The 56,493-nt window shown below is 61.3% G+C and carries 54 protein-coding genes and 1 other RNA gene (2 of these 55 running past the window's edge); 32 read left to right on the top strand and 23 right to left on the bottom strand.

Annotation, left to right across the window (positions count from 1 at the left end; all coding sequences use genetic code 11):
• Positions 1 to 204: the 3' portion of a response regulator gene (locus AC3WS7_RS13840; protein WP_296470180.1), read on the top strand. The gene continues 192 nt to the left of window position 1, outside the view; 204 of the gene's 396 nt are visible here — the last part of the coding sequence; its start codon lies off the left edge, out of view; it ends in the stop codon at positions 202 to 204.
• Between the two features lie 8 nt (positions 205 to 212).
• Here the strand turns inward: AC3WS7_RS13840 and AC3WS7_RS13835 are convergent, their stop codons facing one another.
• Positions 213 to 845, bottom strand: a complete 633-nt coding sequence (locus AC3WS7_RS13835; RefSeq protein ID WP_492656846.1) for a response regulator — start codon at positions 843 to 845, stop codon at positions 213 to 215.
• A gap of 56 nt (positions 846 to 901) precedes the next feature.
• Between AC3WS7_RS13835 and AC3WS7_RS13830 the strand changes: the two genes are divergently transcribed.
• From AC3WS7_RS13830 to AC3WS7_RS13805, 6 genes are all read left to right on the top strand, one after another.
• Positions 902 to 2,257: a CHASE3 domain-containing protein gene (locus AC3WS7_RS13830; protein WP_492656757.1), complete on the top strand. Its 1,356-nt coding sequence runs from the start codon at positions 902 to 904 to the stop codon at positions 2,255 to 2,257.
• A gap of 120 nt (positions 2,258 to 2,377) precedes the next feature.
• Entirely contained in the window at positions 2,378 to 2,542 is a 165-nt protein-coding gene (locus tag AC3WS7_RS13825) for a DUF1328 domain-containing protein (protein ID WP_296470186.1), read from the top strand.
• Between the two features lie 87 nt (positions 2,543 to 2,629).
• Entirely contained in the window at positions 2,630 to 2,944 is a 315-nt protein-coding gene (locus AC3WS7_RS13820; protein ID WP_492656756.1) for a BON domain-containing protein, read from the top strand.
• A gap of 58 nt (positions 2,945 to 3,002) precedes the next feature.
• Positions 3,003 to 3,227, top strand: a complete 225-nt coding sequence (locus AC3WS7_RS13815; protein WP_296470191.1) for a CsbD family protein — start codon at positions 3,003 to 3,005, stop codon at positions 3,225 to 3,227.
• A 119-nt stretch (positions 3,228 to 3,346) separates the two neighbouring features.
• Complete coding sequence (locus AC3WS7_RS13810; protein ID WP_492656755.1) at positions 3,347 to 6,697, top strand: EAL domain-containing protein; 3,351 nt, start codon at positions 3,347 to 3,349, stop codon at positions 6,695 to 6,697.
• Positions 6,698 to 6,839: 142 nt separating this feature from the next.
• Positions 6,840 to 7,613 carry an exodeoxyribonuclease III gene (locus AC3WS7_RS13805; protein ID WP_492656754.1) on the top strand — a complete coding sequence of 258 codons (774 nt, stop codon included), beginning with the start codon at positions 6,840 to 6,842 and terminating at the stop codon, positions 7,611 to 7,613.
• Between the two features lie 93 nt (positions 7,614 to 7,706).
• On the opposite strand, the gene ntrC is transcribed toward AC3WS7_RS13805, so the two are convergent.
• From ntrC to AC3WS7_RS13770, 7 genes are all read right to left on the bottom strand, one after another.
• Complete coding sequence (gene ntrC, locus AC3WS7_RS13800; RefSeq protein ID WP_296470200.1) at positions 7,707 to 9,254, bottom strand: nitrogen regulation protein NR(I); 1,548 nt, start codon at positions 9,252 to 9,254, stop codon at positions 7,707 to 7,709.
• Between the two features lie 28 nt (positions 9,255 to 9,282).
• Positions 9,283 to 10,353, bottom strand: a complete 1,071-nt coding sequence (gene glnL, locus AC3WS7_RS13795) for a nitrogen regulation protein NR(II) (RefSeq protein WP_296470203.1) — start codon at positions 10,351 to 10,353, stop codon at positions 9,283 to 9,285.
• A gap of 50 nt (positions 10,354 to 10,403) precedes the next feature.
• Positions 10,404 to 10,916 carry a hypothetical protein gene (locus tag AC3WS7_RS13790; RefSeq protein WP_296470206.1) on the bottom strand — a complete coding sequence of 171 codons (513 nt, stop codon included), beginning with the start codon at positions 10,914 to 10,916 and terminating at the stop codon, positions 10,404 to 10,406.
• A 181-nt stretch (positions 10,917 to 11,097) separates the two neighbouring features.
• Complete coding sequence (gene glnA, locus AC3WS7_RS13785) at positions 11,098 to 12,513, bottom strand: type I glutamate--ammonia ligase (protein ID WP_296470208.1); 1,416 nt, start codon at positions 12,511 to 12,513, stop codon at positions 11,098 to 11,100.
• Positions 12,514 to 12,735: 222 nt separating this feature from the next.
• Positions 12,736 to 13,545 carry a competence/damage-inducible protein A gene (locus AC3WS7_RS13780; protein ID WP_492656753.1) on the bottom strand — a complete coding sequence of 270 codons (810 nt, stop codon included), beginning with the start codon at positions 13,543 to 13,545 and terminating at the stop codon, positions 12,736 to 12,738.
• Complete coding sequence (locus AC3WS7_RS13775) at positions 13,542 to 14,396, bottom strand: EI24 domain-containing protein (RefSeq protein WP_492656752.1); 855 nt, start codon at positions 14,394 to 14,396, stop codon at positions 13,542 to 13,544. The genes AC3WS7_RS13780 and AC3WS7_RS13775 overlap by 4 nt, the downstream gene beginning before the upstream one ends.
• 3 nt (positions 14,397 to 14,399) lie before the next feature.
• Positions 14,400 to 15,149, bottom strand: coding sequence for a 16S rRNA pseudouridine(516) synthase (locus AC3WS7_RS13770; protein WP_296470217.1), 750 nt, complete (start codon positions 15,147 to 15,149; stop codon positions 14,400 to 14,402).
• 67 nt (positions 15,150 to 15,216) lie between these two features.
• Here AC3WS7_RS13770 and AC3WS7_RS13765 point away from each other — a divergent pair, with 67 nt between their 5' ends.
• Positions 15,217 to 16,746 (top strand): DUF3369 domain-containing protein, encoded by a 1,530-nt coding sequence (locus AC3WS7_RS13765; RefSeq protein WP_492656751.1) that lies wholly within the window; start codon positions 15,217 to 15,219, stop codon positions 16,744 to 16,746.
• A gap of 69 nt (positions 16,747 to 16,815) precedes the next feature.
• Positions 16,816 to 17,514, top strand: coding sequence for a hypothetical protein (locus tag AC3WS7_RS13760; RefSeq protein WP_492656750.1), 699 nt, complete (start codon positions 16,816 to 16,818; stop codon positions 17,512 to 17,514).
• A gap of 32 nt (positions 17,515 to 17,546) precedes the next feature.
• Here the strand turns inward: AC3WS7_RS13760 and AC3WS7_RS13755 are convergent, their stop codons facing one another.
• Both AC3WS7_RS13755 and AC3WS7_RS13750 read right to left on the bottom strand, forming a co-directional pair.
• On the bottom strand, positions 17,547 to 18,215 hold the full coding sequence (locus AC3WS7_RS13755; protein WP_492656749.1) for a transaldolase family protein: 669 nt from the start codon (positions 18,213 to 18,215) through the stop codon (positions 17,547 to 17,549).
• A gap of 11 nt (positions 18,216 to 18,226) precedes the next feature.
• On the bottom strand, positions 18,227 to 18,664 hold the full coding sequence (locus AC3WS7_RS13750; RefSeq protein ID WP_296470227.1) for an RbsD/FucU family protein: 438 nt from the start codon (positions 18,662 to 18,664) through the stop codon (positions 18,227 to 18,229).
• 336 nt (positions 18,665 to 19,000) lie between these two features.
• Here AC3WS7_RS13750 and AC3WS7_RS13745 point away from each other — a divergent pair, with 336 nt between their 5' ends.
• Positions 19,001 to 19,921, top strand: a complete 921-nt coding sequence (locus AC3WS7_RS13745; RefSeq protein WP_492656748.1) for a PfkB family carbohydrate kinase — start codon at positions 19,001 to 19,003, stop codon at positions 19,919 to 19,921.
• A 2-nt stretch (positions 19,922 to 19,923) separates the two neighbouring features.
• Here the strand turns inward: AC3WS7_RS13745 and AC3WS7_RS13740 are convergent, their stop codons facing one another.
• The gene (locus AC3WS7_RS13740) at positions 19,924 to 20,073 is read right to left on the bottom strand and encodes a hypothetical protein (protein ID WP_201740776.1); all 150 of its coding nucleotides are present in this window, start codon (positions 20,071 to 20,073) and stop codon (positions 19,924 to 19,926) included.
• A 60-nt stretch (positions 20,074 to 20,133) separates the two neighbouring features.
• Here AC3WS7_RS13740 and arfB point away from each other — a divergent pair, with 60 nt between their 5' ends.
• Positions 20,134 to 20,538, top strand: a complete 405-nt coding sequence (gene arfB / locus AC3WS7_RS13735) for an alternative ribosome rescue aminoacyl-tRNA hydrolase ArfB (protein WP_492656747.1) — start codon at positions 20,134 to 20,136, stop codon at positions 20,536 to 20,538.
• A gap of 52 nt (positions 20,539 to 20,590) precedes the next feature.
• Here the strand turns inward: arfB and ssrA are convergent.
• The 4 genes from ssrA to ompA form a co-directional block, all read right to left on the bottom strand.
• Positions 20,591 to 20,967: a transfer-messenger RNA gene (gene ssrA, locus AC3WS7_RS13730) on the bottom strand.
• Positions 20,968 to 20,979: 12 nt separating this feature from the next.
• Positions 20,980 to 21,651, bottom strand: coding sequence for an HAD family hydrolase (locus AC3WS7_RS13725; protein ID WP_492656746.1), 672 nt, complete (start codon positions 21,649 to 21,651; stop codon positions 20,980 to 20,982).
• Positions 21,651 to 22,373, bottom strand: coding sequence for a bifunctional 2-polyprenyl-6-hydroxyphenol methylase/3-demethylubiquinol 3-O-methyltransferase UbiG (ubiG, locus tag AC3WS7_RS13720; protein ID WP_492656745.1), 723 nt, complete (start codon positions 22,371 to 22,373; stop codon positions 21,651 to 21,653). Before ubiG ends, AC3WS7_RS13725 begins: the two co-directional genes overlap by 1 nt.
• A gap of 73 nt (positions 22,374 to 22,446) precedes the next feature.
• On the bottom strand, positions 22,447 to 23,085 hold the full coding sequence (gene ompA, locus AC3WS7_RS13715; RefSeq protein ID WP_296470248.1) for an outer membrane protein OmpA: 639 nt from the start codon (positions 23,083 to 23,085) through the stop codon (positions 22,447 to 22,449).
• Positions 23,086 to 23,320: 235 nt separating this feature from the next.
• On the opposite strand from ompA, the gene gyrA reads away from it, so the two are divergent.
• The 13 genes from gyrA (at position 23,321) to crcB (ending at position 37,578) form a co-directional block, all read left to right on the top strand.
• Positions 23,321 to 25,972: a DNA gyrase subunit A gene (gyrA, locus tag AC3WS7_RS13710; protein WP_492656744.1), complete on the top strand. Its 2,652-nt coding sequence runs from the start codon at positions 23,321 to 23,323 to the stop codon at positions 25,970 to 25,972.
• 70 nt (positions 25,973 to 26,042) lie between these two features.
• Positions 26,043 to 27,155, top strand: coding sequence for a 3-phosphoserine/phosphohydroxythreonine transaminase (serC, locus tag AC3WS7_RS13705; protein WP_492656743.1), 1,113 nt, complete (start codon positions 26,043 to 26,045; stop codon positions 27,153 to 27,155).
• A gap of 7 nt (positions 27,156 to 27,162) precedes the next feature.
• Positions 27,163 to 28,245, top strand: a complete 1,083-nt coding sequence (gene pheA, locus AC3WS7_RS13700; RefSeq protein ID WP_492656742.1) for a prephenate dehydratase — start codon at positions 27,163 to 27,165, stop codon at positions 28,243 to 28,245.
• 21 nt (positions 28,246 to 28,266) lie between these two features.
• The gene (locus AC3WS7_RS13695; RefSeq protein WP_296470258.1) at positions 28,267 to 29,142 is read left to right on the top strand and encodes a prephenate dehydrogenase; all 876 of its coding nucleotides are present in this window, start codon (positions 28,267 to 28,269) and stop codon (positions 29,140 to 29,142) included.
• Positions 29,143 to 31,140, top strand: a complete 1,998-nt coding sequence (locus AC3WS7_RS13690) for a bifunctional 3-phosphoshikimate 1-carboxyvinyltransferase/cytidylate kinase (protein WP_492656741.1) — start codon at positions 29,143 to 29,145, stop codon at positions 31,138 to 31,140. It abuts the gene before it with no gap.
• 103 nt (positions 31,141 to 31,243) lie between these two features.
• On the top strand, positions 31,244 to 32,926 hold the full coding sequence (gene rpsA / locus AC3WS7_RS13685) for a 30S ribosomal protein S1 (RefSeq protein ID WP_296470264.1): 1,683 nt from the start codon (positions 31,244 to 31,246) through the stop codon (positions 32,924 to 32,926).
• A gap of 120 nt (positions 32,927 to 33,046) precedes the next feature.
• A complete protein-coding gene (locus tag AC3WS7_RS13680) occupies positions 33,047 to 33,358 on the top strand; it encodes an integration host factor subunit beta (RefSeq protein WP_296470267.1) in 312 nt (103 codons plus the stop codon).
• Between the two features lie 72 nt (positions 33,359 to 33,430).
• Positions 33,431 to 33,745, top strand: coding sequence for a LapA family protein (locus tag AC3WS7_RS13675; RefSeq protein WP_296470270.1), 315 nt, complete (start codon positions 33,431 to 33,433; stop codon positions 33,743 to 33,745).
• Positions 33,735 to 34,892: a lipopolysaccharide assembly protein LapB gene (lapB, locus tag AC3WS7_RS13670; RefSeq protein WP_492656740.1), complete on the top strand. Its 1,158-nt coding sequence runs from the start codon at positions 33,735 to 33,737 to the stop codon at positions 34,890 to 34,892. The genes AC3WS7_RS13675 and lapB overlap by 11 nt, the downstream gene beginning before the upstream one ends.
• A 24-nt stretch (positions 34,893 to 34,916) precedes the next feature.
• A complete protein-coding gene (gene rfaE1, locus AC3WS7_RS13665) occupies positions 34,917 to 35,846 on the top strand; it encodes a D-glycero-beta-D-manno-heptose-7-phosphate kinase (protein ID WP_296470275.1) in 930 nt (309 codons plus the stop codon).
• A complete protein-coding gene (rfaD, locus tag AC3WS7_RS13660; protein ID WP_492656739.1) occupies positions 35,843 to 36,865 on the top strand; it encodes an ADP-glyceromanno-heptose 6-epimerase in 1,023 nt (340 codons plus the stop codon). The genes rfaE1 and rfaD overlap by 4 nt, the downstream gene beginning before the upstream one ends.
• Before the next feature lie 27 nt (positions 36,866 to 36,892).
• The gene (locus AC3WS7_RS13655) at positions 36,893 to 37,183 is read left to right on the top strand and encodes a ComEA family DNA-binding protein (RefSeq protein WP_492656738.1); all 291 of its coding nucleotides are present in this window, start codon (positions 36,893 to 36,895) and stop codon (positions 37,181 to 37,183) included.
• Positions 37,183 to 37,578 carry a fluoride efflux transporter CrcB gene (gene crcB, locus AC3WS7_RS13650; RefSeq protein WP_492656737.1) on the top strand — a complete coding sequence of 132 codons (396 nt, stop codon included), beginning with the start codon at positions 37,183 to 37,185 and terminating at the stop codon, positions 37,576 to 37,578. The genes AC3WS7_RS13655 and crcB overlap by 1 nt, the downstream gene beginning before the upstream one ends.
• Here the strand turns inward: crcB and AC3WS7_RS13645 are convergent.
• Positions 37,575 to 39,176, bottom strand: a complete 1,602-nt coding sequence (locus AC3WS7_RS13645) for a methyl-accepting chemotaxis protein (protein ID WP_492656736.1) — start codon at positions 39,174 to 39,176, stop codon at positions 37,575 to 37,577. The two genes, crcB and AC3WS7_RS13645, sit on opposite strands and share 4 nt — an antisense overlap.
• Positions 39,177 to 39,288: 112 nt before the next feature.
• On the opposite strand from AC3WS7_RS13645, the gene nhaD reads away from it, so the two are divergent.
• Positions 39,289 to 40,572 (top strand): sodium:proton antiporter NhaD, encoded by a 1,284-nt coding sequence (gene nhaD, locus AC3WS7_RS13640; protein ID WP_492656735.1) that lies wholly within the window; start codon positions 39,289 to 39,291, stop codon positions 40,570 to 40,572.
• A gap of 12 nt (positions 40,573 to 40,584) precedes the next feature.
• Here nhaD and AC3WS7_RS13635 read toward each other — a convergent pair whose 3' ends face one another.
• On the bottom strand, positions 40,585 to 41,019 hold the full coding sequence (locus AC3WS7_RS13635) for a universal stress protein (RefSeq protein ID WP_492656734.1): 435 nt from the start codon (positions 41,017 to 41,019) through the stop codon (positions 40,585 to 40,587).
• Positions 41,020 to 41,245: 226 nt separating this feature from the next.
• Here AC3WS7_RS13635 and AC3WS7_RS13630 point away from each other — a divergent pair, with 226 nt between their 5' ends.
• The 3 genes from AC3WS7_RS13630 (at position 41,246) to AC3WS7_RS13620 (ending at position 43,992) form a co-directional block, all read left to right on the top strand.
• Positions 41,246 to 41,785 (top strand): TRAP transporter small permease subunit, encoded by a 540-nt coding sequence (locus AC3WS7_RS13630; RefSeq protein ID WP_492656733.1) that lies wholly within the window; start codon positions 41,246 to 41,248, stop codon positions 41,783 to 41,785.
• Between the two features lie 67 nt (positions 41,786 to 41,852).
• Positions 41,853 to 43,415, top strand: a complete 1,563-nt coding sequence (locus AC3WS7_RS13625; RefSeq protein ID WP_492656732.1) for a TRAP transporter large permease — start codon at positions 41,853 to 41,855, stop codon at positions 43,413 to 43,415.
• A gap of 70 nt (positions 43,416 to 43,485) precedes the next feature.
• Positions 43,486 to 43,992, top strand: a complete 507-nt coding sequence (locus tag AC3WS7_RS13620; RefSeq protein ID WP_492656731.1) for a hypothetical protein — start codon at positions 43,486 to 43,488, stop codon at positions 43,990 to 43,992.
• Between the two features lie 58 nt (positions 43,993 to 44,050).
• Here the strand turns inward: AC3WS7_RS13620 and AC3WS7_RS13615 are convergent, their stop codons facing one another.
• The 4 genes from AC3WS7_RS13615 to AC3WS7_RS13600 form a co-directional block, all read right to left on the bottom strand.
• A complete protein-coding gene (locus AC3WS7_RS13615; RefSeq protein WP_492656730.1) occupies positions 44,051 to 45,130 on the bottom strand; it encodes a TRAP transporter substrate-binding protein in 1,080 nt (359 codons plus the stop codon).
• Between the two features lie 203 nt (positions 45,131 to 45,333).
• Positions 45,334 to 47,229, bottom strand: a complete 1,896-nt coding sequence (gene dxs, locus AC3WS7_RS13610; protein ID WP_492656729.1) for a 1-deoxy-D-xylulose-5-phosphate synthase — start codon at positions 47,227 to 47,229, stop codon at positions 45,334 to 45,336.
• A 68-nt stretch (positions 47,230 to 47,297) separates the two neighbouring features.
• Positions 47,298 to 48,251 carry a polyprenyl synthetase family protein gene (locus tag AC3WS7_RS13605; protein ID WP_296470302.1) on the bottom strand — a complete coding sequence of 318 codons (954 nt, stop codon included), beginning with the start codon at positions 48,249 to 48,251 and terminating at the stop codon, positions 47,298 to 47,300.
• Entirely contained in the window at positions 48,251 to 48,493 is a 243-nt protein-coding gene (locus tag AC3WS7_RS13600) for an exodeoxyribonuclease VII small subunit (protein WP_296470305.1), read from the bottom strand. Before AC3WS7_RS13600 ends, AC3WS7_RS13605 begins: the two co-directional genes overlap by 1 nt.
• A gap of 187 nt (positions 48,494 to 48,680) precedes the next feature.
• On the opposite strand from AC3WS7_RS13600, the gene AC3WS7_RS13595 reads away from it, so the two are divergent.
• Both AC3WS7_RS13595 and AC3WS7_RS13590 read left to right on the top strand, forming a co-directional pair.
• Positions 48,681 to 49,856, top strand: a complete 1,176-nt coding sequence (locus tag AC3WS7_RS13595; protein WP_492656728.1) for an aromatic ring-hydroxylating oxygenase subunit alpha — start codon at positions 48,681 to 48,683, stop codon at positions 49,854 to 49,856.
• Between the two features lie 79 nt (positions 49,857 to 49,935).
• Positions 49,936 to 50,823: a DMT family transporter gene (locus tag AC3WS7_RS13590; protein WP_492656727.1), complete on the top strand. Its 888-nt coding sequence runs from the start codon at positions 49,936 to 49,938 to the stop codon at positions 50,821 to 50,823.
• A gap of 66 nt (positions 50,824 to 50,889) precedes the next feature.
• On the opposite strand, the gene AC3WS7_RS13585 is transcribed toward AC3WS7_RS13590, so the two are convergent.
• Positions 50,890 to 51,225, bottom strand: a complete 336-nt coding sequence (locus AC3WS7_RS13585; RefSeq protein ID WP_492656726.1) for a hypothetical protein — start codon at positions 51,223 to 51,225, stop codon at positions 50,890 to 50,892.
• Between the two features lie 392 nt (positions 51,226 to 51,617).
• Between AC3WS7_RS13585 and AC3WS7_RS13580 the strand changes: the two genes are divergently transcribed.
• Both AC3WS7_RS13580 and AC3WS7_RS13575 read left to right on the top strand, forming a co-directional pair.
• Positions 51,618 to 52,487 (top strand): sulfurtransferase, encoded by an 870-nt coding sequence (locus AC3WS7_RS13580; protein WP_492656725.1) that lies wholly within the window; start codon positions 51,618 to 51,620, stop codon positions 52,485 to 52,487.
• A gap of 59 nt (positions 52,488 to 52,546) precedes the next feature.
• Positions 52,547 to 54,682, top strand: coding sequence for an ATP-binding protein (locus tag AC3WS7_RS13575; protein ID WP_492656724.1), 2,136 nt, complete (start codon positions 52,547 to 52,549; stop codon positions 54,680 to 54,682).
• Between the two features lie 7 nt (positions 54,683 to 54,689).
• On the opposite strand, the gene AC3WS7_RS13570 is transcribed toward AC3WS7_RS13575, so the two are convergent.
• Positions 54,690 to 56,493, bottom strand: partial view of an efflux RND transporter permease subunit gene (locus AC3WS7_RS13570; RefSeq protein ID WP_492656723.1) — the 3' portion only. The gene runs 1,301 nt beyond the window's last position; the window shows 1,804 of its 3,105 coding nt (coding positions 1,302–3,105); the start codon falls outside the window, past its right edge — the gene reads right to left on this strand; its stop codon occupies positions 54,690 to 54,692.

The following is a 56,493-nucleotide window of genomic DNA, read 5'->3' as shown; positions in this document are numbered from 1 at the left end:
TTGGGGGTGTTGCGCACCGCGCGCCACACCGGGCCCAAAAGGCATATGGTCGTGCTCAGCAACTACGCCACCCCGGACATCCGCGCCACCTGCCTGGCGCTCGGGGCAGAGCAGGTGTTTGACAAGTCCACAGAGATCGAGGCGCTGATTCTTTACTGCCAAACGCTGGCCGCCACCGGCCTGTGCCCTGCGTCAGCCGCCTGATGCCACGGCTACTGGATCAGGCCGTTTTTGAGGCCGTAGTAGGTCAGGTCGCTATTCGACTCCAGGCGCATTTTTTCCATCACGCGGGTGCGGTAGGTGCTCACGGTTTTGACACTCAGCGACATGCTGGTGGCAATGTGGCCCACGGTTTCCCCCTTGGCCAGGCGCAGAAACACCTGCAGCTCACGCTCGGACAGCTGGGTGTGCAAGGGCTTGTCGCCCCCGTCGGCCAATCCGTCGGCCAACAGTTCAGCCACACCGGGCGTGATGTACTTGCGCCCGCGGTGCACGGTGCGGATGGCCTTGACGATGTCCTCGGGGTCGCAGTCCTTGTTGAGGTAGCCACTGGCACCCTGGCGCAGCAAGGTGGTGGCGTAGTGCACCTCGGCAAAGCCGCTCAAGATCAGCACCGGCAGATCGGGCGCCCGCGCCTTGATCGCCACCAGGGCGTCCACCCCGCTGTGGTCGGGCATGGCGATATCCATCACCATCACATCCACCTCGCCCTGGCGCACGATGTCCAGTGCCTCGCGGCCATTCACCGCCTCGGCCACCACCGAAAAATCCGGCTGGTCCGCAAAAAACTGGCGCAGCCCGGCGCGCACCATGGCATGGTCGTCAACGATGGCAATCCGGATCATGGGCACGGGAAAATAGTCATGCGGCATGATCCCACAGTTCGCTGCACGCCAAGCCCATGAAAACGCTCACTATCTTCCAACGCAATCCTTGGGTCATGGGGTTGGCCTTGGCCGCTGCGGCGGCCGTGGTCTTTATCAGTGAGGTGTCCTACTGGCGTTCGGCGGGTACCCTGAAAGACATCAGCGACATGGGGGCGGCGCGCACCCAGATCCAGGTGCTGGAGCGCAGCATGCTGGACGCCGAAACCGGCCAGCGCGGCTACCTGCTGACGCGACGCCAGGAGTACCTGGAGCCCTACGCCCAAGCGCTGCAGCGCGTCGATGAGGCCTACCGTGTGCTGGATGCCTATTACGGCACCGACCCCGAGTCCCAGGCCCTGTTGCAGCGCCTGCACCAACTGACCGAGACCAAACTGTCCGAGTTGGCGCTGACGCTGCAGCTGTATGAAGAGGGCCGCGGCAAGGCCGGGCAGGAAATTTTGATGACGGATATTGGCCGCGAAAAGATGGATGCCATCCGCGCCACCAGTGCCGAGCTGCTGGAGTACCAGACCCGGGCCGTGAGCGCCAGCCGCGCCGAGCTGGACGGCACCCTGGCCTTGGGGCGGTTTGGGGTGGCGCTGCTCAGCGCCATCAGCCTGCTGGCCTTGTTTTTCTACCTGCGCCAGTCGCAAGCGCTGAAGCTGCAGGAAATGGAGCTGCAGCGCGTGGTGCAGCTGGAACGGGACCGCCTGGAGGTGGAGGTGACCCACCGCACGGCGGAGCTGATCGAACTGGCCCAGCATTTGCAAACCGCCCGCGAAGACGAACGCCAACGCCTGGCGCGCAACCTGCACGACGAGCTGGGTTCATTGCTGACCTCGGCCAAGCTGGATGCGGCGCGCATCAAATCACGCCTGGCCAGCAGCGCGCCCGAGACGCTGGAGCTTTTAGCCCACTTGGTGGCCACACTCAACAGCGGCATTGCACTGGGGCGCAGCATCATTGAGGATCTTCGCCCTTCGTCGCTGAGCAACCTGGGCCTGGTGGCTGCGCTGGAAATTCTGGCGCGCGAGTACGCCGCCCAATCCGGCGTGGCGGTGCATTGCCAGCTGGAACCGGTGGCGCTGCGCCCCTCGGCCGAACTGGTGGTGTACCGCCTGGTGCAAGAGGCCATTACCAACATCACCAAGTACGCGCAGGCGCACCATGTCTGGATCGGGTTGTGCACCCGCACCGGCCAGGTGGAGGTGTCGGTGCGTGACGATGGGGTCGGCTTCAGCACCGGCACCAAACCACAGTCCGCCTACGGCCTGGTGGGCATGCGCTTTCGGGTGGGGGCCGAGGGCGGCAGCCTGCACCTGCAGTCGCACCCTGGGCAGGGCACGCAGATTTTGGCGCGCCTGCCCCAGCACACCCCCGCTGCGGCCTGAGCCTGTCGGAGGGGTCCTACGCGCGCTTGCGCGCTTGGCCCACACGCAGACGGCAAACTGCCTGATCGCCAATCAAGGCCATGGCACGCACACTGGGGCACCCCTTGGAGGAACCCAGAAATGCTGCACTACACCGTTGTCTTCTTTGTCATTGCCCTGATCGCTGCCCTCTTTGGCTTTGGCGGCATTGCCGCCAGCGCGGTAGAGATTGGCAAGATCTTGTTCTTTGTTTTCCTGGTACTCGCCGTGGTGAGTTACCTGTTCGGTTTCTTCCGAAGAAACTGATCCCCTGGTACCGCCTACCGGTAGTGGGGCCCTGTCACTACCTCCCCCCATCCGAACATCCACTCACCGATCCATTGGAGATTTACCATGAACTTTCGCACCATCCTCGCCCTGACTTTTGCCGCCCTGCTCACCCTGACTGCGACCGGCTGCGCCGTGCAACGCGGGCAATCTACCGTAGGGGCTTATGTGGATGACACCGCCATCACCGCCGCCGTGAAGAGCCGCTTTGTCGAGAACAAAACGGTGGATGCCGCCGCCATCAGCGTGGAAACACTCAATGGCACCGTGATGTTGTCGGGCTTCGCCAAGAGCGGTGACGAGAAGGTCACCGCAGCCACACTGGCCTGGGGCGTCAAGGGCGTGAAGGCTGTCAAGAACGAAATCACCGTCCGTCCTTGACTTGGTGGGGCACTTGCCCCTCTCGCTTTCAACGTCAACACATCACCCAAGGAACACCATGAACTGGAATCACATTGAAGGTAACTGGAAACAACTGACCGGCCATGCCAAAGAGCAATGGGGCAAACTCACCGATGATGACCTGGACGTTGTCGCCGGCCGGCGTGACCAGCTCGCCGGCAAAATCCAGGAGCGCTACGGCCTGGCCAAGGACGAAGCCGAACTGCAACTGGCCGCCTGGGAACGCAAGGCAACCGACGCCTGGTTCATAAAAAAAGACTAGCCCAAGTTGGCCCACATGCCCTCCACGCTGCAAGCTTGGGGGGCTTTTTTCCATGTTGGACCGCTCCCGGCATCTGATGCAGAATGAATGCGTCACACATCGCAGGTTGGGAACATCCCGTGTACTCACGCTCCAGCTTTGAAACCAAGGTACTTGCCGCATTTGTGGCCGCTGCCTGTGTGGTCTCTGCGCTTATCACGGCTGCCTGGAAGCTCGCCCAAGACGCCGCTGATGCTGCCAGTCTGGTGGCACATACCCATCAGGTACTGGGCAGTGTGGCCTATATCCGTGCAGACACACTCCAGATTGAGCTGAGCACGCAGAGCTTTCGGGTTTCTGGTGACACGACCCATATCACCGAGCGCGACCTGCGTATTGCCGCCCGCGAGAAGACACTGACCCAGCTGCAACAGCTGACCACAGACAATCCGGTGCAGCAGGCGCGCTGGTCCCAGTTGCGTGATGTGATCAATCAACGTTTGGTTATTTCCAGGCAAGTGGAAATGTTGCGGAAAACACAGGGCGCGGAGGCAGCCAATGCCTTTGCGGCCAGTGCGCCATTGCGCGAGACCCGTGCGCAGGTCAATCACTTGCTGCAAGCCCTGGAGCAGGAAGAAACCCGTTTGTTGTCCGCGCGCAATAGCGAGCAGGCGAGCACCCGGACGGTCATGGTCTACATGGGGCTTCTGGTGGCTGGCCTGCTTCTCGCCTTGCTGGCTGCTACGTATGTGTTGATTCGGCGCCAACTGCAAGACACCCGGGCCAGCCAGCGTGCCCTGGCAGACAACGAAAGAAACCTGGCCACCACACTGAACTCGATTGGCGATGCGGTGCTGGCCACCGACTTGCTGGGCCGCGTCACACGCATGAATCCGGTGGCAGAGCAGCTGACCGGCTGGCATCTGCAAGCGGCAGTTGGGCGGCCCGTGGCAGAGGTTTTTCACATCGTTCACGAACACACGCGGGCAGCGGCATTTGACCCAGTCGCCCAAGTACTGGCGACCGGGGAAGTGCAGCAACTGGCCAACCACACCGTGCTGGTGGCGCGCGACGGAAGTGAATACCCGATTGCCGACAGTGCGGCCCCCATCCGCGACAGCGACGGACAGGTCATTGGAGTGGTACTTGTGTTTCGCAATGAAACCGGCGCGCGCGAGGCCCAACGCGCCATTCGCGACTACAACACGCTGCTGGAACAGCGGGTCCAGGACCGGACGCAGCAATTGCAGGAGAGCGAAGGCCATTTGCAAAGCGTGATCAGCAATGTGCCAGCCATGATTGCCTACGTGGACGCACAGCAGCGCTATGTGTATGTGAACCAGCAGTACCGGGAGCGATTTGCCCCCGCGCACGCCAACCTCACCGGTTGCACGGTGCAGGAGATTCTGGGAGAGGCGCGCTACGCGATTGCCGCGCCGATGATTGCCGAGGTGCTGGCAGGTACCAACCAAACCTATGACTGGCAGCCCTTCCCCGGTGTGTGGCAGGTCATTCAATACATCGCCAAACACAATGCCCAAGGTCGGGTGATTGGCTACTACGTGCTGGGCAATGACATCACGGCGCGCAAACGGGCGGAGGAGGATATCCAGGCGCTCAACACAGCGCTGGCACTGCATGTACGCCAGCTGGAACATGCCACCCGCGCACTGAAAACGCTGAGCGCAGGTAACCGCACCATGCTGCGCGCCACCACCGAACAAAGCCTGCTGGAGCATATGTGCGAAGCCATCGTGAACGTGGGGGGCTATGGCATAGCCGTCGTCTGGTACCGGTTGGACGATCCTCAGCAGTCGCTGTTGGCCATGGCCGAAAACGGTTACCCCGATGGCATTGCCGCCTTGCGACAACTCAAGACGACCTGGGCAGACAACACCTATGGCCGCGGTGTGGTGGGTGCTGCCATACGCACGGGCCAGACGCAGGTGGTGGCCGACATGGCCACCGATGCCAACTATGAGCCCTGGCGCGCGCAGGTAAAAACTGCAGCGTCTGCCCTGGCCTGCCCCATTTGGGTGGATGGTGTGGTCATCGGCGCCATGGCTATCTACGACGTGGAAGTCGATACCTTTGGTGCAGACGAGGTGGCACTGCTGAGCGAATCTGCCGATGACCTGGCCTTTGGGATTGCCACCTTGCGGGCACGCACCGAGCAGCAGAGAACCCAGAACGCGATGTACCAGCTGACGCGCTATGACGCATTGACGGGGTTGCCCAACGAGACCCAGTTCACCGAACTGCTGTCCACCACCATCACGTCCAGCACACAAAACGGACAGTCTTTTGCAGTGCTGCAAGCCAATATTGAACGCCTGAGTGACATCAACGATGCCTTGGGTTTCAGCCATGGGGACCGGATGCTGCAGCAGTTTGGCGCGCGCATCAGCGCAGCCGCCCCTGCGCACGCCAGTGTAGCCCGACTGCGGGGGGACGAATTCGCCATCCTGCTACCAGACAGCGACACCACAGCCGCGCTGGCAACCGTGCACAGGCTCAACGATTTGCTGGCACAACCCTTCCCCGTGGCGGATATCGCGCTGCAGGTGTCTGCCCGCATGGGGGTCAGCCTGTTTCCTGCGCATGGAAACACCCCGCACGACCTGTACCGCCACATGGACATTGCGGTGCACCAAGCCAAAAAAATGGGCGTATCCCATGTGGTGTTTGATCCGCACCAAAGCCAGGACCAAACCCAGCGGCTGAATCTGGCAGGAGAACTGCAACGCGCAATTGCAGCCGGTGACTTGATGCTGTACCTGCAACCCAAGGTGGAGATGCGCACCGGCCGTGTCTGCGGTGCCGAAGCCCTGGTCCGCTGGAAGCATGCCGAGCGGGGGATCATTCCACCAGGAGAATTCATCGGTCTGGCAGAACATACAGGGCTGATCAAACCGCTCACCGAGTGGGTCATCCAGACCGGTGTGCGGCTGCTCAGGCAGTGGGAAGACCAGCGGTGTGCCGTGCCCATTGCCATGAACCTGTCCGCCCGCAACCTGCGGGACGAGACACTGCTGGAGCAGATTCGAAACTGGCGTGCCGCCGCAGGACTTCGCACCGGACTGCTGGAATTGGAGATCACCGAAAGCGCTGTGATGGAAGACGCAGAACTGGCACTGCGGGTGCTGCAAGGTCTTCAGGCGGATGGCATTCCGTTGTACATCGACGACTTTGGCACTGGCTACTCGTCATTGAGCTACCTGCAAAAGTTGCCCGTGAGTTACATAAAAATAGACCAATCTTTCGTGCGCCAGTTGCCGACCAACAAAGACTCGGCTCTGATTGTGCGCTCCACCATTGACCTGGTGCACGACCTGGGCCGACACACTGTCGCCGAAGGCGTAGAGACCCAGGAGCAGTGGGACCTGCTGCTCGCCATGGGCTGCGACATGGCACAGGGCTACTTCCTTGCCAGACCCATGCCGGCGGAAACATTTCAGGATTGGCTGGCCAGCTGCCAAGCCCAACGTTGAGCTGCAGCGCCAACGCGAGTGGGTGCAAAAACTTGCCCGCAAGGTGCGAAAATGCGGCGCTAATCAAGGTACGCACAAGAACGCCCCCACCGTGGGTGCATCGCGCGCGCCGATCCCCACTGACCCGATACTGCCTGACGCCATGAAACTTGCCACCTGGAACGTGAACTCTTTGGGCGTGCGCCTGCCGCAGGTACTGGACTGGTTGGCGGCCAATCCCGTGGACGTGCTGGCGCTGCAGGAGCTCAAACTCACCGACGACAAGTTCCCGGCCGACGCCTTTGCGGCGGCCGGCTACCAGGCCCAGTGGTTTGGCCAGAAAACCTACAACGGCGTCGCCCTGCTGAGCCGCACGCCGGCCACCGACGTGCTCAAGAACATTCCCGGCTTTGACGACGAGATGGCGCGCGTGATCACCGGCACCGTCGAAGGTGTGCGTGTGATTGGCGCCTACTTCCCCAATGGACAGGAGCCCGGCAGTGACAAGTTTGAGTACAAGATGGAATGGCTCACCGCGCTGCGCCGCTGGGTCAAGGACGAACTGACACGCCACCCCCAGCTGGTGCTGATGGGGGACTACAACATCACCTTTGACGACGACGATGTGTGGGACCCGGAAGCCCTGTTCGAGACCATCCACTGCACCGAAGAAGAACGCTACCACCTGCGCGCGCTCATCGCCCTGGGCCTGCACGACAGCCACCGCCTGTTTGACCATCCACCCAAAAGTTTTAGCTGGTGGGACTACCGCGACGCGGGTTTTAGACGCAACCGCGGCCTGCGCATCGACCACATTCTGGTGAGCGAAGCCCTGCGCCCCCGCGTGACCGCCTGCGCGATTGACAAACAGCCTCGCAAGAACGACCGCCCCAGCGACCACGCACCGGTGGTGGTGGAGATTGCCCCCGCCGCATAAACAAAAAGCCGACGCATGCGCCGGCTTTTTGCTATTGTTTCAGGAGCTACTTGCGCAGCATCCACGCGGGCTAGAGCCCTGAAACACCACCAATCACTCCAGACCCAGCTCCTGGATCTTGCGGGTGATGGTGTTGCGGCCAATGCCGAGTTTGTGCGCGGCCTCGATGCGGCGACCCTTGGTGTTGGCCAGGGCCGCCAGAATCAGGCGCGACTCGAAACGGCGGGTCAGTGTGTCCCACACCTCGGGTTGGCCAGAGCCCAGCAAGGCCACGGCCTCGGTTTCCAGTTCGGCTTCCCAGCCCTCCAGCGGGCCGTGCGCGGCGGCGGCACGCGCCAACACATGGGACAGGTCTTCTGACTCGTGGGCTGCAGCATGGCCATGGGTGTGCGGGTCCAGCGGCACGTCCTTGAGCTGGGCCTCTGGCGCTGCGGTCAACACAGGTTTGGCCTGCAGCGGTTCGCCAGACTCCGAACGCCCCAGGCTGACCTCGGGCGGCAAGTCCTTGCGTTCAATCACCTGGGCGGGGGCCATGACGGTGAGCCAGTGGCAAATGTTTTCGAGCTGGCGCACGTTGCCGGGAAAGCCAAACCCCTCTAACCAGGCCAGCGCGGAATCGGAGATGCGTTTGGGCTCCACGCCCAGTTGCTTGGCGCTTTGCTGCAGGAAGTGGCGGGTCAGCATGGACACGTCTTCCTTGCGCTCGCGCAGCGCCGGCAAGCGCAGGCGGATCACGTTCAAGCGGTGGAACAAGTCCTCGCGGAACACACCGTCCTTGACGCGTTGCTCCAGGTCCTGGTGGGTAGCGGCAATCACGCGCACATTCGACTTGACGGCGCTGTGGCCGCCCACGCGGTAAAAATGCCCGTCGCTCAACACACGCAACAAACGCGTTTGCAGCTCGAACGGCATGTCGCCAATTTCGTCGAGGAACAGCGTGCCGCCATCGGCCTGCTCAAAACGGCCACGGCGCATGGTTTGTGCGCCGGTGAAGGCACCGCGCTCATGGCCGAACAGTTCGCTCTCCAGCAGGTCTTTGGGAATGGCGGCGGTGTTGATGGCCACAAAGGGGCCATCGGCACGCGGGGAGTGTTTGTGCAGCGCACGCGCCACCAGCTCTTTGCCCGAGCCCGATTCACCGGTGATCATCACCGTGACGTTGCTTTGGCTCAGGCGGCCAATGGCGCGGAACACGTCCTGCATGGCGGGCGCCTGGCCCAGCATTTCGGGGGATTCGGCCATGCGTTCTTCGCTGACCTCTTCGCGCTGGCTTTCTTCCACCGCACGGCGAATCAGCTCCACCGCCTTGGGCAAATCAAACGGCTTGGGCAGGTACTCAAACGCACCGCCCTGGAAGGCGCTCACGGCGCTATCGAGGTCCGAGAAGGCCGTCATGATGATGACGGGCAAACCGGGGTGTTTGGCTTTGACTTTCTCAAGCAGGTCCAGGCCGGAACCACCTGGCATGCGGATATCGCTGACCAGGATCTGGGGGCCTTCATCGTCCGCGGCCGTGGCCAGGGCACTCAGTACATCGCGTGGATTGGAAAAGCTGCGCGTGGGCAAATGCTCGCGCAACAGCGCCTTCTCCAGCACGAAGCGGATGGACTGGTCATCATCTACGATCCAAATCGGCTTCATGTTGTGGCGCACCCTTAATCTTTTGCTATTACGGTAACGGAATCAGAATCTTGAAGTCCGTTCGGCCCGGCACGCTATCCACTTCGATCAGGCCGTGGTGTTGTTGAACAAAGGTTTGTGCCAATGTCAGCCCCAGCCCCGAACCGCCCTCTCTGCCCGATACCAGCGGGTAAAAAATGCGGTCCCTGATCGAATCTGGCACGCCAGGTCCGTTGTCGATCACATGCAATTCCAATGCCAACCGATAACGCTGCTTACCGAACGTTACCTGCCGGGCGACACGGGTACGGAATGTGAGGCTGGCATCACCCGCGGCCATGCGTTCGGAGAGCGCTTGGCAGGCGTTGTGCGCGATGTTCAACACCGTTTGAATGAGCTGCTCACGATCACCGCGAAACTCGGGGATGGACGTGTCGTAATCACGCACCACGCGCAAGCCTTTGGGGAACTCGGCCAGGATCAGTGAACGCACACGCTCGCACACTTCGTGGATATTCACATCGCCCACGAGGTGTGGCCGACGGTGCGGGGCCAGCAGGCGGTCCACCAGGCTTTGCAGGCGGTCGGCCTCATGGATGATGACCTGCGTGTACTCGGTCAGCTCGGGCGACTCCATTTCCATCTCAAGCAGCTGCGCCGCGCCGCGAATGCCTCCCAGCGGGTTCTTGATCTCATGCGCCAGGTTGCGGATCAGCTCTTTGTTGGTTTGCGCCTGCTCGGCCAGGCGCTCTTCGCGGTCTTGCCGGGCTTGCTGCTCCAACGGCACCATCTCGATGATGATGTCTTCCGATTGCTCGGTTCGGGTCACGATCACATGCACGGGTATGGGCTCATGTGCTGCGCGTTTGAGCCAGGCGTCGTAGCGCAGCGCAGCGAAGGCGTTCTCGGACGCCCCTTCCAATGCGCTTTGCAACGACGATGGCTCTGTAAAGAACTCTGAAAAACTGGACCCCAGCAACATGCGGCGGGAGGTACCCAGAGCGTCCTCCAGAGCGGCATTGGAGAACAGTACGCTGGCATCCGCATGGACCACTGCGACCAGCGTGGCCAGCAAGTCAAAACAAGCAAAGCGCTCAGGCAAAAATTCGGGACGATTCACAGCGTGGATGGACGGAGTGGAGACAGCGCAACAGGTGCGCGGGGGAGCGCTTACTTGACAGCGGCCAAGGGAGCGTTGGATGCAGGCACGCGGCCCAGTTCGCGGCGGATGCCTGCAATGTCACTCTCATTGCGGGCAATGGCGGCCTTGAGCTCTGCCACCCGGTCCAGGTATTTCTGGTGGTTGCGTGCCTCGGGGCCGAGTTTTTCTGGCTCGCCATTGTTGTACTCCTTGACGAGTTCGATCTGGCGGGCTTCGGCTTTCTTCAACTCAGATTCGAGGATGAGGCGGGCATCGGAGTCTTTGGCGCGCTGGTCTGCCGAATCCACCCGCGGTGCGGGGGCGCCGCCACCGCTGGAAGCGACTTTCACACCGCTGCTGGCCGTTGGCTTGGCGGATTGCACCACGGTCACATTGCCACCGGAAACCAGCTTGCAGCTTTTGGCCTGCGCTTCGGTCACTGTGTTGGTGTACTCGTTGCCGCAACGGTAAATGCGGTCTTGCGCCCACGCAGAGGTGGCGCACGCCAGAGTCATCCAGGAAATCAAAAATGTGGTTTTCATGCAGTGTCCGCGCCAACAGGGCCCAAGCGCTGGATTCAGTATGCGCCAAAAAGTGCCCAAAAACAAAAAGTGCCCCAGTATCCATGTGGATTGGACCGGAATCTGTGTCACTTTGTTTGCAAAAAAAAGGACGGCTTGCGCCGTCCTTTTTTCTGTAGCGCTGCCGTGGGGGCAGCAGGCATTACAGGGAGTAGTACATGTCGTACTCGACAGGGTGCACCGACATGCGGTAGCGGGTCACTTCCTGCATCTTCAGGTCGATGTAGGCATCGAGCATGGAGTCAGTGAACACACCACCCTTGGTCAGGAACGCGCGGTCCTTGTCCAGGTGCTCCAAGGCCTGATCCAGGCTGTGGCACACGGTTGGAACCTTTGCATCTTCCTCGGGAGGCAGATGGTAGAGGTCCTTGGTGGCAGCTTCGCCAGGATGGATCTTGTTTTCCACGCCGTCCAGACCTGCCATCAACAAGGCTGCGAAGCCGAGGTAAGGGTTCATCAATGGATCGGGGAAACGTGCTTCCACGCGACGGCCCTTGGGGTTCGCCACGAAAGGAATACGGATCGATGCAGAACGGTTCTTGGCAGAGTAAGCCAACTTGACCGGAGCCTCGAAGTGAGGAACCAGGCGCTTGTAGCTGTTGGTGCCGGGGTTGGTGATGGCGTTCAGGGCACGGGCGTGCTTGATGATGCCGCCGATGTAGTACAGCGCGAAGTCAGACAGGCCTGCGTAGCCGTCGCCAGCGAACAGGTTCTTGCCGTCTTTCCACACGGACTGGTGCACGTGCATGCCGGAACCGTTGTCACCGTGGTAAGGCTTGGGCATGAAGGTGGCGGTTTTGCCGTAGGCATTGGCCACGTTGTGCACCACGTACTTTTGCAACATGGTCCAGTCAGCACGCTCGACCAATGTGGAGAAGCGGGTGCCGATTTCGTTCTGGCCAGCGCCCGCCACTTCGTGGTGGAACACTTCAACCGGGATGCCCAGGGATTCGAGAATCAGGGACATCTCGGCGCGCATGTCTTGCGTGCTGTCCACGGGAGGAACGGGGAAGTAGCCGCCCTTGACGGTGGGACGGTGGCCGCGGTTGCCGCCTTCGAGCTTGGAGCCGGTGTTCCAGGGGGCTTCGTACTCGTCGATTTCGTAAAAGGTGTTGTTCGACTCGGTGCTCCAGCGCACGCCGTCGAAGATGAAGAATTCTGGCTCTGGACCGAAGTAGGCTGCGTCACCAATGCCGGAGGCCTTCAGGTAGGCTTCCGCACGCTTGGCGATGGAACGTGGGTCACGGTCGTACGCCTTGCCGTCAGATGGCTCCACCACATCGCAGTTCATGATGATGGTGGTTTCTTCGAAGAAGGGGTCGATGTTGGCAGTATTGGGATCGGGCATGAGCAACATGTCCGATGCCTCAATGCCTTTCCAGCCAGCGATGGAAGAACCGTCAAATGCGTGGCCGGAAGTGAACTTGTCTTCATCAAAGTGCGAGACTGGCACAGTGGTGTGCTGCTGCTTGCCGCGGGTATCGGTGAAACGGAAGTCAACGAATTTGACCTCGTTTTCCTTCACCATCTTCATTACGTCTGCGACGGTCTTGGCCATCAAATACTCCTGTTGCACGGTTGTAAAAAGAATTGCCCTGCCCACAATGCAGCTTTTATGCCAAAGGCCCCGGCCCCGGCAATTAGGCAAACGCCCTTATTTTGCCTTGAGAAAGCACGCAATTTCGGATGCGCACCGGAAAGAAGCACGCGGGCGCCAGAGGCAAGGCACGTCAATGCACAAATTTGGTGCAAATACAAAATGCACCAAATATGAACAAAGCTAGTTACGCACCAATTCAGGGCCTAGTGACATCCCCATGGCGCACAAGGCGGTATGGAGCGCGGCAAACGCCGGCTCCACGGCAGCAGGCGCGCCTTTGACGCCCAGCTCAATGTGGCGCCCCCACTCCGGGTGGTCCACGCTGGGGAGGCTGAACACCTTGATCGCATGCTCGCGCTCCAGCGTTTCCATCAACGGCGTGAGCGCCGACTCCATGGCACCAAAAACAATCACAGAGCGCTCCAGATACACCTCGTGCACAAACAGGTGGGCATACCGTGCATCCAAAACGGCAGCCACCATGGGCCACGCCATGACTGGAAAACCGGGAACAAAGTGAACGTGGCCCCTACCATGCCCCGCACAACTGAAGCCCGGAATCTTGTTGTAGGGGTTAGGAATGATGTCCGCCCCTTGGGGAAACATGCCCATGTTGAGCCGGTGCACATTGTCCGCACGGTCGGGTTCATAGGGCAGGCCCTGCTCTCGCGCCACATCTTGCATGCGCTCGCGAATCAAGACTTCAGCCTGCGGGTGCAGCACCAAGGGCAATCCCAGCGCCCGGCCCGCACACTGGCGCGTGTGGTCGTCGGGCGTGGCGCCGATACCACCAAACGAAAACACCACATCTCCCGAGGCAAACGCGCGTTGCAGGGTTTGGGTGATGCGTTCAGGGTCGTCACCCACGTAATCGGCGTAGGCCAGCGACAGGCCGCGGGCTGACAGCAACTCTATGGCCTTGGCCAAGTGTTTGTCCGCCCGCTTGCCCGAGAGAATTTCGTCACCAATGATGATCGCACCAAAATTCATAAGACATCCACCGCCTGTTCAGCGGGGCTTGGCACCGGCTCCAGCGCTGCGGCCGCAGTCTCCCGGCGCAGTTGCTGCAGGGCGGCCAGGCAGTAGTGGGTAAACCAGAGCGAGGAGAACGCAAAAATGAGTGTGTACAGCCAGATAGACAAGGGCACCAGCACGGGGGCCAGCGCCACCGCCACAAAGCCAACCGACCAGACCAGGCTGGGTGCAGCCCCCAGGTAACCCGTAAAAATGCCCATGCCCAGCAGCCACCAACGGTGGCGGCGCATCAAGATATGGCGCTCTTCGGTGGTGGCATGGTCAGCCAGTGCATCAAAGGCCAGAACGCGGTAGGTGAGCCAACCCCAAATGAGCGGGGGCAGCACCAGCACCAGCGGAGGCACAAACCACAAAGGCACAGAAAGCACCAGCAAGACCAGCGCGGTGAGACTGGCCCCCAGCCCCCAAAGCACACTCAGCAGGTAAGACGCGCCACCGGTGCGCTCCAGCGTGGGAAAGCGCCGTTGCGTGACCAGGCGCACGATCAAGGGCGTCATCAAGGTGGCCACCACGAGCAGGCTGGCCACCACGATCAGCGGCGTGGCCAGTGCAATCACAATCAGCGGCACCAGCACCGTCTTGAGCTTGCCAGCCCCTATGGATTCAAGCCAAGTCCAAAGCTGATTGAGCAAGTCGGACGATTCCAGCAGCCCCTGCACCGCGGCCAGCGCGGGGTCCATGTAAAAGTACCCCAAGCCAGCGATCAAGCCAATCACCAGCAGCAGGGGCAAGAGGGAGAGCCCGATCACCTTGGGGTGCAGGCAGTAGGCGACCGAGCGCCAAAACGCGTCGAGCATGGCATTCATGAATCACTCCTTGGCTTGCACCGCCACCAGCTCTTCGGCACTGAGCCAACGCCATTGGCCAGGGGCCAGATCGGCCGGCAGCGCGACGCCACCAATGCGGGAGCGATGCAAGCCCTCTACGCGGTTGCCCACGGCGGCCAGCATGCGTTTGACCTGGTGGTATTTGCCTTCGGTCAGGGTCAGACGCAGGTGGAACTCGCTCACCGCCTCGCAGGCAGCAGCGCGGACCGGCGCCGGGTCATCGTCCAGCACCACGCCAGCCAGCAGTTTTTGCACCTGGCGCTCGTCCAGCGAATGCTTGACGGTCACTTCATACACCTTGGGAACGTGATGCTTGGGCGAACTCATGCGGTGGATGAATTTGCCATCGTCTGTCAGCAGCAACATGCCCGTGGTGTCCTGGTCCAAGCGGCCCACGGCCTGCACACCCTGCACCGCCGCTTTTTGCGGACGCAGACGCAGGGGGGATGGCAGCAGGGTGTAGATGCTGGGGTAGGTCGACGGCTTTTGCGAGCACTCAGTTCCGGCCGGTTTGTGCAGCACCAGATAGGCCTTCTCGAAGTACTGCCACTCCACACCCTGTACTTTGAAACGCAGGCCTTCCGCTACAAATTCAGTAGCTGCTTGCGCAATAGTGACGGGGGCTAGAGCACTATCTGGCATATAAACCTGAACCAGGCCCTGCTGGATCAAACCGGCACAGACGCGGCGCGTGCCAAAACCTTGCGAATAGAGGATTTCCTGAAGCTGCATGGGCCCTAGTATCGCAGCCACAATCCGATAAACTGCAAATTGTTCCCGCCCAACGAAAGCCCGCCTCATGTCCGATGATTTGGTGTTTAGTGACGAGCAAGCCGAAACCAGCTGCCGCAAGGCCCTGCCGCCCTGGCAGATTCTGGTGGTGGATGACGAGCCTGCCGTGCACGAAGTCACCAAACTGGTCATGTCAGATTTTGAGATGGACGGACGCGGGCTGCACTTCACCCACTGCTACAGCGCCGCCGAAGCGCGCACCGTGTTGGCAGAACGCGCTGACATTGCCCTGATCCTGCTGGATGTGGTGATGGAGTCCGAACACGCCGGACTCGACTTGGCGCGCCACATCCGCGAAGACCTGGGCAACCTCAATGTGCGCATCATCCTGCGCACCGGCCAGCCCGGACAGGCCCCCGAAGAGCAGGTCATCCGCGACTACGACATCAACGACTACAAGGAAAAAACCGACCTCACACGGCGCAAGCTCATCACGGTGTTTTACGCCGGGCTGCGCGCCTACCGCGACCTGATGCGCATTGAGCAGGCCAGCCTAGGGCTGCGGCGCTCGATCGAGGCTATCAGCCAGGTTTGTGATTCACGCAATCTGCGCAGTTTTGCATCGGCGGTGCTGGAGCAGGTCAACTTTTTGCTGGACCTCCATGGTGAAGGCCTGTGTGCCAGCCGGGTGTCTGCCTACACGGCCAACGCCACCCAGGGCCAATTGAAGGTGCTGGCGGCTACCGAGGCCTACTCCCAGCTCATGGTGGATGAAGAGGTGCGCAACCTGCCACAAGAAGTTCAGGAGGCCATCACACGTGCCCTGCAAGAAAAAGTCAGCCACCATGGCGAGCGTTATTACGCGGGCTACTTCAAGACCAAGGCCGGCAGCGAGAGCCTGATTTACATGGAGTTCGCCGAAACTGTCAGCGCGCAAGCCCGCGAACTGCTGGAGCTGTTTTCCCGCAACGTGGCCATTACCTACGACGGCCTGCTACTGCGCGAAGACACCGAAAGTGCACAGCGCACCACCATCTGCATTCTGGGCGGTGCCATCGAGAAGCGCTGCAGCGAGTCCTCCCTGCACCTGCAGCGGGTGGGAGACATTGCTGCGCTATTGACCGCGGCTACCGGGGGTACCGAGCAGGAAATAGAACTGATGCGGGTGGCCGCGACCCTGCACGACGTGGGCAAGGCGTGTATTCCCGACCACATTTTGACCAAACCCGGCCCGCTGACACCCGAAGAATGGGCCACCATGCAAACCCACGCCCAAGAGGGCTACGCACTGCTGTCGCACTCCCGCTCCCGCGTCCACACACTGGGCGCCCAACTGGCCCAAGAGCACCACGAGCGCTGGGATGGCAGCGGCTACCCCCGGGGCCTGGCAGGCGAGGCCATCAGCCTGCCTGGGCGCATTGCGGCGGTGGCCGATGTGCTGGACTCCCTGGTCAGCGCCAGCTGCTACAAACCTGCTTGGCCCCTGCAGGCCGCTCTAGACTATCTACAGTCCGAATCGGGCCGGCACTTTGACCCACAACTCATCACACTAGTCAACACCCAACGCCAAGCCATTGGGACTATTTACGCTGATTGACCGATTGCATAAACTTTCACCCGACTTATAGAGCCACACTAGATGGCTCCATTTATAGGGCGGTGTGAGATGTTTATTTCTTTTGTTGTGGGGATTTTGGTAGGAGCCTCCCTGCTTTTCTGGCGCAACCGTTACGTGGAACGGCAGCGTCGGCGCATCCCCGCCAGTTGGCCGCTCAAAACCCGCCCGCTGGTCAACTCGCAAGAGCGCCGTGTCTGGATCTGGCTCACCAAGGTGATGTTCGACCAGCACATCCTGATCAAGCTCCCTGTCACCCGCTTTACCGCGCCAGCCAGCCAAGCCGAAGCCACCCATTGGTACAAGCTGCTCAACGGGGTGTATTGCACATTCACCATCTGCAGTCTGGACGGCAGGGTCATCGGCTGCGTGGATGTCCCGGGGCCCCATGGCCTGTCCATAGGCAACCAGACGCTCAAACACAGCCTGCTGGACCAATGCAGCATCCGCTACGTGGTGGTTGACCCGAGCAACCTGCCGCACCTGAGCCAGATCCGGGCAATCTTCTTGGGCGAACAGGCGGCAAGGACAGGCGCCAGCCAACCTCTGGATTCACGGTTTCAGGACGTCCGCGAACACTTGCACGCGGTCGTAACCCGACGCCGCCAAAGCAAGGGCAGCGACGCCACTCCCTCAGGACTCAGTCCGCTGAGCATGCCGGAATTCCCCGAAAGTCGCTTGGCTTCTGGCTGGGAACTCAACTCCTTCGTAAGCCCCCTGGACAGCCGGATCGGCGAACTCAAACCCTGAACCCGGCAGATACCCGGGTATCTGCCACGGGGTCAGATTCCGCGCAAGCTGGCCTGTATGTCCCGGTCGAATTGCTGGATGGCCACCTGTGTCAGCGCATCAGAGCTCCAGGCAATCAGGCTGGCCGGTGGCAGGGTGACTGCCGCAGCCCCTAAGCCCATCAACTGCGCCAACACATCGGGTGACTTGATGCTGGCGGCCAGCAACTGGGGGCCGGCACTTTGCTGCGCCACGCAGGCCTGCATGAGCGCCCACACATTGCGCCCATCATTGACCAGGCGCCCCACGTAGGGCGCCACATAGTCTGCCCCCAACTCGCAGGCCCACAGCAGCTGCACGGGGTTGGATAAACCAGTCAACAAGACTGGCTGCCCCTGGGCCTTGGCCCAGCGGATGCAGGCCTCCCACTCAGGGGCACACGGCAGCTTTACAGTGAGCTGGACCGACAGGCGCTGCGACAGCGCCCGCAAAGATTCCACCCATGTAGCCGCCAGCGCAAGATCACTGCTGGGCAGTTGCAGCATGAGTTCTGCAAACCCATGGTCTGCCGCTGCACGCAACAAATCCAGGTAGGTCGGCAGGTTCACTGGCAAGCCCGCTTGGTGGACCAGGCTGGGATTGGTCGTCACACCCTGCACGGAGGGGCACCCCGGGGGAAGCCTCCAGCTGCCCGTCTGGGCCGAGTCCAGGTAAATCTTCACGGCGCGGTCCTTTAAAGAATGACGCCTTTGGCGTACATCGCATTACCGTAGGCAGTCGCCTCGCCACTTTGCACAATCAGGCTCGCAGACTTGATTTTTTCGTAGAAGGCAAACCGCTCCACTGGCTCGACGCGCTCGGGGGCAATGCCCTCGTCTTGCAAGAGGCGCAACACCGCCAATTGGGCATCGGTGCGGTGGGTATCGGGCTGGTGACAGACACGCATGTACGCGGCAGGACGCGCCATATCCTCGGCCAAGGGAATCACCGACAGCACGGCACGACTTACCCGCTCCAGCGAATGGCCCGGCAAGCGCACCAAGGGTTTGCCAGCACTCAAAAAGTCAGCGGTGAAGTTGGCATCCACCACGGCCACCCATTCGCCATGACCCATGGCGGACAAATGCATGAGGAGCTCCGGCGTCAACAGAGGATCAATACCTTTTAGCATGCGATAAGCTCCAAAGAAAACATTTGAACCTCATTCAAGGCACATTGCGACGAAGGAACGTAAAAATAGGTGCAGTACATGAAAACCCTGTCAATAAATAGTGTCTGAGCATGCCAGACGGATTGATTTAATCATATTAGTAAAATTACTTGATTTATTTAAGTGATTTTTTGGTGTAATACCTGCCCACCACTCCCGATGGTCAGGATGGGCACGCGAGTGCAATTGGGTATCAACAATTAAGGTTTGCGGTGCAGCCCGATGCATAGCGCTGGTTTATGCTGCTGCGCTTGAGCAAGCCACCCCGCCTCGCGAGGCAGACTGGATGAGAGAGACATGAGCGCATCAATTTGGGTATTGGGCGAAGCCCTGATGGACTGTGTAGCACAGCCCGACGGCACACTGCGCCCCTTCATGGGCGGTAGCCCGTTCAACATGGCTCGCGCAGCCGCGTTGCGCGGTGCCGAGGTGGGGTATGTCAACCCCTTATCCAGCGATCAATTCGGACTAAGCATGCACCAGCAGTTGGTGCAGGACGGCGTACAACCCTTGAGCCCCCCTAGCGCCCTCCCAACCTCACTTGCTGTGGTGCAAATCCACAACGGCCAGCCGAGCTACGGTTTTTACCGTGATGGCATTGCAGACCGGGATTACAGCGTGAACGCTGTGCTACTGCGGCTGCAGGCGCACCCGCCAGGCGTGCTGCACACCGGATCCCTGTTCTTGGTGCCGCCAGAGCACCACAAGGTACTGGACATCCTGCAAGGGGCCAAGTCCCTGGGCTGGACCATCAGCATCGACGTCAACTTGCGCCCCAAGTTGGCCGCAGATTTGGGTCAGTATGTACGTGCCGTTCAGGACATTGCCAAACATGCCGATTGGCTCAAAGCCAGCGATGAGGACCTGGCGTTGCTAGGTTTTGCGCAGACCACACGGGCAAATAGTGCTGCGATTGCCGCAAACTTCATGGCAAACGGCACTAGCCGGGTTGCCCTGACCTTTGGCGCACACGGCGCCTGGCTGGGCATCGAAGGCAACAGTGCCGATGCAGATGTACCGGTGACACGCGTGGTAGACACCGTCGGCGCTGGCGACACGTTCTGGGGAAATTGCCTGGGCGATTGGGTCACCAATCCCCAGGGCGCCCATCTGCGTGTTGCCCAAACACTGCGCCAGGCCATGCGGGCTGCCGCCATCAATTGTGAGCGTGCAGGTTGCCAGCCCCCACGCTATGCCGAGGTGCAGGCCGCGGAGTAAGCTTATTTGTTCTTGAGCTTGCCGCGGGGAATCACCGCAGTCGTGACGGTGGTGCGCACGGGATCCACAATCCCACTGGAGGGCTTGGGCGGCGACGTATCTTTCTTGGGTTTTTTCGATTCTTTGTTGGACTTTTGCTGACCTTTGGCCATGATGGCCTCCTTGGTAGTGGTGGTAATGTCAAACCAGTTTAACTGCCGAAAACCTCAGCAATGCCAAAACAGATTCAAATACAAGAAGCAGAGGTCGAAACTACGGCGATCCGGGCCCAAGGTGCGGGGGGCCAAAACGTCAACAAGGTATCCAGCGCCATCCATCTGCGCTTTGACATTCCAGCATCCTCACTGCCAGAAGACGTGAAAGAACGGCTGCTGGCCTTGCAGGACAGCCGCATCACCCGCGAGGGTATCGTCGTGCTCAAGGCCCAGCAATTCCGCACGCAAGAACTCAACCGGCTCGATGCCTTTGAACGGCTTCATACCCTGGTTAATAGCGTTGCCACGCCTCCCAAGCCTCGCAAAGCAACTCAGCCTACGTACGCTTCCCGCCAGCGCCGCCTTGAATCCAAGACCCAACGCTCCGCCATCAAAGCCCAACGTGGTAAGCCCGTGGAATAGACAAAACAAAAGCCGCCAGCTATTGCTAGCTGGCGGCTTTGGTCTGGGGGTATGGTGGAGCTGGGGGGATTTGAACCCCCGTCCGCAAACCTTCTTCGAACAGTTCTACATGTGTAGCCGTCTGATTTAGATCTCACTCCTTGCATCGCGCAGTGGCACGCTATACAAGACGCCAGCAACCTATTGTCTCGGCCCACCCTAAGTTACCCAAGGCAGGCCCAGCCGAATGAAATTAGCCCACAGCCTGGACGGCTTGCGCCACCCTTGCCCAGCCTATCGGCTTGCTGTTGTGAGCCTCACGTGCAATTAAGCAGCGAGTGCGAAACGTTCGTCGTTTGCAGTTAGTTTGTTTGAATCTGTTTTACGAGCGCATTCAGCTCGACATGCCCTGCTGCGCGTCCGAATCCACGTCGAAACCAGTGCAGCCCCTCGACCCCTATTTTAGGCGCCAGGCAGCAATTGCAAGAGGGCCAGGGGAGATTTAATTTCGGCATCTGCTTGCCAAGCGCCCGTGTCGAGTTGGCTGCCTAAGTAACCGTAAGTCGCAGCCACAGTGCGCATGCCGGCAGCGCGCCCAGCCACGATATCGCGCTCGTCATCACCCACGTAAATGCAGCCCCCTGGGTCCACACCCAGGCGCCTGGCCGCCTCCAACAAGGGGGCGGGGTGTGGTTTCGCATGGGGCGTGGTATCCCCACTCACTACGGCACCTGCGCTAGCGAACAAGGGCATGGACCGGGTCAGCGGGTTAGTGAAGCGCTGGGACTTGTTGGTCACCACTCCCCACGGCAGTTGGCGCTGCTCCAGCGTTTGCAACATTTCCTGCACGCCATCAAATGCATAGGTGTTGTGCGTCATACAGCGCTCGTAATTGGCAAAGAACTCTTCTCGCATTGCGTCAAAGTCCGGGTCCTGCGGCGAGAGACCAAATGCAATATGCAGCATGCCGCGCGCACCGGCACCCGCCATCGGACGATACCGTTCTGCTGACAGCGAAGGCATGCCACGGTCCAGTCGCATTTTGTCAGCAGCCCCCCCCAAATCGGGAGCACTGTCAATCAAGGTGCCATCCAGATCAAACAGCACAGCTTGGATGTCACGGAAAACTTGCATCAGGCAGGCGCTCCCGGTTTGCGGGTCGCAACCAGGTAATTGACCTGGGTGTTGCTGTTCATGGCATAGCGTCGGGTCAGCGGGTTGTAGCCCAAACCACAACTACTTTGCAGATCGAGCCCAGCACGCCGACAAAACAGGGCCAGCTCACTGGGGCGAATCATCTTGGCATATTCATGCGTTCCACGCGGCAACAGTCCCAGCAGGTATTCCGCGCCCACAATCGCTTGAAGGAAAGCCATGGCGTTGCGGTTCAAGGTTGAGAAAAACACCCAGCCCCCGGGTTTCACCAATGTAGAGCAAGCCTGCACGATGGAGGCTGGGTCCGGCACATGCTCCAGCATTTCCATGCACGTCACCACATCGAACGTAGCGGGCATTTCCGCTGCCAAGACTTCTGCACTAACCTCGCGGTAAGCGATATTGGGGGTTTGGGCTTCCAATGCATGGAGCTGTGCCACCCGCAGGGCTTTGGTCGAAAGATCGACACCCGTCACCTCCGCGCCTTTACGGGCCATGGAGTCCGCCAAAATACCTCCACCACACCCCACATCCAGCGCCTTCATGCCTTGCAGCGGCACAAAGGACTGAATCCAGTCCAGACGCAAGGGGTTGATCTGGTGCAAAGGACGGAACTCACTGTCCAGATCCCACCAACGGTGGGCCAGCTCAGAAAATTTGGCCAATTCGGCCGGATCAGCGTTCAGGGTGGTGGGGTTCATAGAGCAATGCTGGCATAGACAAGAAAAAACCCGCCGAAGCGGGTTTTTTCACAAACCATGGGTGATGGCCGAATTACTTGGCGCGTGTGCCAACTACTTCGATTTCCACGCGGCGGTTTTTCGCCTTGCCTTCTTTTGTCTTGTTGTCAGCAACAGGCTGCTTCTCGCCCTTGCCTTCGGTGTAAACACGGTTCTTTTCGATGCCCTTGGACACCAAGTAAGCCTTGACAGCTTCGGAACGTGCCACAGACAACTTCTGGTTGTAAGCGTCAGCGCCAGTGGAGTCAGTGTGACCCACAGCAATGATGACTTCCAAATTGATGCCCTTGACCTTGCTCACCAGATCGTCCAATTTCGCTTTGCCTTCAGGCTTCAGCACGGACTTGTCGAAGTCAAAGAACGCATCAGCGGCGTAAGTTACTTTGCTGGCAGCGGCGGCAGCGACGGGTGCTGCGGCGGCAGCTTTGGGAGCGGCAGGAGCGGCTGCAGCAGGTGCTGCGGGAGCAGGAGCAGCTGCGGCGGCAGCCAAAGCGCCATCGCAACCGGCGGCAGCAGTAGCAGGAGTCCAGCTGGCATCACGCCAGCATTCGCCGGAAGCGTTCTTCCAGACGTCGCCAGCAGCACTGCGCCAGTTGTGAATTTCTTGGGCGCCAGCGGCAGTCGCCAGAGCGGCGGTAGCGATCAGGATTGCTACTTTATTCAATTGTTTCATGAGACCTTCCTTTATCGGGACAAACTGCAGCCAGGCTGCGACTAATTGTGTGACGCCCTAGGTCTGATGCACCAAAGACGTTCGCACTATTGTGCCATAGCGAAGCGCCCCCTTTTGAAACATCTGTGCCCACCACGTAACTCCGCCAAAAGCTGCTGCAGCTTTGTTGCTCTGATGCCACAGCACGGCGGCCGTAGAATCGAGAGCTGTCCATGACACCGTTCACCGTCTATCCATGACCCAGTTCGCCAAAGAAACCCTGCCCATCAGCCTTGAAGAGGAAATGCGCCGCAGCTACCTCGATTACGCCATGAGCGTGATCGTGGGCCGCGCCCTTCCCGATGCGCGGGACGGCTTGAAGCCGGTGCACCGCCGTGTCTTGTTTGCGATGCACGAGCTCAACAACGACTGGAACCGGGCCTACAAAAAGTCCGCACGTATCGTCGGTGACGTCATCGGCAAGTACCACCCGCACGGCGACCAGTCGGTCTACGACACCATCGTCCGCATGGCGCAGGATTTCTCCATGCGCCACATGCTGGTAGACGGTCAGGGTAACTTCGGCTCGGTAGACGGCGACAACGCAGCCGCGATGCGTTACACCGAAATCCGCCTGGCCAAGATCGCCCACGAGCTGTTGGCCGATCTGGACAAGGAAACGGTCGACTTCGGCCCCAATTACGACGGCTCCGAAAAGGAACCGCTGGTACTGCCCACCCGCATTCCCAACCTGCTGGTCAACGGCTCGGGGGGTATCGCCGTGGGTATGGCGACCAACATCCCGCCGCACAACCTGAACGAAGTGGTCGATGCCTGCCTTCACATGCTGAAGAACCCCGGTGCATCGATCGACGAGTTGATGGAGATCATTCCGGCGCCGGACTTCCCCACCGCAGGCATTATTTACGGTATCAACGGCGTCAAAGACGGCTACCGCACTGGCCGCGGCCGCGTGGTGATGCGTGCCCGCTGCCATTTCGAGGACATCGACAAAGGCCAGCGCCAGGCCATCATCGTGGACGAGCTGCCCTACCAGGTCAACAAGAAGACGCTGCAGGAGCGCATGGCCGAGCTGGTGCACGAGAAGAAGATCGAAGGCATCAGCCACATCCAGGACGAGTCCGACAAATCCGGCATGCGTCTGGTGATCGAACTCAAGCGCGGCGAAGTGCCCGAAGTGGTGCTGAACAACCTGTACAAGCAGACCCAGTTGCAGGACACCTTCGGCATCAACATGGTGGCCTTGGTGAATGGCCAGCCCAAGCTGTGCAACCTGAAAGACCTGATCGAAGTCTTCCTGAACCACCGCCGCGAAGTGGTGACACGCCGCACCGTATTCAACCTGCGCAAGGCCCGCGAACGCGGTCATGTGCTGGAAGGCCTGGCCGTCGCCATGGCCAACATCGACGAGTTCATCCGCATCATCCGCGAGTCGCCTACACCACCGGTGGCCAAGGTCGAATTGATGAACCGCCCTTGGGACAGCAAGCTGGTGCGCGAGATGCTCACCCGCACCCGCGCCGATGGTGGTGTGGTCAATGCCGATGACTACCGCCCCGACGGCCTGGAAAAAGAATTTGGCATGGGCAATGACGGTCTGTACCGCCTGTCCGAAACGCAAGCACAAGAGATTTTGCAGATGCGCCTGCAGCGCCTGACCGGTCTGGAACAGGACAAGGTCATCGCCGAGTACAAGGAAGTCATGGCAGAGATCGAGGACTTGCTGGACATCCTGGCCAAGCCCGAGCGCGTCTCCACCATCATTGGCGAAGAACTTGGCCATGTGAAACAGGAATTCGGCCAAAGCAAGCTGGGCACACGCCGCAGCTTGGTGGAGCACTCCTCTTTTGACCTCTCTACCGAAGACCTGATCACCCCCACCGACATGGTGGTGACCATGAGCCACAGCGGCTATATCAAGAGCCAGCCCCTGCACGAATACCGTGCGCAAAAACGCGGCGGGCGCGGTAAGCAGGCCACGGCCACCAAGGAAGACGACTGGGTCGACCAGCTCTTCGTGGCCAACACCCACGACTACATCCTGTGCTTCTCCAACCGCGGCCGCCTGTACTGGCTCAAGGTCTGGGAAGTGCCGCAGGGCTCACGCGGCTCGCGCGGTCGCCCCATCGTCAATATGTTCCCGCTGCAAGAGGGCGAAAAGATTACCGTGGTGCTGGCACTGACCGGCGAGAAGCGCACCTTCCCGGCCGACCAGTATGTGTTCATGGCCACCAGCATGGGTACGGTCAAGAAGACGGCGCTCGACGAATTCAACAACCCGCGCAAGGGCGGCATCATTGCCGTGAACCTGGACGAGGGTGACTACCTGATCGGTGCAGCGCTGACCGACGGCAAACACGATGTGATGCTGTTCAGCGATGGCGGCAAAGCCGTGCGCTTTGACGAAGACGATGTGCGTCCGCTGGGCCGCAATGCCCGCGGCGTGCGCGGCATGTCGCTGGACGTGGGCCAAAGTGTGATCGCCATGCTGGTAGCCGAAGACGAGCAACAAAGCGTGCTGACCGCGACTGAGAACGGCTACGGCAAACGCACCAGCATCACCGAATACACCCGCCATGGCCGTGGCACCAAGGGCATGATTGCGATCCAGCAATCCGAGCGCAACGGCAAAGTGGTTGCGGCCACGCTGGTGCATGCCGACGACGAGATCATGCTGATCACCGACAAGGGCGTGCTGGTGCGCACCCGAGTGTCTGAGATCCGCGAACTCGGCCGCGCCACACAGGGTGTGACCCTGATTGGCCTGGACGAAGGCTCCAAGCTCAGCGGCCTGCAACGCATTGTGGAAAACGACGCCAACACCACGGAAGGTGATGCTGGCGAGAGCGCAGAGGGCTCCAGCGAAACCGGAGAGACCAGCGAATAACTATCAATTTGATAGCTTCTCGCGCATATACCACGGGGGCTAGCGCCCTATTTGACACAAAATCCAGCTGATGCAACGCCCTTTCAACTTCTCGGCCGGACCGGCCGCCATGCCAGCCGAAGTGCTGGCGCAAGCCGCCCACGAGATGCTGGATTGGCATGGCAGTGGCATGGGTGTGATGGAAATGAGCCACCGGGGCAAGGAATTCCAGAGTATTTACGAAGCGGCTGAAGCTGACTTGCGTGAACTGCTGGCTGTGCCTGCCAACTTCAAAATCCTGTTCATGCAGGGTGGCGGACTGGCCGAAAACGCGATCGTTCCGCTGAACCTCAGCGCCCTGCGGGCTCCAGCGGGCGGCACTGGCAGTGCCGACTTTGTCGTGACCGGCAGTTGGAGCGAAAAGTCGCTCAAGGAAGCCGGCAAGTACTGCCAGACCACAGTCGCCGCCAGTGACAAAGCAGGCGGATTCACATCCATTCCTGCCGCCAGCACTTGGCAGCTCAGCGACCAGGCAAGTTATGTGCATCTGTGCACCAACGAAACCATCAACGGCATTGAATTTCAGTCGCTGCCAGACCTGAAAGCCCTGGGCTCCCAAGCCGAGCTGGTGATTGACTTCTCATCCCACGTGGCTTCGCGCCCGGTGGACTGGAGTAAGGTGGGCCTGGCCTTTGGTGGGGCCCAGAAGAACCTGGGACCTGCGGGCCTCACTCTCGTCGTGGTCCGCGAAGACCTGCTGGGCCACGCCCTGCCGATCTGCCCTAGCGCCTTCAATTACAAGACCGTGGCCGACAACGGCTCCATGTACAACACGCCCCCCACCTATGCCATTTACATGGCGGGCTTGGTGTTCCAGTGGCTCAAGCGCCAGGGCGGCGTAGCGGCCATGGAGGCACGCAACATCGCCAAGGCGGAATTGCTGTACGGCGCGATTGATGCCACCGGCTTTTACATGAATGGTGTGGCGCGCGGCGCCCGTTCCCGCATGAACGTGCCTTTCTTCCTGCGCAATGAGGCCCTGAACGACGCCTTCCTGACCGGTGCCAAGGCCGCAGGGCTGCTTCAGGTCAAGGGCCACAAATCGGTGGGCGGCATGCGCGCCAGCATTTACAACGCGATGCCCATCGAAGGCGTGCAAGCACTGGTGCAGTACATGCAAGAGTTCGAGCGCACCCACGGCTAAACACACCATGGCACGTACCCTCCCTGAACTCCGCGTCCTGATCGACGCTGTCGACCAGGAACTCCTGGCTCTGCTGACCCGCCGCGCCGCGCTGGCGCACGAAGTGGGTGAAATCAAAAAGGTAGAAGGCTCTGCGGTCTTCCGCCCCGAGCGCGAAGCCCAGGTCATCAGCAACCTGCAGCAAGCCAACCAAGGCGCGCTCAAGAACGAAAGTGTCGCCGTCATCTGGCGCGAGATCATGTCCGCCTGCCGCGCACTGGAAGCGCCACAACGCGTGGCCTACCTGGGCCCCAAAGGCACCTTCAGCGAAGAAGCGGCATTGCGATTTTTTGGCTCCAGCATCACGCACGTGCCCTGCTCCAACTTTGACGAAGTGTTCCATGCAGCCACCGCAGGTTCGGCCGAGTTTGGTGTGATCCCCGTGGAAAACAGCACCGAAGGCGTGGTGACACGCTCGCTGGACCTGCTGCTCAATTCCCCGCTGCACATCGTGGGCGAAATCAGCCTGTTGGTGCGCCACCACCTGCTGCGCAGCAGCGCCTCGCTGGACGGCATCGAAGTGGTATTGGCCCACCCGCAGGCGCTGGCCCAATGCCAGCAGTGGCTCAGCACCCACCTGCCGAACGCCGAGCGCCGTGCGGTGTCCAGCAATGCAGAGGGCGCGCGCCTGGCCGCCAGCAACCCGGCCTGGGCCGGCATTGCCAGCGAACGTGCGGGCTCCGAATTTGGCCTGCACATTGCGTCCCACGCCATCCAGGACGAGGCGTTCAACCGCACCCGCTTTGTCGTGGTCTGCCTGCCCAGCGTACTTCCCGCGCCCGAGGCATCGGGCAAAGACTGCACCAGCCTGGTGGTCTCCGTGCCCAACAAACCCGGCGCCGTGCACGATATGCTGGTGCCGCTCAAACGCCACGGCGTGTCCATGACACGCTTTGAATCCCGGCCCGCACGCTCCGGCCAATGGGAATACTATTTCTACATCGACTTGCAAGGCCACCCGTCCCAGCCCTCTGTGGCGGCGGCCCTGAAAGACTTGTCCAGCCTCTGCGCCTTCTACAAGGTGCTGGGGACCTACCCGCTGGCCGACTGATGCACACCTGCAGGACCCTTTATGTTTGAACAGCTTGGCTTGATTGGATGTGGCTTGATGGGCGGCTCGTTTGCCCTGGCCCTCAAGCGGGCCGGTCTGGTCAAGCGGGTTGTTGGCTATAGCAAGTCCCCGTCGACCACCGAGCGTGCACGGCAAATGGGTGTGATCGACATCGAAGCCCCCTCGGCACTGCTCGCGGTGTCGGGCGCCGACATCGTGCTGATCGCCGTGCCCGTGTCCGCCACCGAAGCCACCTTCAAGGCCATCAAGCACCTGGTCACGCCCAGCATGCTGATCATGGACGTGGGCTCGACCAAACGCGACGTGATTGACGCCGGCCGCCGTGGTCTGCGTGAGCATATTGGTTCGTTTGTGCCCGCCCACCCGATTGCCGGCAAAGAGCTGTCGGGTGTGGAACATGCTGACGCAGACCTGTACGCGGGCAAGCAGATCATCCTGACCCCCATCGAACGCACCCTCACCACCCAGCTGCAAAAGGCCGTGGATGTGTGGACCGCGCTGGGTTGCCGGGTACTGAAGATGTCGCCCGAGCAACATGACGCCGCTTTTGCCGCCGTCAGCCACCTGCCGCACCTGATCGCGTTTGCCCTCATGAACGCCATCTCCAGCCAACCCCAGGGCAAAGACTACCTGTCCCTGGCCGGCCCTGGTTTTCGTGATTTCACCCGCATTGCGGCGGGTGACCCCAAGATCTGGCGCGACATCATGGTCTCCAACCGCGAAGAGCTGCTGGAGCAAAGCAAGATTTTCCAGCGCACCCTGCAGGCCATGGAGCTGATGATTTCCAGCGGCAATGGTGATGCGCTGGAAGGCCTGATCGAACAGGCCAGCAACACCCGCGCCCACTGGACCATGGCGTCCAAACACCACAAATAAATGTTCTCCACTGCCTTTCTGGACCTCCCGCCCCTCGCCCACGCCGCGGGTACTGTCACCCTCCCCGGCTCCAAAAGCATTTCCAACCGCGTGTTGCTGCTTGCCGCCATGAGCGCTGGCACCACCACCATCCACGACCTGCTGGACTCGGATGACACCCGCGTCATGCTGGTAGCCCTGCGCACGCTGGGCTGCGGGGTAGAGGAATCTGGCGCCGTCGTGCGTATCACCGGCTTGGGCGGCCAGTTGCCCAACGCGTCAGCCAAGCTGTTCCTGGGCAATGCCGGCACTGCCATGCGCCCACTGACCGCCGCACTGGCCGTGTTGGGGGGTGACTTTGAGCTCAGCGGCGTGCCCCGCATGCACGAACGCCCCATCGGCGACCTGGTGGACGCACTGCGCCAACTGGGCTGCGCGATTGATTACCTGGGCAATGACGGATACCCACCCCTGAAATTGGGCATGCCCGCCTTGAAACTCGATGCGCCGATCCAGGTGCGCGGCGACGTGTCCAGCCAGTTCCTCACCGCCCTGCTCATGGCGCTGCCGCTGGTCGCTGCCAAGGACATCGTGATCGATGTGGTGGGTGAACTCATTTCCCGCCCCTATATCGAGATCACGTTGAACCTGCTGGCCCGCTTTGGCGTACAAGTGCGGCGCGATGGCTGGCAACGCTTCACCATCCCGGCAGGCTGCCAGCTGCAGTCGCCGGGCGAGATTCACGTCGAAGCGGACGCCTCAAGCGCTAGCTATTTCATAGCACTCGGCGCAATATCCACGGGGGCCAATGGCCAAAATGGCGTAAAAATTCAAGGCGTCGGAGCCGACTCCATCCAAGGCGACATCCGCTTCATGGAAGCCGCCCAGGCCATGGGCGCGCAGATTGAGAGCGGCCCCAACTGGCTGCAGATCCAGCGCGGCGCCTGGCCCCTGAAGGCCATCGACCTAGACTGCAACCACATCCCCGACGCCGCGATGACGCTGGCCGTGATGGCGCTGTATGCCGACGGCACGACCACCCTGCGCAACATCGCCAGCTGGCGCGTCAAGGAAACCGACCGCATCGTCGCCATGGCCACCGAGCTGCGCAAGCTGGGCGCCACCGTGGTGGAAGGCGCGGACTTCATCAGCGTCACACCGCCCGCGTCCATCAGCCAATGGACGACAGGCAGCATCCATACCTATGACGACCACCGCGTCGCCATGTGCTTCTCACTCGCGGCCTTCAACCCGGCGGGCTTGCCCATCCGCATCGAAGACCCCAAGTGCGTGGCCAAGACCTTCCCCGACTACTTCGAGGCGCTGTTTTCAGTGGCATCTGCCGACACTGCCGCCATCCCAGTCATCTGCGTCGACGGGCCCACCGCCTCCGGCAAGGGCACGCTGGCTGCCGTACTGGCCGAAAAACTGGGTTACCACTTTCTGGATTCCGGCTCGCTGTATCGGATCACCGGTCTGGCAGCCACCCGCGCCGGCATTGTGCTGGACGTGGCCCACGAGCAAACCATCGTCAACCTGCTGCGCACCCTGCCCATCCACTTCGAAGGCAGCCACATCTGGCTGGCCGATGAGGATGTGAGCGACGCCATCCGCACTGAAGACGCGGGCATGAACGCCTCCAAGGTATCGGCTTTCCCGGCCGTGCGGGCCGCTTTGATCGATTTGCAACGTGGTTTTCGCAAGCTGCCGGGCCTGGTGGCCGACGGGCGTGACATGGGTACCGTGATCTTCCCGGATGCCCCGCTCAAGGTCTACCTGACCGCCAGCGCCGCCTGCCGCGCCGAGCGGCGTTATAAGCAGTTGATTTCAAAGGGGATTCCCACTACAATCGACAGTCTTCGTGCCGACTTGGAGGCGCGCGACGCCCGGGACTCATCCCGCACCGTCGCCCCCTTGAAGCCTGCCGAAGATGCCCAGTTGCTGGACAACTCGGATCTGACCGTCGCATCGTCGGTTGAAACCGTGTTGACCTGGTGGCAAAGCAAACGGCCTTTCTAGCCCCGGCTAGCTGGGCAAACTGGTCCCCATAGCTCCTCTCGCGCGTCTGCGCATCGGCTGTGGGGTTCAATAACTTAACCCCGCGGTGCAAACCGCAAAACTCATGTCTGAATCTTTCGCAGCCCTATTTGAAGAATCGCTACAACGCTCGGAAATGCGCACCGGTGAAGTCATCACCGCTGAAGTCGTCCGTATCGAGCACAGCTTTGTTGTGGTCAACGCTGGCCTCAAGTCCGAAGCCTACGTGCCAATCGAAGAATTCAAGAGCGACAAGGGCGAAATCGAAGTCCAAGTGGGCGACTTCGTGTCCGTGGCCATCGACTCCGTGGAAAACGGCTATGGCGACACCATCCTGTCCCGCGACAAGGCCAAGCGCCTGGCTTCCTGGATGAGCCTGGAAAAGGCCCTGGAATCCGGCGAGTTCGTCACCGGCACCACGTCCGGCAAGGTCAAGGGCGGCCTGACCGTTCTGGTCAACGGCATCCGCGCATTCTTGCCCGGCTCGCTGGTCGACACACGTCCTACCAAGGACCTGTCTCCCTACGAAAACAAGACCCTGGAATTCAAGGTTATCAAGCTGGACCGCAAGCGCAACAACGTGGTGCTGAGCCGCCGCGCTGTGGTGGAAGCCTCCATGGGCGAAGAGCGCGCCAAGCTGATGCACACCCTCAAAGAAGGTTCTGTGGTGCAAGGCGTGGTCAAGAACATCACCGAATACGGTGCGTTCGTGGACCTGGGCGGCATCGACGGCCTGTTGCACATCACCGACATGGCATGGCGCCGTGTCCGTCACCCCTCTGAAGTGGTGACGGCTGGTCAAGAGATCACTGCCAAGATCCTGAAGTTCGACACCGAAAAGAACCGCGTGTCTCTGGGTCTGAAGCAAATGGGCGACGATCCTTGGATGGGCGTGAACCGCCGTTACCCCCAAGGTACCCGCATGTTCGGCAAGATCACCAACATCGCCGACTACGGCGCGTTTGTGGAACTCGAACCCGGAATCGAAGGCCTGGTGCACGTGTCCGAAATGGACTGGACCAACAAGAACGTTGCACCTTCGAAGATCGTTGCCCTGGGTGACGAAGTCGAAGTCATGGTTCTGGAAATCGACGAAGACAAGCGTCGCATCTCCCTGGGCATGAAGCAGTGCAAGGCCAATCCTTGGCAAGAATTTGCTCAGAACACCAAGCGCGGCGACCGCGTCAAGGGCCCGATCAAGTCGATCACCGACTTCGGCGTGTTCGTGGGTCTGGCTGCCGGTATCGACGGCCTGGTGCACCTGTCCGACCTGTCTTGGAACGAGTCCGGCGAAACCGCCGTGCGCGAATTCAAGAAGGGCCAAGAAGTTGAGGCTTTGGTCTTGGCTGTAGACGTGGACCGCGAACGCATCTCCCTGGGTATCAAGCAGTTGGACTCCGATCCTTTCACCACCTTCGTGTCGGTTAACGACAAGGGCCAGATCGTGACCGGCAAGGTCAAGACCGTGGACGCCAAGGGTGCTGAAATCGACCTGGGCGAAGACATCCTGGGTTACCTGCGCGCTTCCGAAATCAGCCGTGACCGCGTGGAAGATGCACGCAACGTACTGAAAGAAGGCGACGAAGTGACCGCTGTGGTGGTGAACGTGGATCGCAAGACCCGCAACATCCAGTTGTCCATCAAGGCGAAAGACATGGCTGACCAAAACGAAGCCATGCAGAACCTGAGCCAGCAGTCTGCCCGCGAAAATGCTGGTACGACCAGCCTGGGCGCTCTGTTGCGCGCCAAACTGGACAACAACTCCTAATCAGTTGGGGACAGCGCCCAAGCTCTGTCCCACCAACCATCTGATATGTTGTTGAACTGAACAAACGACCGGCTTCCCTTGGGGGCCGGTCGTTTTTTCTTCTCTCTAGCCTAGACATCCATGACCCGCTCCGACCTCGTTGAAGAACTGGCCAACCGTTTCAGCCAATTGACCCACCGCGACGCCGAGTTCGCCGTGAAGGCGATCCTGGACGCCATGAACGATGCCCTGGTCCGCGGTCACCGCATTGAGATCCGCGGCTTCGGCAGCTTCTCCATCAACCGCCGCCCGCCCCGCATGGGCCGCAATCCCCGCAGTGGTGAGAGCGTGGCCATTCCTGAAAAACGGGTGCCCCACTTCAAGCCCGGCAAGGCCCTGCGCGAAGCCGTAGACCAACGCACCGCCGAACTGGAGTCGCACCCCAACAGCTGATGCGAACCGCACAGAGCCGCCCCACGAGGGGATGGTTATTGGATTTAGAATTCCTCGACACCGAGGAGATGAATGAAACAGCTCGTATGGCTCTTTAAGTGGCTACTTAAAGCAGCCATTTTTTTTACCCTGTTCGCTTTTGCCCTGAACAACCAGGGCGATGTCACCGTGCAGTTTTTCTTTGGCACACGCTGGACTGCGCCCATGGTGCTGGTCGTACTGATCACCTTTGCCGCCGGTGTGGCTATTGGTGTGCTGGGCATGGTGCCACGCTGGTGGCGCCATCGCCGTGCTGCCAAACAGGCTCGCAACCTGGCAGCCACCGCACTGGCCACCGTGACCGCAGAGGCCGACAAAACCCCAACACCCCCGCCGAATGGACTTTGACATCACCCTGATCCTCATGGGCCTGCCCGTGGCCTTTGTGCTCGGCTGGCTCGCCTCCCGCATGGACCTGCGCCAACTGCGCATGGAAAACCGCCAGGCCCCCAAGGCCTACTTCAAAGGCCTGAACTTCCTGCTCAACGAGCAGCAGGACCAGGCGATTGATGCCTTCATCGAAGCGGTACAGAACGACCCCGACACCTCGGAGCTGCACTTCGCGCTGGGCAACCTGTTTCGCCGCCGCGGCGAATACGAACGTGCCGTGCGCGTGCACGAGCACCTGCTCTCGCGCGGCGACCTGAGCGAGGACGACCGCCACCGTGCCCAACATGCGCTGGCACTGGACTACCTCAAGGCCGGTCTGCTGGACCGGGCAGAAGACGCGCTGCTCAAGCTCGAAGGCACCCGCTTTGAAGCCCAGGCCCGCCTGGCCCTGCTGGCCAACTACGAGCGCTCGCGCGACTGGGAGCATGCCGCGCTGGTGGCACAAAAGCTCGAATCCAGTGGCCAAGGCAGCTTCAAAGGACGACTGGCCCACTACCTGTGTGAACAAGCGGCCACCTTGGTCAGCGCGGGCCACACCACGGACGCCACACCCCTGCTTGAAGAAGCCATGGCCACCGCCCCCGATGCCCCGCGCCCCCGCATGGACCTGGCCCAGCTGCAAGCCCGCGCAGGCCACGCCGGGCAGGCCTGCAACACCCTGACCGAGGCCATGCATGCCGCCCCCAGCGCGGTGGGCCTGATTGCCCCCCTGCTGGCCCAGCAGGCCATGGCCGCGCACCAGGAACCCCAGGTACTTGCCCTGCTGCAAGAGGTCTATGCCCAGGGTCGCTCGCTGGACGTGCTGGATGCCATCGTGGCGCTGGAAGCCGTCGGCACCCAGGCCGCCCCCACCGCACGCGAGTGGTACGCCCGCCACCTGGAGAACGAGCCCTCCCTGGTGGCCGCAGCCAAATGGATCGCCGGGGAGAAACTGGAGCACGAAGCCTTTCACCCCCATGTCCAGCGCGCGCTGGACCACGCCGTCAAACCCCTGACGCGCTACCGCTGCGCGGCCTGCGGCTTCGAAGCCAAACAGCACTTCTGGCAATGCCCCGGCTGCCAGGCCTGGGACAGCTACCCTGCGCGCAGGGTAGAGGAACTATGAACACTGCCCGCTAATATGACAACCATGATGATTGCAAAAGAACAATTGGCCCAAGCCCGCGTGTTGGTCGTCGGCGATGTGATGCTGGACCGCTACTGGTACGGTGCGGTGGACCGCATCAGCCCCGAGGCACCGGTGCCGGTGGTGCGCATCACGCGCGAGGAAGAGCGCTGCGGTGGTGCGGCCAACGTAGCCTTCAATGCAGCCAAGCTGGGCGCCCAGGCCTCGCTGCTCACCGTGGTGGGCGATGACGAGGCCAGCCACAAACTCGAAGCACTGGTGGCCACCACCGGTATCCGCACCCACTTTGGCCGCGATGCCGACCTCAAGACCACGGTGAAGCTGCGTGTCATCGGGCGCCAGCAGCAACTCATTCGACTGGACTTCGAAAACACCCCCAAGAGCGAGATCCTGGCCACGCAAACTGCCACGTTTGCGCAGCTGCTGCCCCAGCACGATGCCGTGCTGTTCTCCGACTACGGCAAGGGGGGCCTGGCCCACGTGAGTGACATGATTGCGCGCGCGCGCGCCGCGGGCAAACCCATCCTGATCGACCCCAAGGGCAGCGACTACTCGCGCTACCAGAACGCCAGCGTGATCACCCCCAACCGGGCCGAACTGCAGCAGGTGATTGGCGGCTGGAGCAGCGAGGACGACCTGCGCACCAAGGTTCAAACCCTGCGTGAACAGTTGAAGCTCGATGCCGTACTGCTGACCCGCAGCGAAGAAGGCATGACCCTGTTTGACACCGCAGGCCAATTGCATGTGAGCGCCCAGGCACGCGAGGTGTTTGACGTCACCGGTGCCGGCGACACCGTCATTGCCACCATGGCCACTCTGGTGGGCGCGGGCCTGAGCCTGCGCGAGGCCGTCCCCCTGGCCAACCGGGCCGGTGGTCTGGTAGTGGGTAAATTTGGCACCGCCACGGTGTCCTACGAGGAGCTATTTGCATGACACGCATCGTGGTCACCGGCGCGGCCGGTTTTATTGGCAGCAACATCATTGCCGGGCTCAATGCCCGTGGTCTGACCGACATCATTGCGGTAGACGACCTCAAGCAAGGCGACAAATTCCGCAACCTGGTGGATTTGAAGATTGCCGATTACGTCGACATGGACACGTTCTACGACGAATTCGCCTCAGGCCACTACGGCCAGGTGGAAGCCGTGTTTCATGAGGGCGCGTGCAGTGACACGATGGAGCCCGACGGCAAGTACATGATGGCCAACAACTACACGCTGTCCTGGAACCTGTTCCAAACCTGCCAGAAGCGCGGTGCGCGCCTGTTGTATGCATCGAGTGCGGCCACCTACGGCGGCTCCGACACCTTCCGCGAGGACCCGGTCTTTGAGGCACCGCTCAATGTCTACGGCTATTCCAAACTGCTGTTTGACCAGCGCATGCGCCGTGAGTGTGGCAGCGACTTCCAGCGCACCAAGGCCGGCAAAACCATGCAGGTGGTGGGCTTTCGCTACTTCAACGTTTATGGCCCGCGCGAGCAGCACAAGGGCCGCATGGCCAGCGTGGCGTTTCACCAGTACCACCAGTTCAATGCCGAGGGCAAGGTCAAGCTGTTTGGTGAATACGGCGGCTACCCACAGGGCGGGCAGATGCGCGACTTCGTCTTCATCGACGACGTAGTGGCTGTGAACCTCTGGTTTTTCGACCACCCCAGCCAGAGCGGCATCTTCAACCTCGGTTCCGGCCGGGCCCAGCCCTTCAACGACGTGGCCAGCTCGGTGGTCAACGCCATGCGCGGCCTGCGCGGTGAGGGTGCCTTGCCCTTGGCCGACATTGCCGCCCAGGGCTTGGTGGAGTACGTTCCCTTCCCCGATGCGCTGCGCGGCAAGTACCAGTGCTACACCCAGGCCGACCTGAGCGCCCTGCGCGCCACCGGCTGCGACCATACGTTTGTGGACGTACAAACCGGCGTGGCCAAGTACGTGCAGTGGCTGGCCCAGCGCAAGGCCTGAGCGTCCACACCGCCCCAAGGAGCGCCCATGCCGATTCCACGCCCACTTGCTGCACTGGCCTTTGGTGTGCTCCTCAGCGCATCCGCCTGGGCACTGGACGTCAACAGCGCCACCGAAGCGCAGCTCGACGGCGTCAAGGGCCTGGGCCCCAGCAGCACCGGGCGCATTCTGGAAGCGCGCGCGGTGGGGCCCTTCAAAGACTGGGCTGACTTCATGGCCCGCGTCAAGGGCATCAAAACCTCGGCCGCCACCAAACTCTCAGCCGAAGGCCTGACCGTGAACGGCGCACCCTTCAGCGGCAAGGTCAGCGCCCCGTGATGCCACAGGTGCTCGCCATCTGCCTGGGGGCCTGCGTAGGCGCATTGGCCCGCTGGCAGCTGGGCCTCTGGCTGAACCCTGTGGCCACCGCCGGCACGGTACTGCCCTGGGGCACACTGGCGGCCAACCTCATCGGTGGATATTTGATTGGGATATGTGTGGCCGTGTTCCAGGCGCTTCCGCAGCTGGACCCGGTCTGGCGCCTAGCCCTGGTCACTGGCTTTCTAGGTGCGCTGACCACCTTCTCCAGCTTCTCGGCCGAGGTGGTGGCCATGCTGGGCCAGCAGCGTTACGCCCTGGCGCTGGGCACTGCAGCACTGCACTTGCTGGGCTCGCTGCTGCTCACCATCGCCGGGCTGCGGTCTGCTACATATTTGATAGCTTCTCGCGCTTAATTCATAAGGGCTAGAGGCCTATTTGACTCCAAAATGAGCGGCTGAGTGTCCAGCTGAAACACACGCACCGCGGTGCGCAATTGCTGGGTTTCCTGCGCCAGGCTCATGGTTCCTGCCGCAGACTCCTCCACCATGGCCGCGTTTTGCTGGGTGGCCTGGTCAATGCCCGCCATGGCACTGCTGATGGCACCGATCCCCTGCAGCTGTTCGTGCGCAGCCGCGCGGATACGCTGAATCACGCCCACAACCAGTCCCACGCCCGCCACCATCTCGCGCATGGTCTGCCCGGCCTGCGCAGCCAAAGCGGACCCCTGCTCCACTTTATCGACCGAGTCATGGATGATGGCCTTGATCTCGCGTGCCGCCTGGGCCGAACGCCCAGCCAGTGAACGCACCTCGCTGGCCACCACCGCAAAGCCCCGCCCCTGTTCACCCGCACGGGCGGCCTCCACCGCGGCATTGAGTGCGAGGATGTTGGTCTGAAAGGCAATCCCGTCAATCACCGCAATGATGTCGGCAATCTTGCGCGAGGCGTCATTGATGTCCTGCATGGTGTGCACCACCTGGTTCACCACCTCACCCCCCCGCTGTGCCACCTGCTGGGCGGCATCGGCCGAACCCACGGCCTGGGTAGCTGAATCAGCAGTGTGACGCACCGCCTGCGCAAGCTGCTCAACGGAAGCCACCGTGTGCTGCAAGGCCGTCGCGGCCCGCTCAGTGCGTTCAGACAGCTCCCCATTGGCCGTAGCAATCTCTGCAGTGTTGTCTCCCACCACCTCCACCCCCGTGCGTACCTGCCAGACCAGTTGGCTGAGTGCAGCATGCATGCGCCCCAGGTCTTCCTGCACCTGCGCAATCTCATCCCGCCCCTCAGCCCGCACGGTGGCGGTGAGATCACCTTGCCCCCAGGCCTTGGCCGTTGCTTGCAGGGCTTGCATGGGGCGCACGATAGAGCGCACGATGGCCAGCACCAACAGTGTCGCCAGCAACGCCACCACCGCCGTGGCCACCAACACCACCCAGGGCGCTTGCCCACCGGTGCGGGCCAGTGCCGCCCGGCGCTCGCTGGCCCGCGCGCCCAGGGCCTGCGATACCTGCATCAGGCCCTGCTCCGTGGCTTGCATGTCGGCGGCCAGTGGTGCCATGGCCGCGTTGGCCGCCCAAGGGTCGTGCAACTCCCCGCGCGCCAGCCGCCCCAGAATGTCTTTGAACCCGGCCTCATACACACGCAGGCGCTGGGCCATCTCCCCCAGGGCCGTGGCCTCGGCTGCCTGGGCCAGGCCTTGCAGCTGCGCCAAGGACAGCTGCGTCGCTGCCAGAGACTGGCCCCATTGCTGGCTGTAACGCTCCGTGGCCGCCTCATCCCCCATGGTCAGCAACACTTCTTTTTCATAGCGGCGCGCATCCCCCAGGTAGGTACGCAACGCCCCCAGAGCCTGCAGCGCCTCAAACTCCGAATCGATGAAGGCCGTGGCACGTGTCGCCTCGCGGTCTATGGTCCATGCCGCAAAGGCCCCTAGCACCGCCAAAGCCATCACCGAAAACACCAGCAACACCAACAAACGGGATCGAATTCGCAAACGCGCAAGCCAAGTCATACCATCCTCCTGTGGGATGAAATGCTCGCTGGTCTGTATGACTTTGGTGTGACACAGCCATTACACTCCCGCCCGACGTCCATGCGCCAAAGCCAACCTCTGAAAGTCACCCATGCTGACCGCCCTGATCCTGGTGTTCGTTCTTGCCTACACCGCCATTGCGCTGGAACACCCTCTCAAAGTCAACAAGTCCGCCACGGCCCTGTTGGGAGCAGGACTGATGTGGACGCTCTATGCCCTGGACCAGGGCAACCCGCAAGTCTTGAATGCCGAGCTGGGCGAATCGCTCACGGGAACCGCTCAGATTGTGTTTTTCTTGATGGGTGCGATGGCCATTGTGGAGGTGGTCGATGCGCACAACGGCTTCGAAGTCATTACTTCGCGCATCCGAACCACACGCCTGTCCAAACTCATGTGGCTGGTCGGTGGTGTGTCTTTCTTGCTGAGTTCCATCCTGGACAACTTGACCACCACCATCGTCATGGTGTCCCTGATGAAAAAACTGCTGGACCGCCGCGAAGACCGCCTGTTCTTTGCGGGCATCATCGTCATCGCCGCCAATGCAGGTGGCGCATGGACGCCGATCGGTGATGTCACGACCACCATGCTCTGGATCGGCGGGCAAATTACTGCCACAGAAATCATGAAGGGCTTGTTTTTCCCTTCACTGGTCAATCTGTTGGTGCCCTTGGCCGCAACCAGCGCCTGGCTGGGCCAGCGTCGGGTGATAGCCCCCCAGCAACACACAGATGACATTCCATTCGAAACCAGCACATTCGAGCGCAACCTGATGTTTTTTCTGGGCCTCGCCATTCTTGTGATGGTCCCTGTGTTCAAGACGGTGACACACCTGCCCCCTTTCATGGGAATTTTGCTGGGTCTGGGCCTGCTCTGGCTGGTGGGTGACCTCGTGCACCGCAAAGAAGAAGACTTGCGCAAGCAACGCCTGACCCTGGCGCGCGCCCTGACACGCATCGACATGAGCTCCATCGTTTTCTTCATCGGCATTTTGCTCAGCGTGGCCGTGCTGGAACATGCCCACGTGCTGTCGTCCATTGCACACTGGCTCGATGCCACCGTGGGCCGGCAGGACGTGATTGTTTTGCTGATCGGTCTGGTCAGTGCGGTGGTGGACAACGTGCCCCTGGTGGCGGCCAGCATGGGCATGTACAGCTTGGCGCAATTTCCAGCGGACAGCTTTTTATGGGAATTTCTGGCCTATTGCGCAGGCACTGGCGGCTCTATCCTGATCATTGGCTCCGCCGCGGGCGTGGCAGCCATGGGGCTGGAGAAAATTGATTTCCTCTGGTACGCACGCAAAATCAGCGGCCTGGCATTGCTGGGCTATTTTGCCGGAGCACTCACCTACATGGCCCAACAGCATTGGCTGGCCTGAGCCAGCGGTGTTTCAACGCAGGACCAATACAGGAATGTTTGTCTGCGCCAACACTTTTTGGGTCTGACTGCCCACCAGCAAACGCTCCAAAGCACCGGCCCCATGGGTCCCCATGACGATGAGGTCGGCCCCGGTGGCGGACGCAGCGTTCAAAATGCTCTGGCACACGCTACGTTCTTGCTCAATGCGATGATGGGCCTCGACTGCGTATTGGCGAACAATGGCCAGTCCAGCGTCAAGCCAATGCTGGGCAGCGGCCAGCGCGGCCTGGTGCCCAGGCTGGTCCTCGGCCCGATAGGCACTACCGCCCAAACCTAAAGGATAGGGCTCCAACGCGCTGACCAGCGTGACAGAGGCACCCAGCGCCTGTGCCAATGCGGCACCTTTGGCCAACGCACGGGCGGAGGCCTCTGAACCATCGGTGGGCATGAGAATATGTTTGAACATAAAAACCTTTCGCTGTGATCAATGCAGGAACGCAATCGCAATGTATCGGTACACCGTCCGCGCCATCCTGACGCAGGTCAACAAGCCTATCCCAACGGGGCTTAAGGGTAAACACCAAGTCTCTGCGTCAGGTTTTTTACAGGGGATTTAAGGCACTATCCCCGTGTCGATCAGGCAGGGTACGACCTTGCTCTGGTCCATCGCAATTACAGATTGGAGACTTCCCGTGGCAATCCTCTTGAAACTCGCACTCGGCATGGACTGGGTCAGCGAAAAGTTCGGTACGCTCGCATCCTGGACCGTGTTATTCGCAGCGCTGATCAGTGCCGCCAATGCCTTCGTGCGCTACGGGTTCGACTGGAGCTCCAACTCCTTCATCGAAATCCAGTGGTACCTGTTCGCCTACATGGTGATGGTGGGTGCGCCACTCGTTCTCAAACTGAACGAACACGTCCGTGTTGACCTGATCTACGGAAAGATCAAAGGAAACAAGCCGGTCTATGTGGACCTGCTCGGCCTGGTGGTGTTTCTGTTGCCCGTCATCACCTTGCTGATGGTTCTGTCCTGGGGCTACTTTGTCAATTCCTGGACCTCGGGTGAAATGTCGCAGAACGCCGGGGGCCTGATTCGTTGGCCCGCCGTTTTGGCCATGCCGCTGGGCTTTGGCCTGGTACTCCTGCAAGGTCTGGCAGAAATCATCAAGCGCGTGGCCTATTTGCAAGGCAAGTACCAAATGGACACGCACTACGAAAAACCTTTGCAGTGAGCCGCTCGTCAGCTGCCACGCCCTTGCCTTGTAAGCATGCCCCCGTTTTGAGATTCAGGAACTAGATATGCAAATGGAACACTTCCCCCCCATCATGTTTGCGGGGCTGGTCATCATCATGTTGATCGGCTTCCCGGTCGCCTTCTCGCTGGCGGCACTGGGACTTGCCAGTGGCTTCTATGCCATCGAGATGGGCTGGTTCCCCGCCGCCTTCATGGGCAACCTGCCCATCTCCATCTTCTCCATCCTGAACAACGAATTGCTGCTGGCGATTCCATTTTTCACCTTCATGGGCACCATCCTGGAGAAGTGCGGCCTGGCCGAAGACATGCTGGACTCCATGGGTCAGCTGTTCGGCCCCATGCGCGGTGGTGTGGGCTACTCGGTCATCATCGTCGGCTTCATCCTGGGAGCCATCACTGGCACCGTGGCAGGCCAGGTGATCGCGATGGCGTTGATCTCGCTGCCGGTGATGATGAAGTACAACTACAACATGCGCTACGCCACCGGCGTGCTGGCCGCCTCGGGCACCATCACACAACTGGTGCCACCCTCGCTGGTGTTGGTGGTGCTGGCCGACCAATTGGGCCGCCCTGTGGGTGACATGTACAAGGGCGCCTGGGGCCCCTCGCTGATGCAAGTCGGCATGTTTGCTCTGTACACCTTCCTGCTCACGCGCATCAAACCGAACTACCTTCCCGGGATTCCTGTCTCCGCACGCACGCTCAACGGTTGGGCCCTGTGGAAAAAGTGCCTGCGCGGAATCGTCCCCTCCGCCCTGCTGATCTTCACGGTCTTGGGCTCCATGGGCGGCCTGCCCTTCCAGAACCACGCGATTGCAACCCCTACCGAAGCCGGTGCCATGGGTGTAGTGGGCGCGATGATATTGGCAGGCATGTCCAAACGCCTGACAAAAGCCCTCATCTGGGAGGCCATGGCGGGCACCATGCGCCTGACCGCCATGGTGGTGTTCATCCTGATCGGTTCACGTGTCTTCAGCCAGGTATTCCAGGGGGTAGACGGCGCCAAGTGGGTCGAGCATCTGCTCACCGGCCTGCCCGGTGGTCAAACCGGCTTCCTGATCGTGGTGAACGTGTTTGTGTTCTTCTTGGCGTTCTTCCTGGACTTCTTTGAGATCGCCTTCATTATTGTTCCCATGCTGGCACCTGTGGCCGACAAGATGGGGATCGACCTGATCTGGTTCGGTGTGTTGTTGTGCGTGAACCTGCAAACCAGTTTTATGCACCCGCCCTTCGGTTTTGCGCTGTTCTACCTGCGTGGCATTGCCGACACCCTGTTCAAAGACAAACGCATTCCTGAACCGGTCAAATCCAACGACATTTACCTGGGCGCCATTCCCTGGGTGGTCATGCAAATCATCTTGGTGGTTATCGTGATCTTCGTGCCGCAATCGGTCACCATGTTCCTCGACGAAAAGGTCGACATTGACGTAGACAAGGTGGTCATTGAAATGCCGGTGGAAGAGCCTGCGCCTGGCATGGAACTCAAAGCTGGCGAACTGCCCATGCCCAAAGAAGGCGAACCGGTGGACGAGGCCGCAGCCGACAAAGCGGCAGAAAAAGCCGCCGACGACGAGCAGAAAAAAATCGACGAGCTGTTCAAAAAATAGAGCCCTTTGGCCAGCCCGGCCCACCAGCCCCGTCCACGGATGGGGCTTTTTTTATGGAACCCCGAAACCTATGCGCGATACACCTTTCGATTCCGCCCCGAGCCCGGACATCACACCTGCCACCCTGCAGTTCTCGCCACAAGGTGGTGACATGGTGGCACCCGCCTACAGCCCGGTGTTCAAAGGCATTGCCCTGGTCCTGATGCTACTGGCCAGTGGATGGGCCTGGAAAATGCAAGTAGGTACCGGCCCGCTGACCGCAGATAACACGGTGTTCTGGATTTGGGCACCTTGGGCCCTGATGGCCTACACCGTCTGGTTTGTGGTAACCGGCACCACCCGCCTTACCAGCACAGCCATCGAGCAAAGCTGGATGTGGAGCAAGCGGGTGGAACTGAACAATCTGGCCTATGCCAAAGTGATTCGGATACCTGGCCTGGAATGGCTGATCGCGCCACGGCTGTATACCAAGACCTTCGGCGGCAAGCTGGTCATTTTTTATGCAGCCCAAGCTGCGATGCTGAGCGAATTCAAACGCCTGGAAGATTGCCTTGACGCGCTCAAACAGCAGCGCTGAGTGATTGTTCAGACGTAAAAAAACCGCGCCGTGGCGCGGTTTTTTTTGTCTGCCCCAATTACAGTTTTTGTGTTTGCATGAAGCTGTCGAACTTGGCTTCTGTGAAACGGAACCACAGGTTGGAATCGGCACGGAACTTGGAATAGTCCGAGTAGATTTTCTTCCAATCCTCGTTGGTATCGCTCAGCTTGGTGTAGAGGGACATCGCCTCTTTGAAAGCAGCAGCCAGCACGTCATTGGGGAAAGGACGCAGCTTGGTACCAGCACCCACCAGTTGCTTCAACGCCATGGGGTTGCGGCCGTCGTACTTGGCTTGCATGTCCACGTGCGCGTAGGTAGAAGCGGCTTCAATGATGGCCTTGTTCTCGGGTGACAGGGCATCGTAGGCCTTCTGGTTGACGAACAAGTCCAATTGAGGACCGCCTTCCCACCAGCCTGGGTAGTAGTAGAACGGTGCCACTTTATGGAAGCCCAGCTTCTGGTCATCGTAAGGGCCCACCCACTCGGCAGCATCGATCGTGCCTTTTTCCAGGGCGGTGTAAATTTCACCGCCGGGGATGTTTTGCGGCACGCCACCCATGGGTTCAAACACCTTGCCAGCAAAGCCGCCAATACGCATCTTCAGGCCCTTGATATCTTTCAGGGACTTGATTTCCTTGCGGTACCAGCCACCCATCTGGGCGCCTGTGTTACCCATGGGGAAATTGATCATGCTGTACTTGGCGTAGAACTCACGCATCAGCTTCAGACCGTTGCCTTCGTACATCCAAGCCGTCATCTGGCGGCTGTTCAAACCGAAGGGAACAGCGCAACCCAGCGCAAAGGCTTCGTTTTTGCCAAAGAAGTAATACGGTGCTGTATGGGCACATTCAATGGCACCATTTTGCACAGCATCCACCACGCCGAACGGAGGCGTAATTTCACCGCCAGCGTGCACCGAAATCTCGAATTTTCCGCCGGACAAAGCCTTGACCTGCTTGGAGAAGACTTCCGCAGCACCGAAAATGGTGTCCAGAGCTTTGGGGAAGCTCGACGACAGGCGCCAACGAACAGCTTGTTGCGCATGAACAGCGGGAGCCGCGCCCGCGGCCAGCACGCCAGCGATACCAGCGTTTTTGATAATTGAACGACGATCCATTCGGTGTACTCCGGTAATTGTGTTGTAACCATCTCGCGACCCAGTTGTTCCAGAGCGCGAGGACTTCAATAGTCAAGCGCGATTGTAGGAACGCGCATGGGGGTGATGGTGGGGGTTTTCCCTCGACACGGACACGCGAAAGCGCCGCATTCAGGATTCTGCAAGCCAGCGCATTGCACGCTGGCTTTTAACTGACTTGTGGCTTACGCGGCGCGCACAGTCGGCGCCAACAATGCACCAAAACGCTGCGTAATGGAGGCCTGAATACCTTGCGCATCCAGGCCCTGCAATTGCAACAAATGCGCAGGGTCGCCGTGCTCGGTGAACACATCGGCCAAGCCCAGTTGCAGCACCGGCAGCGCGATGGCTGCAGCCTGCAGTGCCTCCAGTACCGCACTGCCAGCACCACCCAAAGTGGCGCCCTCTTCCACAGTCACCAGCGCCTGGTGGCTGCGCGCCACCTGCAGCAGCAATTCGGTATCCAGCGGCTTGGCCCAGCGCATATTCACCACCGTGGCACCCAGCGCCTCGGCAGCCACCAGTGCAGGCTGCAAGAGTGTGCCGAAAGCCAGAATGGCAATGCCACGGCCTTGCTTGCGGATCTCGCCCTTGCCAAAGGGCAGGCCCTCCAGGCTGCTTTGCACTGCTACGCCTGCACCACTGCCACGTGGGTAGCGCACCGCCACCGGGTGGTTTTGGGCAAACGCAGTGCTCAGCAATTGGCGGCACTCGTTCTCATCGGCCGGACAGGCAATGCTGACATTGGGAATGCAGCGCAAAAAGGGAATGTCGTAGGCACCCGCATGCGTGGCACCATCGGCGCCCACCAGACCCGCGCGGTCCAGTGCAAACACCACAGGCAGGTTTTGCAGCGCCACGTCGTGGATCAGCTGGTCGTAGGCGCGCTGCAAGAAGGTGGAGTAAATCGCCACCACGGGCTTGAGCCCTTCGCAGGCCAAGCCACCGGCAAACGTGACCGCGTGTTGCTCGGCAATGCCCACGTCAAAGTAGCGCGCAGGAAAGCGTTTTTCAAACTCCACCATGCCCGAGCCTTCGCGCATGGCCGGCGTGATGCCGACCAGGCGCGGGTCGGCCGCGGCCATGTCGCACAACCACTGGCCAAACACCTGGGTGAAGGTCTGCTTGGCCGGTGCGGTGGACTTGACCAGCCCCACCGCGGGGTCAAACTTGCCGGGGCCGTGGTAGGCCACGGGGTCGGCCTCGGCCAGCTGGTAGCCCTGGCCTTTTTTGGTGACCACGTGCAGGAACTGCGGGCCCTTGAGATGCCTGATGTTTTCCAGCGTGGGGATCAGCGAATCGAGGTCGTGGCCGTCGATGGGGCCGATGTAGTTGAAGCCGAATTTCTCGAACAGCGTGGCCGGCACCACCATGCCCTTGGCCTGCTCTTCGATGCGCTTGGCCAGCGCAAACAACGGGGGCGCGCCCTTGAGCACACTCTTGCCCACATTTTTGGCGGCTGCGTAAAACTGGCCGCTCATCAGCTGCGCCAGGTAGCGGTTCAGGGCGCCCACGGGCGGGCTGATGGACATGTCGTTGTCGTTGAGGATGACCAGCAGCTTGCAGTCTTCCACACCCGCGTTGTTGAGTGCCTCAAAGGCCATGCCGGCGGTCATCGCGCCGTCGCCAATCACGGCCACCGAATACCGGTCTTCCCCCTTGATGCGAGCCCCAAGCGCCATGCCCAGCGCGGCCGAGATGGAGGTGCTGGAGTGTGCGGTGCCAAAGGTGTCGTAGGCACTCTCGTCGCGGCGCGGAAAGCCGGACAGGCCACCGAACTGGCGCAGGCTGTGCATGCGGTCACGTCGGCCAGTCAGGATCTTGTGTGGGTAGGTCTGGTGCCCCACATCCCAGACCACGCGGTCTTCGGGCGTGTTGAACACGTAGTGCAGCGCCACCGTCAGCTCCACCGTGCCCAGGTTGGAGCTCAGGTGGCCGCCGGTTTTGGCCACGCTGTTGAGCAAGTAGGTGCGCAGCTCGTCGGCCAGCGCACGCAGTTGGGCGCGGGGCAGCTGGCGCAGGGCTGCGGGGTCGTCGATGGTGGACAGCAAGGACGCGGGGATGGGTGTGCTAGAGGGCATTTGCTATCTTTTTAGTAGCTGCTTGCGCATATTATTCGGGGGCTAGAGGCCTATTTCACTCTTAAAACCTAGCTTGCGCGGTGCACCACCATGCCGGCCAGGGCCTGCAGGGCGCGGGTGTCGCGCAGGCCACTGGCCTGCAGCGCATCCAGTGCCTGCAGCAGCAGCTGGGCCGCATAGGCCCGGCTGGCGTCCAGCCCCATCAGCGACACATAGGTGGGCTTGTCGTTGTCGGCATCCTTGCCCGCCGTCTTGCCCAGCGTGGCCGAGTCAGCCGTCACGTCCAGGATGTCGTCCACCACCTGGAAGGCCAGGCCGATGGCGGCGCCATAGGAATCCAGCGCCGCCAGTGCCTGCGCACCGGGCTGGGCGCAGTGCGCGCCCATGAGCACGCTGCCCTGCAACAGCGCACCGGTCTTGAGCTGGTGCATCTCGCGCAGCTGGTTTTCGGTGAGCGGCAGGCCCACGCTGGCCAGGTCAATCGCCTGGCCGCCGGCCATGCCGGAGCTACCGGCCGCACGCGCCAGCAGGCCGCAGAGTCTGGCCTGCGTGGTGCAGGGCACGGAGTCGTCTTGCGGCGTCAAAAACTCAAATGCCAGGGCCTGCAATGCGTCCCCGGCCAGCAAGGCGCTGGCCTCGCCAAACTGCACATGCACCGTCGGTTTGCCCCGGCGCAACACATCGTTGTCCATGCAGGGCATGTCGTCGTGCACCAGCGAATACGCGTGGATCAGCTCCACCGCACAGGCCGCACGCAAGGCAGCTGCCGGGCAGGCGTGGCCTTCGGCGGCGACCGCCTCGTGCGCTGCCAGCACCAGCAGCGGGCGCAGGCGTTTGCCACCGTCCAGCACAGCGTAGCGCATGGCCTCTACCAGCGCAGCCGGGGCCCCATGGTCCACGCCCTGGGGGGCCTCGGCGGTGATCCAGGTCTCCAGCGCACGCTCTACCTGGTCCAGGCGCTCGCGGCTCCAACTGTCCAAATCAAAGGCGGCCACGGGATGGGGGGCAACAACGGCGTGCATCAGGCTTTCCAGGGTTTGAGGGCGCCGTCGTCCAGCACCTTGATTTGTTCTTCCACCGCCTGCAACTGCTCGCGGCAGTACTGCAGCAGCGCCGCACCACGTTGGTAACCGCTCAGTAACTGCTCCAGCGGCAGCGCGCCCGACTCCAGGCGACCCACCAAACTTTCCAGTTCTTGCATGGCGGCCTCGTAGCTGGCGGGCATGGGGGGCGTGGTGGTGGGCGGTGCGCTGGCCTTGGGCATGGGAGGTGATTCAAAAAGCAAAGCGCGATTTTAGGCCCAAGGCACCCCTGCGGCGCGGGCCGCCAGCGTGCGCTGCGGGTACAATCGCCCGTCCCGCATCCGGCCTCCCGCTTCTGGGAAGGACGGCTCCCATTCACCGCGCACTTTGGTGCATCCCCCTGTGGGGAGTCTTTAGGTCAGGTCACCCATGTCTGATTTAAGTCTTCAACTGCAGCAGGCACACAGCCAACTACCAGTTTCGAGCTACTTTGACCCGGCGCTCTACGCGCTTGAAATGCAAAGTATCTTTCAGCAAGGGCCCCGCTACGTGGGGCACTCCTTGAGCGTCCCCAACGTCGGGGACTACTACGCCCTGCCCCAAGAAAAAGAAGGCCGGGCCTTGGTGCGCAATGCGGGCGGCATTGAGCTGATTTCCAACGTCTGCCGCCACCGCCAGGCCGTCATGCTCAAAGGCAGCGGCTCGCTCACGCACAGCGGCAGCCAGGTGCAAAGCGGCAACATCGTCTGCCCGCTGCACCGCTGGACCTACAGTGGCGCCCATGCGGGCGGCAACGGCAGCCAAAGCGGCACGCTGATCGGTGCGCCCCACTTTGCCCACGACCCCTGCCTGAACCTCAACAACTACAAGCTGCAAGAGTGGAATGGCTTGCTGTTCGAGGACCACCGTGCCAACGGCGGTGTGGACGTGGTCGCCCAACTGGCGAACATGGGCCCGCGCGCCGACCTGAGCTTTGAGGGCTATGTGCGCGACAAGGTGGAAATGCACGAGTGCAACTACAACTGGAAGACCTTCATCGAGGTGTATCTGGAGGACTACCACGTAGGCCCCTTCCACCCCGGGCTGGGCCAGTTTGTGACCTGCGACGACCTGCGCTGGGAGTTCAAAGACAACTACTCGGTGCAGACCGTGGGCGTGGCCAACCGCCTGGGCAAGGCCGGCAGCCCCATCTATGCGCGCTGGCACAAGGCCCTGCTGGGCTACCGCAACAACGTGCCCCCGCAGTACGGCGCCATCTGGCTGACCTACTACCCCCACATCATGGTGGAGTGGTACCCGCATGTGCTGACCGTGTCCACCCTGTTCCCCATGGGGCTGAACAAAACCATGAACATGGTGGAGTTCTATTACCCCGAGGAAATTGCGGCGTTCGAACGCGAGTTTGTGGAGGCCCAACAGGCCGCCTACATGGAAACCTGCATCGAGGACGACGAGATCGGCGAGCGCATGGACGCCGGCCGCCGCGCCTTGTTTGACCGGGGTGACAACGAAGTCGGCCCCTACCAGAGCCCCATGGAAGACGGCATGCAGCACTTCCACGAGTGGTACCGCGGCAAGATAGACCTCTCCGGGCTGACTGCCTGAGCCCACACCACTATTGTTTTAATAGCTGCTCGCGCAATATCCATACGGGCTAGCACCCTATTTGACTGGTAAACACCCCATGCAAGCCTTGTGGATGGTCCTGGCCTCGTTCTGGTTTGCGCTGATGGCCGTGGGCATCAAGTACGCATCCAACAGCTTCGGCACGCTGGAGCTGGTGCTCTACCGCGGCCTGGTCAGCATGGTCTTCATGGCCATCGTGGTGCGCGCCCGCGGTGCCACGCTGCGCACGCCCGTACCCATGATGCACGTGTGGCGCAGCACCATCGGCGTGCTCTCGCTCAGCGCCTGGTTCTACGCCATCGCCCACCTGCCCCTGGCCACCGCCATGACGCTCAACTACATGAGCGGCGTCTGGGTGGCGGCCTTCATCGTGGGCGGCGCCCTGCTCTATGGCGACGCCCAAAAACAAGGCCCGCTGCTGGGCACCGTGCTGCTGGGTTTTGTGGGTGTGGTCATGACCCTGCGCCCCACCATCGACCAGAACCAGCTGTTTGCCGGTGTGGTGGGCCTGCTCTCGGGCATGGGCGCGGCGCTGGCGTATATGCAGGTCACCGCGCTGGGCAAAGTGGGCGAACCCGAAGAGCGCACGGTGTTTTATTTCTCGGTAGGTACGGCCTTGGTGGGCGCCGTGGGCCTGCTGTTTACCGATGTGACACCCTGGTCCGAGGTGCGCCTGCAGGACGCACTGTGGGTCATCCCCATCGGCATCCTCGCCTCGCTGGGCCAGTGGTGCATGACCCGCGCCTACCGCAAGGGCGCCACGCTGGTGGTGGCCAGCATGCAGTACTCGGGCATCGTGTTTGCCGCCCTGTTCAGCCTGCTGCTGTTTGGCGACAAGATCGCGCCCATGGGCTGGGCTGGGATTGCCGTCATCGTGGCCAGCGGACTACTGGCTACCGTGCTGCGCTCGCGGGCTATGCCGAATACGCCGGCGGAAGAGCATTGACTGTTTCAGGTAGTCGAATCAATAGGCAGCCTCAAACGCAGATTTAACGCCCTCTCGATGGAAGCGTCAGACCTCCCAGAACGACTTGATAGGGATTTCAAGCTCCTTGATCTCTGGAGCCAGATTGCGAATGCGTGCCTCAACCTCAAGTGCGTGCGATCTGTAGTCTTCAAGTTTTATCAAGTCTTCAGACTCTTTGGATCGAAGCCACTTGAGGCTGTCTTCTATGTTGGAAATCGTCTCGGAAAGCTTGACCCCGATACCGATTAGTCGATCTCGTAAAGAACCTTCAACATGCGAGTTGCCTAGTGCGGACTGCAGATGGTCTCGGAGGTCTTGGGCCTCTAGGAGGACTCCGAGCAAGATCGAATGTGCTTCGGTTCTTTTTTCTGCAGCATTCACGCGGCGCGCGGTAGTGTGCGCTCTATAGCTCAACCAAAAGCTAAGGAGTGAGACGACTAGGGCTAGCAGGGCTATCTGATCTGATGCGCTCATAGATGACGATCAGTAGGTCTAACTTGATATAGGCCGCAAAAGTGCGGAACAGCATGGCTGGATATTCATCATGAGCACCTCTCCTGTTGCAACTAAGTGCATGTTTTGTAAAAGCATTCTTTCACATCACAACAACACTTTAATTTCCTCCACCCCACCCAACACCCAGGGCTATGTGGCGCGTACCCGGTAGCCGATTTGCTGGCCGCGCAGCGGACTGATGAGGCCACCGGGTATGCGCCACATGGCCCTGCGAACGCAAACCAAGCCACACAAAGCAAATAGATAATGGATGCACCATGCCCTACACCACCCTCATCTCCGTCGCCCAACTCCAAGCCCTGCAAGCCAGCGCCACACCCGCCGTCATCTTCGACTGCAGCTGTGACCTGATGCAGCCCGCGCAAGGCCCGGCACAGTACGCCGAAAGCCACATTGCCGGGGCGCTGTATGCACACCTGGACAACAACCTCAGCGCCAAAGGCGACCCGGCGACGACGGGTGCCGCCTCGGGCGGGCGCCACCCCCTGCCCTCGCGCGACACGTTCGCCGCGTGGCTGGGCAGCGTGGGCCTCAAGAACACCGACCAGGTGGTGGTGTACGACCGCCAGGGTGCCAACTACTGCGGCCGCCTGTGGTGGATGCTCCAGTGGCTGGGCCATGCGAATGTGGCGGTGCTGGACGGAGGCTTTCAGGCCTGGCAGGCGGCGGGCGGTGCCGTGGCCAGTGGTGCCGAGGCACCGCGTGCCGCCACCACCTTTGCCGTGGGCGACCCGCTGGTGACGCTGGTGGGCGTGGACACTGTGCTGCGCAACCTGGGCCAAAACCACCAGCACATCATCGACGCACGCGGCGCACCGCGTTTTCGCGGTGAGGTGGAGCCCATCGACCCGGTGGCGGGCCATATTCCGGGCGCGCTCAACCGCGTGTTCAGCAGCAACCTGGGGCCCGATGGCCTGTTCAAACCTGCCGCCGTATTGCGGGCCGAGTTTGAAGCCCTGCTGGGCGACCGCAAGCCCCAGGACGTGGTGCACCACTGCGGCAGCGGCGTGAGTGCCGTGCCCAATGTGCTGGCCATGCAGATTGCGGGCTTGGGCGGCACCGCGCTGTTTGCCGGCAGCTGGAGCGAGTGGTGCAGCGTGCCCACCCGTCCGGTCGCGCAGGGCTAGCCCGCGCCCCAAAACCCCCCGGCTTTCCCTGCCCTGCGGGCGGCACTACACTGCGGGACATGGTGCCCGAGCCTCTTCCTTCACACAGCCCGGACGGCAAGCCACTGCCCGATGCCCTGGTGTTGGCCGCGGTGCTGGGCATTGGTACGCTGTGCAGCTTGTTGGCCTTTGGGGGCCTGCGGCAGACCGAGACTCTGCGCCAGCAAAACATCCACACCGCCAGCGCACGCACCGTGCAGGATGTGCTGGAGCTGGACGTTCACCGCACCATAGAAGCCACCCACAACATCAGCCTGGTACTGGAGAGCCAGTCACAGGTACAGCGCAAACAGCTGGACTTGCTGAGCCGCCGCGTGATGGCCGACCTGCACACGCTCTCGGCCATCCGCTGGGTACCCACCGGCGGCAGCGAGGCCGCCCACGCGCAACAAGCCCGCGTGATGGGCCGACCCGTGGCCTCGGGAGTGTTTACGGTGGCCAGCCCCAGCCACGACGGTGCGGATGTACCCGCCATTGCCATTGCCGCCCCCGTCTACGAACGCGATGCGGCCACCGACTCCATCGTGCGCCACCAGGGCTTTGTGGAATCCATCGTGCCACTGCATGCCTTGCTACAGGACGCTGGCAACCGTGCCAACCTGGTGGGCATGGACCTGATGGTCTACGACCTGGAGGGCGGCACACGCGCGAACGACAAAGCAATCTATGCGCGCATAGACACCACCACCGACGCAGCAAACGCCCACCACGCCGACACCACGCACAACGATTTTGTGGTGGCACTGGATGTGGCCAGCCGCCCCTGGCAAGTGGTGCTGCATCCGCGGCCCGCGTTTTATGCAGACCTGACCTCCAGCTACGCGCCCTATGTACTGGGTGCGGGCCTGCTGCTCACCAGCCTGGTGGCGGCCGCGGTGTGGCGGGCGCAGCGCTACCGGCGCAGCATCGAATTTGCACGGCACCGTGCCTCACGCGCTCGCGAAGCTTTGGCTGTGGAGCAGCAGCGCCTGCAAAACATCATGGAAGGTACGGGGGTGGCGACATGGGAGTTCGACTACAGCACCCGGGTATTGCAGGTCAGCGAGCGCTGGGCCACCATGTCGGGCTACACCGTGGAGGAGCTGGGACCCGATTTGTACACCCGCTGGCTCGCGCTGACGCACCCGGATGACCTGAGCAAGTTCTTCCTGGCGCTGAACGACCACTACGCCGGCAAGACGCCCCACTTTGACTACGAATACCGCATTCGCCACCGGCAAGGCCACTGGATCTGGATTGGCTCACGCGCCCAGTTGCTGGAGCGCGATGCCGAGGGCAAACCGCTGCTCCTCGGAGGTACCAACCTGGAGATCACCGAACGCAAAGAGGCCGAAGAACGCATACGCCAACTCAATGCATCGCTGGAACAACGCATGCAAGAAGAGGCCACCCGCAGCGAAGCACGTGCCACGCTGGGTACGCTGATTGCGAGCGTCTCCCACGAAATGGGCACGCCCATGGGCAACAGCCTGATGACGGCCAGCACCCTGGCCGACCAGGCCAAACACTTCCAGGCCCTGCTGGATGCGGGCGCGCTGCGCCGTTCATCGCTGACCGAGTTCATTGCGCAGGTGCGCGAGGGCAATGCCTTGCTGATGCGCAACCTGGAGCGCGCGGTGACGCTGCTGAAGAACTTCCGCCAGGTGGCGGCCGACCAGGCCAGCGAACAGCGCCGCGAGTTCGACCTTCGCCAGGTGCTGGGCGAAGTGCTGCACACGCTGGCGCCCAGCCTCAAGCGCGAGGCGCATGTGGTGACGCTGGACGTGCCCGAAGGCATTGCCATGGACAGCTACCCCGGCCCGCTGGGCCAGGTAGTCATCAACCTGATCAACAACGCCTACTTGCACGCCTTTGAAGGCATGGCCCAGGGCACAGTACAACTGAAGGCGCAGGCTAGCGACAACGAGGTGACCCTGGTGTGCCAGGACAATGGCCGAGGCATTGCACCCGAGACGCTGGAGAAAATGTTCATGCCTTTCTTCAGCACCCGCATTGGCAGCGGCGGCACGGGCCTGGGCATGTTCATCGTGGATAACCTCGTCAAATCCACACTGGGCGGCAGCCTGAGTGTGGTCTCTACCTTGGGTGCGGGCACCACCGTCACCATCACGCTGCCGCGCGTGGCGCCGGCGCCGCACAGCGACGCCGACGACTAAACCAGCCTTAGTGCGGCTCGGCCACCACAGCGGGCAGCGTTGGCGCGGTCGGCTGGCGCAGCACCATGCGTTTGATGCGGCCCACAAAGTGTTCGATATCGTCCACGATGGTGAAGAAGCTGGGCGTGACCAACAGGCTCAGGATGGTGGAGGTGATCAGACCACCAATCACCGCTGCGGCCATCGGTGCACGGAAGCTGTTGTCGGCACTGCCCAGGCCAATCACCAGCGGCAGCATGCCGGCCACCATGGCAATGGTGGTCATGATGATGGGGCGCGCGCGCTTGTGGCAGGCATCCATCAACGCATCAAAACGGCTCAGACCATGCTCGCGCTGCGCCATGATGGCGTACTCCACCAGCAGGATCGAGTTTTTGGTGGACACACCAATCAGCATCACCAGCCCGATGAAGGACGGCATGGACAACATCTTGCCCGTGACCAGCAAGCCCATGAAGGCGCCACCAAAGGACAGGATCACCGCGGGGATGATGGAGATCGGGTGCAGGAAGTCCTTGAACAGCAGCACCAGCACGATGTAGATGCACAACACGCCGGTCAGCATGGCCATGCCAAAGCCGGCCACCATTTCGGCCTGCACTTCGGCGTCACCCACTTCAAGCTGCTGCACACCGGCGGGCATGTTCACGATGCTGGGCAACTTGGCCACGGCCTCGGTCACCTCGCCCAGCGGCACGCCGGAGAGCTCCACCTCAAAGTTCACGTTGCGCACCCGGTTCAGGCGGCTGATCACGGCGGGGCCGCCGGACATTTCGAGCGCCGCCACCTGGCTCAGCATGACCGGGCCTTTGACGCCGGGCACCATGAGGCGGCCCAGCAGTTCCAGGTCCTGGCGTGCATCGGTGTCGAGCTTGACCACGATGGGTACCTGGCGCTGGCTCAGGTTGAGCTTGGACAGGGCCGACTCATAGTCGCCCACCGTGGCGATGCGCAGGGTTTCGGCAATCGCGTTGCTGGTGACGCCCATGTCGGCGGCCTTGGCAAAGTCAGGGCGGATGGCGATCTCGGCACGCGTCAGGCTGGCGCTAGAACTGATGTTGCCCAGGCCGGGGATCTTGCGCAGGTCACGCTCCACCGCGGCAGCCGCTTGCGCCAGCGCGACGGGGTCCTCACCCTTCAGGGCCAGTTGGTACTTCTCGCCCGAGCCCCCCAGTCCCACCTTGAAACGGGCACCCGGCAACTCGGCCAGTGCTGCTCGCATCTGGCTCTCGATCACCTGCTTGACCGGACGCGCACCGCGCTCGTCCAGCAGCACGGTCAGCGTAGCCTTGCGCACCTCGGCCGTGGCACCGCCCTGGAAGGGGTCGGACCCCACCGCACCGCCACCAATGGTGGTGTAGATACTCTTCACATGCGCCACCTTGCCCACCAGGCTGCGTGCGTGTTCGGCTGCGGCATAGGTCTGCACCAGCGTGCTGCCCGGAGGCAGCTCCACATACACCTGGGTTTGCGAGTTGTCATCGGGCGGAATAAAACCACTGGGAATCAGCGGCACCAGAAACAGCGAGCCCACAAAGAAGGCCACGGCCGCGAACATGGTGGTCCAGCGGTGGGTCAGCGTCCAGCGTGTCATGCGCAGGTACAGCGGCATCCACACCGGCTCTTCGTGCACATGGGTGGAGGGTTTCATGATGTAGGCCGCCATCATGGGCGTGAGCACGCGGGCCACGACCAGCGAGGCAAACACGGCAAACACCGCGGTCCAGCCAAACTGCTTGAAGAACTTGCCCACCACACCACTCATGAAGGCGGTAGGCAGGAACACGGCAATCAGAGCAAAGGTGGTGGCA

The organism is Rhodoferax sp. EU05-FHT12H12, assembly GCF_058791215.1.
The sequence above is the reverse complement of the archived record's forward strand: the minus strand, read 5'-3'. Positions and strand labels throughout refer to the sequence as shown.

Bases quoted from the DNA above. Each gene is read 5' to 3' on its own strand.
- nhaD (WP_492656735.1), top strand. From the start codon at position 39,289: ATGCTGACCGCCCTGATCCTGGTGTTCGTTCTTGCCTACACCGCCATT.
- AC3WS7_RS13825 (WP_296470186.1), top strand. From the start codon at position 2,378: ATGCTGCACTACACCGTTGTCTTCTTTGTCATTGCCCTGATCGCTGCC.
- AC3WS7_RS13815 (WP_296470191.1), top strand. From the start codon at position 3,003: ATGAACTGGAATCACATTGAAGGTAACTGGAAACAACTGACCGGCCAT.
- AC3WS7_RS13620 (WP_492656731.1), top strand. From the start codon at position 43,486: ATGCGCGATACACCTTTCGATTCCGCCCCGAGCCCGGACATCACACCT.
- glnA (WP_296470208.1), bottom strand. From the start codon at position 12,513: ATGGCCAAGACCGTCGCAGACGTAATGAAGATGGTGAAGGAAAACGAG.
- AC3WS7_RS13830 (WP_492656757.1), top strand. From the start codon at position 902: ATGAAAACGCTCACTATCTTCCAACGCAATCCTTGGGTCATGGGGTTG.
- AC3WS7_RS13625 (WP_492656732.1), top strand. From the start codon at position 41,853: ATGCAAATGGAACACTTCCCCCCCATCATGTTTGCGGGGCTGGTCATC.
- AC3WS7_RS13765 (WP_492656751.1), top strand. From the start codon at position 15,217: ATGTCCGATGATTTGGTGTTTAGTGACGAGCAAGCCGAAACCAGCTGC.
- lapB (WP_492656740.1), top strand. From the start codon at position 33,735: ATGGACTTTGACATCACCCTGATCCTCATGGGCCTGCCCGTGGCCTTT.
- AC3WS7_RS13580 (WP_492656725.1), top strand. From the start codon at position 51,618: ATGCCCTACACCACCCTCATCTCCGTCGCCCAACTCCAAGCCCTGCAA.
- AC3WS7_RS13645 (WP_492656736.1), bottom strand. From the start codon at position 39,176: ATGACTTGGCTTGCGCGTTTGCGAATTCGATCCCGTTTGTTGGTGTTG.
- AC3WS7_RS13770 (WP_296470217.1), bottom strand. From the start codon at position 15,149: ATGCAGCTTCAGGAAATCCTCTATTCGCAAGGTTTTGGCACGCGCCGC.
- AC3WS7_RS13750 (WP_296470227.1), bottom strand. From the start codon at position 18,664: ATGCTAAAAGGTATTGATCCTCTGTTGACGCCGGAGCTCCTCATGCAT.
- pheA (WP_492656742.1), top strand. From the start codon at position 27,163: ATGGCACGTACCCTCCCTGAACTCCGCGTCCTGATCGACGCTGTCGAC.
- AC3WS7_RS13820 (WP_492656756.1), top strand. From the start codon at position 2,630: ATGAACTTTCGCACCATCCTCGCCCTGACTTTTGCCGCCCTGCTCACC.
- AC3WS7_RS13635 (WP_492656734.1), bottom strand. From the start codon at position 41,019: ATGTTCAAACATATTCTCATGCCCACCGATGGTTCAGAGGCCTCCGCC.
- AC3WS7_RS13835 (WP_492656846.1), bottom strand. From the start codon at position 845: ATGATCCGGATTGCCATCGTTGACGACCATGCCATGGTGCGCGCCGGG.
- AC3WS7_RS13605 (WP_296470302.1), bottom strand. From the start codon at position 48,251: ATGCACGCCGTTGTTGCCCCCCATCCCGTGGCCGCCTTTGATTTGGAC.
- AC3WS7_RS13600 (WP_296470305.1), bottom strand. From the start codon at position 48,493: ATGCCCAAGGCCAGCGCACCGCCCACCACCACGCCCCCCATGCCCGCC.
- AC3WS7_RS13655 (WP_492656738.1), top strand. From the start codon at position 36,893: ATGCCGATTCCACGCCCACTTGCTGCACTGGCCTTTGGTGTGCTCCTC.
- ntrC (WP_296470200.1), bottom strand. From the start codon at position 9,254: ATGAAGCCGATTTGGATCGTAGATGATGACCAGTCCATCCGCTTCGTG.
- AC3WS7_RS13695 (WP_296470258.1), top strand. From the start codon at position 28,267: ATGTTTGAACAGCTTGGCTTGATTGGATGTGGCTTGATGGGCGGCTCG.
- AC3WS7_RS13775 (WP_492656752.1), bottom strand. From the start codon at position 14,396: ATGAATGCCATGCTCGACGCGTTTTGGCGCTCGGTCGCCTACTGCCTG.
- arfB (WP_492656747.1), top strand. From the start codon at position 20,134: ATGCCAAAACAGATTCAAATACAAGAAGCAGAGGTCGAAACTACGGCG.
- AC3WS7_RS13745 (WP_492656748.1), top strand. From the start codon at position 19,001: ATGAGCGCATCAATTTGGGTATTGGGCGAAGCCCTGATGGACTGTGTA.
- rpsA (WP_296470264.1), top strand. From the start codon at position 31,244: ATGTCTGAATCTTTCGCAGCCCTATTTGAAGAATCGCTACAACGCTCG.
- ubiG (WP_492656745.1), bottom strand. From the start codon at position 22,373: ATGAACCCCACCACCCTGAACGCTGATCCGGCCGAATTGGCCAAATTT.
- rfaD (WP_492656739.1), top strand. From the start codon at position 35,843: ATGACACGCATCGTGGTCACCGGCGCGGCCGGTTTTATTGGCAGCAAC.
- AC3WS7_RS13780 (WP_492656753.1), bottom strand. From the start codon at position 13,545: ATGAATTTTGGTGCGATCATCATTGGTGACGAAATTCTCTCGGGCAAG.
- crcB (WP_492656737.1), top strand. From the start codon at position 37,183: ATGCCACAGGTGCTCGCCATCTGCCTGGGGGCCTGCGTAGGCGCATTG.
- ompA (WP_296470248.1), bottom strand. From the start codon at position 23,085: ATGAAACAATTGAATAAAGTAGCAATCCTGATCGCTACCGCCGCTCTG.
- AC3WS7_RS13590 (WP_492656727.1), top strand. From the start codon at position 49,936: ATGCAAGCCTTGTGGATGGTCCTGGCCTCGTTCTGGTTTGCGCTGATG.
- AC3WS7_RS13760 (WP_492656750.1), top strand. From the start codon at position 16,816: ATGTTTATTTCTTTTGTTGTGGGGATTTTGGTAGGAGCCTCCCTGCTT.
- AC3WS7_RS13740 (WP_201740776.1), bottom strand. From the start codon at position 20,073: ATGGCCAAAGGTCAGCAAAAGTCCAACAAAGAATCGAAAAAACCCAAG.
- AC3WS7_RS13805 (WP_492656754.1), top strand. From the start codon at position 6,840: ATGAAACTTGCCACCTGGAACGTGAACTCTTTGGGCGTGCGCCTGCCG.
- rfaE1 (WP_296470275.1), top strand. From the start codon at position 34,917: ATGATGATTGCAAAAGAACAATTGGCCCAAGCCCGCGTGTTGGTCGTC.
- AC3WS7_RS13615 (WP_492656730.1), bottom strand. From the start codon at position 45,130: ATGGATCGTCGTTCAATTATCAAAAACGCTGGTATCGCTGGCGTGCTG.
- AC3WS7_RS13595 (WP_492656728.1), top strand. From the start codon at position 48,681: ATGTCTGATTTAAGTCTTCAACTGCAGCAGGCACACAGCCAACTACCA.
- dxs (WP_492656729.1), bottom strand. From the start codon at position 47,229: ATGCCCTCTAGCACACCCATCCCCGCGTCCTTGCTGTCCACCATCGAC.
- AC3WS7_RS13790 (WP_296470206.1), bottom strand. From the start codon at position 10,916: ATGAAAACCACATTTTTGATTTCCTGGATGACTCTGGCGTGCGCCACC.
- AC3WS7_RS13680 (WP_296470267.1), top strand. From the start codon at position 33,047: ATGACCCGCTCCGACCTCGTTGAAGAACTGGCCAACCGTTTCAGCCAA.
- AC3WS7_RS13675 (WP_296470270.1), top strand. From the start codon at position 33,431: ATGAAACAGCTCGTATGGCTCTTTAAGTGGCTACTTAAAGCAGCCATT.
- AC3WS7_RS13690 (WP_492656741.1), top strand. From the start codon at position 29,143: ATGTTCTCCACTGCCTTTCTGGACCTCCCGCCCCTCGCCCACGCCGCG.
- serC (WP_492656743.1), top strand. From the start codon at position 26,043: ATGCAACGCCCTTTCAACTTCTCGGCCGGACCGGCCGCCATGCCAGCC.
- AC3WS7_RS13575 (WP_492656724.1), top strand. From the start codon at position 52,547: ATGGTGCCCGAGCCTCTTCCTTCACACAGCCCGGACGGCAAGCCACTG.
- gyrA (WP_492656744.1), top strand. From the start codon at position 23,321: ATGACCCAGTTCGCCAAAGAAACCCTGCCCATCAGCCTTGAAGAGGAA.
- AC3WS7_RS13725 (WP_492656746.1), bottom strand. From the start codon at position 21,651: ATGCAAGTTTTCCGTGACATCCAAGCTGTGCTGTTTGATCTGGATGGC.